Annotated in this window: 51 protein-coding genes, 1 tRNA gene and 1 pseudogene (1 of these 53 running past the window's edge); 28 read left to right on the forward strand and 25 right to left on the reverse strand. The window is 58.5% G+C overall.

Features of this window, described 5'->3' with window-relative positions:
• Positions 1-376: 376 nt before the first annotated feature.
• From KO492_RS11145 to KO492_RS11160, 4 genes and pseudogenes are all read left to right on the forward strand, one after another.
• Entirely contained in the window at positions 377-1,789 is a 1,413-nt protein-coding gene (locus KO492_RS11145; RefSeq protein WP_216045026.1) for a hypothetical protein, read from the forward strand.
• A gap of 15 nt (positions 1,790-1,804) precedes the next feature.
• Positions 1,805-2,002: a hypothetical protein gene (locus KO492_RS11150; protein ID WP_216045027.1), complete on the forward strand. Its 198-nt coding sequence runs from the start codon at positions 1,805-1,807 to the stop codon at positions 2,000-2,002.
• Positions 2,003-2,068: 66 nt separating this feature from the next.
• Positions 2,069-2,398 (forward strand): annotated as a pseudogene (locus KO492_RS11155) (IS30 family transposase); the annotation flags it as partial.
• 366 nt (positions 2,399-2,764) lie between these two features.
• Positions 2,765-4,621: a TniQ family protein gene (locus tag KO492_RS11160; RefSeq protein WP_216045028.1), complete on the forward strand. Its 1,857-nt coding sequence runs from the start codon at positions 2,765-2,767 to the stop codon at positions 4,619-4,621.
• A 163-nt stretch (positions 4,622-4,784) separates the two neighbouring features.
• On the opposite strand, the gene KO492_RS11165 is transcribed toward KO492_RS11160, so the two are convergent.
• Positions 4,785-4,862, reverse strand: a tRNA-Arg gene (locus KO492_RS11165).
• Positions 4,863-5,020: 158 nt separating this feature from the next.
• Complete coding sequence (locus KO492_RS11170; protein ID WP_216045029.1) at positions 5,021-6,157, reverse strand: TDT family transporter; 1,137 nt, start codon at positions 6,155-6,157, stop codon at positions 5,021-5,023.
• Positions 6,158-6,273: 116 nt separating this feature from the next.
• Between KO492_RS11170 and KO492_RS11175 the strand changes: the two genes are divergently transcribed.
• From KO492_RS11175 to KO492_RS11230, 12 genes are all read left to right on the forward strand, one after another.
• Entirely contained in the window at positions 6,274-7,113 is an 840-nt protein-coding gene (locus KO492_RS11175; protein WP_216045030.1) for a LysR substrate-binding domain-containing protein, read from the forward strand.
• Positions 7,114-7,456: 343 nt separating this feature from the next.
• Positions 7,457-7,822: an Hpt domain-containing protein gene (locus tag KO492_RS11180; protein WP_216045031.1), complete on the forward strand. Its 366-nt coding sequence runs from the start codon at positions 7,457-7,459 to the stop codon at positions 7,820-7,822.
• Positions 7,819-9,780, forward strand: coding sequence for a cellulose biosynthesis cyclic di-GMP-binding regulatory protein BcsB (locus KO492_RS11185; RefSeq protein WP_216045032.1), 1,962 nt, complete (start codon positions 7,819-7,821; stop codon positions 9,778-9,780). The genes KO492_RS11180 and KO492_RS11185 overlap by 4 nt, the downstream gene beginning before the upstream one ends.
• A 6-nt stretch (positions 9,781-9,786) precedes the next feature.
• On the forward strand, positions 9,787-11,676 hold the full coding sequence (locus KO492_RS11190; protein WP_216045033.1) for a glycosyltransferase family 2 protein: 1,890 nt from the start codon (positions 9,787-9,789) through the stop codon (positions 11,674-11,676).
• Positions 11,673-13,082 (forward strand): hypothetical protein, encoded by a 1,410-nt coding sequence (locus KO492_RS11195; RefSeq protein ID WP_216045034.1) that lies wholly within the window; start codon positions 11,673-11,675, stop codon positions 13,080-13,082. Before KO492_RS11190 ends, KO492_RS11195 begins: the two co-directional genes overlap by 4 nt.
• A gap of 10 nt (positions 13,083-13,092) precedes the next feature.
• Positions 13,093-14,049, forward strand: coding sequence for a response regulator (locus tag KO492_RS11200; RefSeq protein ID WP_216045035.1), 957 nt, complete (start codon positions 13,093-13,095; stop codon positions 14,047-14,049).
• Between the two features lie 3 nt (positions 14,050-14,052).
• On the forward strand, positions 14,053-16,032 hold the full coding sequence (locus KO492_RS11205; protein ID WP_216045036.1) for an ATP-binding protein: 1,980 nt from the start codon (positions 14,053-14,055) through the stop codon (positions 16,030-16,032).
• Positions 16,029-16,397 (forward strand): response regulator, encoded by a 369-nt coding sequence (locus KO492_RS11210; RefSeq protein WP_216045037.1) that lies wholly within the window; start codon positions 16,029-16,031, stop codon positions 16,395-16,397. The genes KO492_RS11205 and KO492_RS11210 overlap by 4 nt, the downstream gene beginning before the upstream one ends.
• A 392-nt stretch (positions 16,398-16,789) precedes the next feature.
• On the forward strand, positions 16,790-17,404 hold the full coding sequence (locus KO492_RS11215) for a CDP-alcohol phosphatidyltransferase family protein (protein ID WP_216045038.1): 615 nt from the start codon (positions 16,790-16,792) through the stop codon (positions 17,402-17,404).
• Positions 17,405-17,452: 48 nt separating this feature from the next.
• Complete coding sequence (locus KO492_RS11220) at positions 17,453-18,634, forward strand: ABC transporter substrate-binding protein (RefSeq protein ID WP_216045039.1); 1,182 nt, start codon at positions 17,453-17,455, stop codon at positions 18,632-18,634.
• A 10-nt stretch (positions 18,635-18,644) separates the two neighbouring features.
• Positions 18,645-20,351 (forward strand): ABC transporter permease, encoded by a 1,707-nt coding sequence (locus KO492_RS11225; RefSeq protein ID WP_216045040.1) that lies wholly within the window; start codon positions 18,645-18,647, stop codon positions 20,349-20,351.
• The gene (locus tag KO492_RS11230; protein ID WP_216045041.1) at positions 20,348-20,995 is read left to right on the forward strand and encodes an ATP-binding cassette domain-containing protein; all 648 of its coding nucleotides are present in this window, start codon (positions 20,348-20,350) and stop codon (positions 20,993-20,995) included. Before KO492_RS11225 ends, KO492_RS11230 begins: the two co-directional genes overlap by 4 nt.
• A 110-nt stretch (positions 20,996-21,105) precedes the next feature.
• Here the strand turns inward: KO492_RS11230 and KO492_RS11235 are convergent, their stop codons facing one another.
• From KO492_RS11235 to KO492_RS11250, 4 genes are all read right to left on the reverse strand, one after another.
• On the reverse strand, positions 21,106-21,315 hold the full coding sequence (locus KO492_RS11235) for a hypothetical protein (protein WP_216045042.1): 210 nt from the start codon (positions 21,313-21,315) through the stop codon (positions 21,106-21,108).
• A 174-nt stretch (positions 21,316-21,489) separates the two neighbouring features.
• The gene (locus KO492_RS11240) at positions 21,490-22,002 is read right to left on the reverse strand and encodes an Lrp/AsnC family transcriptional regulator (RefSeq protein ID WP_216045043.1); all 513 of its coding nucleotides are present in this window, start codon (positions 22,000-22,002) and stop codon (positions 21,490-21,492) included.
• The gene (locus KO492_RS11245) at positions 21,999-22,859 is read right to left on the reverse strand and encodes a VOC family protein (RefSeq protein ID WP_216045044.1); all 861 of its coding nucleotides are present in this window, start codon (positions 22,857-22,859) and stop codon (positions 21,999-22,001) included. Before KO492_RS11245 ends, KO492_RS11240 begins: the two co-directional genes overlap by 4 nt.
• A gap of 31 nt (positions 22,860-22,890) precedes the next feature.
• Positions 22,891-23,601 carry an SDR family oxidoreductase gene (locus KO492_RS11250; protein WP_216045045.1) on the reverse strand — a complete coding sequence of 237 codons (711 nt, stop codon included), beginning with the start codon at positions 23,599-23,601 and terminating at the stop codon, positions 22,891-22,893.
• A gap of 218 nt (positions 23,602-23,819) precedes the next feature.
• Here KO492_RS11250 and KO492_RS11255 point away from each other — a divergent pair, with 218 nt between their 5' ends.
• The 8 genes from KO492_RS11255 to KO492_RS11290 all read left to right on the forward strand — a co-directional run bounded on the left by KO492_RS11255 (position 23,820) and on the right by KO492_RS11290 (position 33,622).
• Positions 23,820-25,415, forward strand: coding sequence for an ABC transporter substrate-binding protein (locus tag KO492_RS11255; RefSeq protein WP_216045046.1), 1,596 nt, complete (start codon positions 23,820-23,822; stop codon positions 25,413-25,415).
• A 90-nt stretch (positions 25,416-25,505) separates the two neighbouring features.
• On the forward strand, positions 25,506-26,495 hold the full coding sequence (locus KO492_RS11260) for an ABC transporter permease (RefSeq protein ID WP_216045047.1): 990 nt from the start codon (positions 25,506-25,508) through the stop codon (positions 26,493-26,495).
• Positions 26,492-27,367 carry an ABC transporter permease gene (locus KO492_RS11265; RefSeq protein WP_066601298.1) on the forward strand — a complete coding sequence of 292 codons (876 nt, stop codon included), beginning with the start codon at positions 26,492-26,494 and terminating at the stop codon, positions 27,365-27,367. The genes KO492_RS11260 and KO492_RS11265 overlap by 4 nt, the downstream gene beginning before the upstream one ends.
• On the forward strand, positions 27,364-29,010 hold the full coding sequence (locus KO492_RS11270; protein WP_216045048.1) for an ABC transporter ATP-binding protein: 1,647 nt from the start codon (positions 27,364-27,366) through the stop codon (positions 29,008-29,010). Before KO492_RS11265 ends, KO492_RS11270 begins: the two co-directional genes overlap by 4 nt.
• 9 nt (positions 29,011-29,019) lie before the next feature.
• Positions 29,020-30,645 carry an aminotransferase class V-fold PLP-dependent enzyme gene (locus tag KO492_RS11275; protein ID WP_216045049.1) on the forward strand — a complete coding sequence of 542 codons (1,626 nt, stop codon included), beginning with the start codon at positions 29,020-29,022 and terminating at the stop codon, positions 30,643-30,645.
• Positions 30,645-31,943 (forward strand): NAD(P)/FAD-dependent oxidoreductase, encoded by a 1,299-nt coding sequence (locus tag KO492_RS11280; RefSeq protein WP_216045050.1) that lies wholly within the window; start codon positions 30,645-30,647, stop codon positions 31,941-31,943. The genes KO492_RS11275 and KO492_RS11280 overlap by 1 nt, the downstream gene beginning before the upstream one ends.
• On the forward strand, positions 31,940-32,449 hold the full coding sequence (locus KO492_RS11285; protein WP_303578336.1) for an L-2-amino-thiazoline-4-carboxylic acid hydrolase: 510 nt from the start codon (positions 31,940-31,942) through the stop codon (positions 32,447-32,449). The genes KO492_RS11280 and KO492_RS11285 overlap by 4 nt, the downstream gene beginning before the upstream one ends.
• Before the next feature lie 3 nt (positions 32,450-32,452).
• Positions 32,453-33,622, forward strand: coding sequence for a M20 aminoacylase family protein (locus tag KO492_RS11290; protein ID WP_216045051.1), 1,170 nt, complete (start codon positions 32,453-32,455; stop codon positions 33,620-33,622).
• A 132-nt stretch (positions 33,623-33,754) separates the two neighbouring features.
• Here the strand turns inward: KO492_RS11290 and KO492_RS11295 are convergent, their stop codons facing one another.
• The 3 genes from KO492_RS11295 to KO492_RS11305 form a co-directional block, all read right to left on the reverse strand.
• Positions 33,755-35,296 (reverse strand): tripartite tricarboxylate transporter permease, encoded by a 1,542-nt coding sequence (locus KO492_RS11295; protein ID WP_216045052.1) that lies wholly within the window; start codon positions 35,294-35,296, stop codon positions 33,755-33,757.
• 13 nt (positions 35,297-35,309) lie between these two features.
• Positions 35,310-35,741, reverse strand: a complete 432-nt coding sequence (locus KO492_RS11300; protein ID WP_216045053.1) for a tripartite tricarboxylate transporter TctB family protein — start codon at positions 35,739-35,741, stop codon at positions 35,310-35,312.
• 100 nt (positions 35,742-35,841) lie between these two features.
• Positions 35,842-36,831: a Bug family tripartite tricarboxylate transporter substrate binding protein gene (locus KO492_RS11305; protein WP_216045054.1), complete on the reverse strand. Its 990-nt coding sequence runs from the start codon at positions 36,829-36,831 to the stop codon at positions 35,842-35,844.
• Between the two features lie 169 nt (positions 36,832-37,000).
• Here KO492_RS11305 and KO492_RS11310 point away from each other — a divergent pair, with 169 nt between their 5' ends.
• From KO492_RS11310 to KO492_RS11320, 3 genes are read left to right on the forward strand one after another with little or no spacing between them, the layout of a single operon-like run.
• Positions 37,001-37,672 carry a response regulator transcription factor gene (locus KO492_RS11310; protein ID WP_216045055.1) on the forward strand — a complete coding sequence of 224 codons (672 nt, stop codon included), beginning with the start codon at positions 37,001-37,003 and terminating at the stop codon, positions 37,670-37,672.
• Positions 37,665-39,086: a sensor histidine kinase gene (locus tag KO492_RS11315; protein WP_216045056.1), complete on the forward strand. Its 1,422-nt coding sequence runs from the start codon at positions 37,665-37,667 to the stop codon at positions 39,084-39,086. Before KO492_RS11310 ends, KO492_RS11315 begins: the two co-directional genes overlap by 8 nt.
• Positions 39,083-40,147, forward strand: a complete 1,065-nt coding sequence (locus tag KO492_RS11320) for an ABC transporter substrate-binding protein (RefSeq protein WP_216045057.1) — start codon at positions 39,083-39,085, stop codon at positions 40,145-40,147. Before KO492_RS11315 ends, KO492_RS11320 begins: the two co-directional genes overlap by 4 nt.
• Positions 40,148-40,245: 98 nt before the next feature.
• Here KO492_RS11320 and KO492_RS11325 read toward each other — a convergent pair whose 3' ends face one another.
• The 16 genes from KO492_RS11325 to hutI all read right to left on the reverse strand — a co-directional run bounded on the left by KO492_RS11325 (position 40,246) and on the right by hutI (position 57,542).
• Positions 40,246-41,199, reverse strand: a complete 954-nt coding sequence (locus tag KO492_RS11325) for an ABC transporter substrate-binding protein (protein WP_216045058.1) — start codon at positions 41,197-41,199, stop codon at positions 40,246-40,248.
• Positions 41,200-41,229: 30 nt separating this feature from the next.
• A complete protein-coding gene (locus KO492_RS11330) occupies positions 41,230-42,234 on the reverse strand; it encodes an ABC transporter permease (protein ID WP_216045059.1) in 1,005 nt (334 codons plus the stop codon).
• 4 nt (positions 42,235-42,238) lie between these two features.
• On the reverse strand, positions 42,239-43,768 hold the full coding sequence (locus KO492_RS11335) for a sugar ABC transporter ATP-binding protein (RefSeq protein ID WP_216045060.1): 1,530 nt from the start codon (positions 43,766-43,768) through the stop codon (positions 42,239-42,241).
• The gene (locus tag KO492_RS11340) at positions 43,768-44,904 is read right to left on the reverse strand and encodes a Gfo/Idh/MocA family protein (protein WP_216045061.1); all 1,137 of its coding nucleotides are present in this window, start codon (positions 44,902-44,904) and stop codon (positions 43,768-43,770) included. The genes KO492_RS11335 and KO492_RS11340 overlap by 1 nt, the downstream gene beginning before the upstream one ends.
• On the reverse strand, positions 44,904-45,959 hold the full coding sequence (locus tag KO492_RS11345) for a sugar phosphate isomerase/epimerase family protein (RefSeq protein ID WP_216045062.1): 1,056 nt from the start codon (positions 45,957-45,959) through the stop codon (positions 44,904-44,906). Before KO492_RS11345 ends, KO492_RS11340 begins: the two co-directional genes overlap by 1 nt.
• A gap of 28 nt (positions 45,960-45,987) precedes the next feature.
• Complete coding sequence (gene xylA, locus KO492_RS11350; RefSeq protein WP_216045063.1) at positions 45,988-47,283, reverse strand: xylose isomerase; 1,296 nt, start codon at positions 47,281-47,283, stop codon at positions 45,988-45,990.
• 16 nt (positions 47,284-47,299) lie between these two features.
• Positions 47,300-48,337 (reverse strand): LacI family DNA-binding transcriptional regulator, encoded by a 1,038-nt coding sequence (locus tag KO492_RS11355; RefSeq protein WP_216045064.1) that lies wholly within the window; start codon positions 48,335-48,337, stop codon positions 47,300-47,302.
• Positions 48,338-48,558: 221 nt separating this feature from the next.
• Positions 48,559-49,347 carry an amino acid ABC transporter ATP-binding protein gene (locus KO492_RS11360; protein WP_216045065.1) on the reverse strand — a complete coding sequence of 263 codons (789 nt, stop codon included), beginning with the start codon at positions 49,345-49,347 and terminating at the stop codon, positions 48,559-48,561.
• A gap of 3 nt (positions 49,348-49,350) precedes the next feature.
• Complete coding sequence (locus KO492_RS11365) at positions 49,351-50,010, reverse strand: amino acid ABC transporter permease (RefSeq protein WP_252735497.1); 660 nt, start codon at positions 50,008-50,010, stop codon at positions 49,351-49,353.
• Entirely contained in the window at positions 50,010-50,657 is a 648-nt protein-coding gene (locus KO492_RS11370; RefSeq protein ID WP_216045066.1) for an amino acid ABC transporter permease, read from the reverse strand. Before KO492_RS11370 ends, KO492_RS11365 begins: the two co-directional genes overlap by 1 nt.
• Positions 50,658-50,723: 66 nt before the next feature.
• Entirely contained in the window at positions 50,724-51,536 is an 813-nt protein-coding gene (locus KO492_RS11375; protein WP_216045067.1) for a transporter substrate-binding domain-containing protein, read from the reverse strand.
• A gap of 96 nt (positions 51,537-51,632) precedes the next feature.
• On the reverse strand, positions 51,633-52,184 hold the full coding sequence (locus tag KO492_RS11380) for a HutD/Ves family protein (RefSeq protein WP_216045068.1): 552 nt from the start codon (positions 52,182-52,184) through the stop codon (positions 51,633-51,635).
• Positions 52,181-53,875, reverse strand: a complete 1,695-nt coding sequence (gene hutU, locus KO492_RS11385) for a urocanate hydratase (protein WP_216045069.1) — start codon at positions 53,873-53,875, stop codon at positions 52,181-52,183. The genes KO492_RS11380 and hutU overlap by 4 nt, the downstream gene beginning before the upstream one ends.
• Before the next feature lie 168 nt (positions 53,876-54,043).
• Positions 54,044-54,853, reverse strand: a complete 810-nt coding sequence (gene hutG, locus KO492_RS11390; protein WP_216045070.1) for an N-formylglutamate deformylase — start codon at positions 54,851-54,853, stop codon at positions 54,044-54,046.
• Complete coding sequence (hutH, locus tag KO492_RS11395) at positions 54,850-56,370, reverse strand: histidine ammonia-lyase (protein WP_216045071.1); 1,521 nt, start codon at positions 56,368-56,370, stop codon at positions 54,850-54,852. The genes hutG and hutH overlap by 4 nt, the downstream gene beginning before the upstream one ends.
• On the reverse strand, positions 56,364-57,542 hold the full coding sequence (gene hutI / locus KO492_RS11400) for an imidazolonepropionase (protein ID WP_216045072.1): 1,179 nt from the start codon (positions 57,540-57,542) through the stop codon (positions 56,364-56,366). The genes hutH and hutI overlap by 7 nt, the downstream gene beginning before the upstream one ends.
• 72 nt (positions 57,543-57,614) lie before the next feature.
• Here hutI and KO492_RS11405 point away from each other — a divergent pair, with 72 nt between their 5' ends.
• Positions 57,615-57,671, forward strand: the start of a protein-coding gene (locus tag KO492_RS11405) for a formimidoylglutamate deiminase (RefSeq protein WP_216045073.1). 1,314 nt of this gene lie beyond the right edge of the window; 57 of the gene's 1,371 nt are visible here — the first part of the coding sequence; the start codon lies at positions 57,615-57,617; its stop codon lies beyond the right edge, outside the window.

Genomic DNA, 57,671 nt, shown 5'->3' on the forward strand with positions numbered 1-57,671 from the left:
AAACGCCCAATTAGAGAAGCGGTCATTCACCAGTAATTTGACGAGCGACCGCATTTGTCATTATTGCTTGATCTCAAATAGAAAATCTGCCTAGCAAGTTTCATTCACAAGTTGAATGCCAGAGACAGTAAGAGTAGGCTAGAAAGCACCATTTAAGTTAACATTTAGGATTTTATTATTGAATACAGCCCTTTCTGACGCCCTCGCCCCGCTATCCAAACGAATGCCTCGCGCGGTCCGAGACATCGAAATCCTGCGCGTTTCAGCCCAGCTTGATGGCGGGGACTACGCCGCCTCGGCAGAGGCTGCACGGAAAGAGGCGCTGAAATGGGCAAAGAAGCGCGCCGGGCGCGCGCTCCCCAAGGCCGCATGGGATTTGCAGGACTTCGACCTACCTGTTGGTGGGCGCAGCAGCACGGCGGTGCGGATTGAGAACGACGCGCTCGACCTTTGGGCGCTGAGGGCGGAAGACCCAGACAAGGACGTGGCTGGACGCGTCTGGTCCACCGAGATCGTTATTGGTGGCGAAGTCGGCAGCCGTCCACATGTCAGCCTTCGCTTGATTGTCAGCACGACCGAGCCGGATTTTACGATTGAACCACACGTGCCGGGGCCGGTTTTGCAGATGATCGAAACGCCGGGACTGATCCGTGGCGCTCGGCGGCTCACTTCGGAGCCAGTGACGATCCAGACAGAGAACGACGCCGAAGACTTGTGTGACCATCTCGAAGACCCAGAGCGCCGTTTGCCGATCATTGTAGTCGCATTGCCAGAGGACGGAAGTGGTCCACAGATCAACACCACGGTGTTGGCCAAGGCTGTCGCAGGCCTTGCCCGTATTATGATGGTGCCCGCCGAATTGACTTGGGTTCTGACCAAGCGCTTCGGCAAATACCGCTCTGTGTTCAATGGCGGGGTGCGGGCCTATCTGCGCGGTTTCTCCGCGACAGATGACCCGTTCCGCCATCGGCTGTTTCTGGAAGCCGATTTGCGCAAGGATGGGGGAGGGGCTGCCTGTGTTCGCGGTCTTCTTGCACTCTCCGCCGAGATCAGCATTTCGGAAACGCGCCTTGGGAAAGATGTGCTCGATTTTGCGGCTGTTCGTACAGCGAGCAGAAAACTTCGCAAGACTGACCTTTCTAACCAAGCCGCGCCGGATGAGGAACTTCTGAAGACTGCGGAAGAGTTGGTCGAAAGTCTTGAAAAACAGATCGAAGAGAAAGACAAAGAGATCGACGGCTACATCGCGGAGGTTGAGGCCACAGAGGATCGCGCGCAGGCCGCAGAGCAAGAAAACCGCTCTTTGTTGCTCCGTGTCAGGCGGTTGCAGGCCGCGTTGGCCGAGGGTGGCGAGACCCCAACGGAAGAGCCACCATTGCCGCAGGAATGGTCAGAGTTCACCGATTGGCTTGACGAAACCTATCCCGACAAGGTGTTGCTGACCCCGGCGGCCCGTAGGATGGCCCGTTCCCCGGAGTTTGAAGACGTGACGCAGGTCGCTCGCGCAATCGCATGGCTTGCAACTGTTCAACATGAGCGGCGCATCAATGGCGGGGGAAGCCTGAGGGACGTGCCGATAGAGAACGGTATCCTGAATTCGCCATGTGGCGGGGATACATATGCGGCAGAATGGAAGGGAAGGCGCTACGATGTTGATTGGCACGTGAAAACTGGCAGTAACGTGCGTGACCCCAAACGGTGCCTGCGGATTTACTATTTCTGGGTGGATGAAACCCAACAAACCGTCATTGACCACCTCCCATCTCACCGCAGGACAAGTGCGACCTAGGGAGGCTTTGAGGCGATGCCGCGCAGGTCAATCACGGACGAAGAAATCGGCCTGATTAAGGCGATGCTGCATCGCGGGATGCGCAACCGTGACATCCAGTTCTATTTCAACAGGCAGGATCGCCCGGTTAATTCGGGCCGGATCACAGGGATACGATCTGGCGACTATGGCCCCGAGGTTCCAGAGGCGACGGATGCCGAGTTAGATGCCTAGCTAGCCACGTTCGCACCCGCCGAAGTTGGCGTTGTGATTGAAGGCGGGGAGCGACGTGAGCCGACGCTGATCAAATCGGCTCAGAAGTTGCCGCGCGAGCTCTACAAATCCCTGACATGGGATCGTGGCAAAGAGCTGGCGGATCATCCGCGCTTTACGTTGGCAACGGATGTTGATGTCTTCTTCTGTGATCCCCAATCACCGTGGCAGCGCGGATCGAACGAAAATACCAACCGACTTTTACGGCAATATTTGCCTCGCGGAACCGATCTATCCGTCTATTCCCAAGCAAAACTTAGCGCTATCGCAAGGCAACTAAACGAACGTCCGCGCAAGACCTTGCAATATCAGACGCCAGCAGAGAAGTTTGCAGAGTGTGTTGCATCAATCGGTTGAGCCCACCGCCGATCTTGAAAAAATTCTTTGGTGCGCGTGCAGGTAATAGGCCCCTAAACAGGGCGTGAGCACCTTTCTTCTGAGGCTTTTCGCGTTTGCCTCGGCGCAGAAAATATCTTGGGCGGTTGCGGCGAAGAGAAATTCGTTATTTGAACGTTATAGGAGTTTTCCAACGACCTGCGCCCAGTTCCCCTCGGGTGTCTCGCGGTGATCGCGTGTTTTTCATAAGGTTGATGACTTGCACGCTTCGTCATTGACGATATTGATCCACGTTGCCACTACCACGTTGGCGGATGATCTGTATTCTAAAGGCCTGCAACACAAAAATCCTTTCCCGAAACCGAGTGCCAATGCGGTATTTGTCCGATGATCAAGAAACTCCCCCTGACAGCTGAGCCGCATGAACGCGAAACCTTGCCGTCCTTCTTCTCCCGCATGGCCCAAATCAATGGAACCGAGGCAACCGGTTTTGCGCTGGACTTGGGCATCAGTTTCAAACGTATTCTGGAGCAGGACGCCCTTGCCATCCAAACCTTCGCGGCACGATCAGGACTGACACCTGAGCAACGTGCAACCTTGCTGTCATGGACAGGCGAAAGGGTGGGGGATGTTCGCATGCTGTTTCGTGGCGAGGTCTTCGTTTCGCGCGCCTTGCGCAATCCAGTCGTCCGCGGTTGCCCGCAGTGCTTGCGCGAACAGACAGAAGGCCAGGACCATCCACTGCGCTACATGTCCATGTCCGGGGATTGGTTGTGTCGTGGCGTGGACATTTGCCTCAGGCATCGACATTCCTTGGTGCCTCTGTGGTCCTACAAAAACCGCTTCGAGCGCGACAACATCGGCGCGAGGCTGGCAATGATCCTGCCTGACCTTCTTGCCGGCCGGTTTGAGTGTGAGCACATCGAGCCATCTGATTATGATCGCTGGATAGATTTACGTTTGTCGCAAGGGCTGGACGATACCTGGCTGGCAAAACCGTCGTTGTTTGCCGCCATGACCTTTTGTGATCTGCTCGGTGCAGCTCTCCTGCGCAAAAAGGGGCAAGAGGTTGACGGCAGACACGCCAAGGCGGTGGGCTTTGCTGTCGCTTCCCAAGGCCCGGGAAGTATTCAGGAGGCATTGGGGCGACTGACACGCGCCGAAGATGGAGAGCACACCGTCAATCAAGGCGAGCTTAAACCGATTTTTTCGGCCCTCGGTTACTTATATCGCAATGATGAGAGCTTCGATGTGTTTCGCGATATCGTTCGCGACCATGTGCTGAAGATCTGGCCCTTGCCTGCGGGTGAGGAAATCTTCGGTTACACTTTGCCAGAGCGCCGGGTTCATTCTCTGAAAACTGCCAGCAAAGAAACCGGGATTGGAACACCCCTCCTCAACAACTTCCTGACAGAAGCAGGCGCATTCGCACCGGATGATGCCCGCACGGAAGCACGTAAAACCTTCGATGCGAAGACCTATCAAGCGCTTCTGGATGAAATCCCGACGCTCGTTGCGCCAGGCATAATGCGCAAGGTGATCGGAGCCACTTTGGCCGAATTGAAAGCATTGGAGGCCGACGGCGTCCTTGTTCCTCGCACCAAAGTGGCCAAAATCAAATCTCCGTGGCGGATTTCCGATGGGCTTTCCCTGCTTGAAAGTCTGGAGAAACTCGCGGTTCAGGTTGATGGGGATGCGCCCGGCTGGGAAACGATCCTGCTTGCCCAAAGGCGTCTGGGGGTATCTGTGGGGTCCATCATTGGCGCCATCAAAGACGGTACGCTCCGCCTTGGTAAACGTGCCGATGTGTTTGGTTACCATGGCTTCGTCGTGCAAATCACCGAAGTCGCTCAGTTGAGAGAGCCAACCCAATCCGGTGTGGCGCCTACAGCCAGAGAGGGTGAGTTGAATGCAGCCGCCTTTGGCCGCTCAATCGGCATTCGAGGCAATGGAGCATTTATGGCCCTGATTGAAGGAGGCCATGTCCCTGCAATCGAAGTTATGCATCCGGTGACCAAGCGCCCGCAGTGGCGAATGCGCGGTGAGGATGTCGCAGCCTTCCACGCGACGTTCACTACTCCAACGGTTTTGGCGGCAGAAACGGGTGTGCATCGGAATACGATTATTGCCGCAATTTCTGCGCACAGCGTGACGCCATTTCGGCCTGGCGGGCTGGAGGTCGGTCCGGTCTATCTGCGTAAGGATATACAGCCTGTTTTGCGCGCGCTTTCGGGCAAATCCTGATGCTGCAGGGGGAAGCTGCACCCACACCTGAAAACAAATAATAAAATCAAAACCTTAATATTTATCCGGAGGCTCTTTGCACAAACCCCTTGACAGGGGGTGTGCATGAAAACCGCCAATTCGTGCAAACTTATGCCTAATTGGCACTGGCTATTATAAAAAATGGCGAGCCGTGGAGGACTCGAACCCCCGACCTGAGAATTAGAAGTTCCCTGCTCTAATCCAGCTGAGCTAACGGCCCGCACTTGTGGTGGCTGTATCTGTCAAATTCCCTATCCTTGTCAACTTGGTAGTCTTTCCGGACGCAGGCTTCGTGAATTTTCTTTTGATATATGGTGTCGCATGACCTTTTGACGTGGGAAGGCCATGCAATTCTCGGACTACTTCTGCAGTTGGCGGTCAGTCGTGACACAGGCAGGGGCAGGAGAAGAGGGTTCCGTGCCATGCGCCAAGGGCTGTGCGGGTTCCGACGATGAGCCAGATGACTGCGAGAGTTCCAATCAGGACATCGGCCAGCCCTCCGATCAAAGCGAGGTGCAGGTCAACACCAAGTTTGACCGTGGCAACCGAGAAGACGCCGAGCGGGAATGTATAGCCCCACCAGCCGAGGTTGAAGGGCAGGCCCTCACGCAGGTAACGCAGTGTGATGAGCGCGGCCATGGAGAGCCACCACAGGCCGTAGCCCCACAGGAGCAGCCCACCGATCAGGCCGACACCGGTAAAGGTTGCGCTATATTGCTCAAGCCCCTGCGCACGCAGAATGGCCGGAGCGGCATCGCCCAAGGTCATCAGCCCGAGTGCGCCGGTGCCGATGGGTCCGAGTGCCAGCCAACTGGTCGCCGCCATTGAGGCATGGGGGAGTTTGTGCAGGACAAGCCGGAGCAGGAGTATGACGATCACGCCCATAGCAATCGGCACGGACAGCGCCCAGAGCACATAGGACAGGACCAAGACCATCATTTGCATCTGCGGCGCAACAAGATGCGGGGCCAGCAACCCGCCGGACACGGCGGCGACCTCTGCGGCCACCATCGGCAGGAGCCAGACAGCAGTCATCTGTTCGACGCTATGATCCTGTCGGGTGAACATCAGGTAGGGGACTGCAATGCCGCAAAGGACAGACAAGCCGACGTCAATCCACCAAAGCGTCTCTGCAATGTGGACCGCCGTATCTCCGAGGTGCGCGGTCCCGTAGATGAGAAATCCGTTTAGAACCGTGGCAAGCCCCATCGGGATGCAGCCGAAGAACATGGAGACAACAGGGTGATTGAACACGCGCATGGCTTCATCAAAGAAAAAGACCCAGCGGGCGATGAGCAGCACGCTGAACAGGGTGAAGAGGGCAATGTTGAACAGCCACAGGACCTCACCAAGAGCAAAGAGAGGCGTCTTGGAAAGCGCAATGGAGAGGATGCCCGTGCCCATTGTGGCGGCAAACCAGTTCGGGGTGAATTGCCGGATCACTTCGCGAGGGTGTTGGAGCTGATTGAGCGGACGATGCGAGTAGCCGTTTGTGCGCGTGTTTTGAAAGGTCATGATGAATCTCCTTGAGGAGGAGATAGCGAAGCTTGATTGATCAATCTAACGGATTTAAGTTGTCATTATGATCGATATTTTCGATTAATTGGCAAGATTTGTTGGCAAGGTAGAGCATGACCCTCGAACAGCTTCGTATTTTCATCGCCGTCGCTGAACGGGAACATATGACCGACGCGGCGCGGGCGCTGAACCTGACCCAGTCGGCCACCAGTGCCGCCATCGCCGCGCTTGAAGAGCGTCATGATGTGCGGCTGTTCGATCGTGTCGGGCGCGGTATCGCCTTGACCGCACTGGGGCGTGACTTTCTGCCGGAGGCGCGGGCCGTGGTTGCGCGGGCCGAGGATGCCGTTGCCTTTCTCGCGGCATCGGCGGGGTTGCAGCGCGGACAGGTGCGGCTTGTCGCCAGCCAGACCGTTGCCAACTATTGGTTGCCCCCGCTCATGCAGGGCTTTCACGAAGTTTATCCCGGCATTGAACTGCATTTGAAGATCATGAACACCCATGATGCAGGGCAGGCCATCACCGAAGGCGCTGCCGATCTGGGCTTTGTCGAGGATGAGGTCAGCTCGCCCGCCTTTACTCTCTTGCCTGCGGCGGAAGATCAGCTTGTGGTGGTATCCGCCACGCCGGTCACGGATCTGGCCGCCGCCAAATGGGTGATGCGAGAGCGCGGGTCGGGAACGCGGGCGGTGCTCGAGCAGGCGTTGGACAGGGTCGGGATTGTGCCGGATGTGCGGATGGAACTGCCATCCAACGAAGCTGTGCGCGCTGCGGTCATTGCCGGCAGTGGCGTATCGGCCTTGTCTCGCCTTGTCGTAAAAGTCCCGCTCGCTGCGGGACAGTTGGTGGAGATTGATGTCCCGATTCCGCCACGCCGCTTCTATGCCTTGCGCCCCGACCAGCGCCATGTCAGTCGCGCGGCGCAGGCATTTCTGGATTATGTGCTGAAATAGGCATCAAATCCCTGTATCTGTGGAAAAGGGTTTCGCGAGAAACGGAGATGTAAATTTCAGGAAGCGTCACGCAACATGTTGATGTGGCGGTCTTTCACAATCAATCTGCGTCTCAAAGTCTTCGCGAAAAGCGTCAATCCTTCGTTGCTTCAAAGAGTTTATCTCGCTAAGGTTGAATTGACCGTGCGTAAATCTCATAGTAAGTGAATCTATTGCACGGGTGTGAACTGGTTACACGTCTCCGCCGGAAGTATCGGCGCTCTGGCCAGTCGTTCAGCAGACTTGAAACCTTAGCCCTTTGTTTTGTCGCCTCCCCCGAACCCCAGCCAAACGGAGCCGAGTAATGAGTGACCCGATGGAAGACCTGCCCTACGAAGACCGTATCGCACATATCCGGTTGCGGTTTGTGGACAGTCTGGCCGAACGGTTCGAGGAAATCCGGACCGCGCTCAAATCCGGACCGGACGAGACCTCGCGCGACAGTCATGTGCGCACGATCCACCGCCTTTTCCACGACATGGCCGGAAGTGCCGCGATGCTGGAGATCGAAGTGCTGGAAAGTGCCGTGCGTCCGGCGGTGCATATCGCGGAGCGGGTCGATGCGGCGCAAAGCGAACTGACTGATGACGAGAAACACGAGTTAGACGCGATCATTGAGAAAGCTCAGGCCGTCGCCGTTCAATTGAGAGAGCAATTTAGACCGACATGAAACACGCCCTTTTCGCAACCGTCTCGCTCTGTATTCTGGCCTTTGGTGCACAGGCGCAAACGACTGCCACGCCCCAAAATGAAGGCGACGCAGCGTCTGCGCCTTCACGCATGGGGAACACCCTGATCCGCAATATGTCTTTGCGGGATTTGGGGTTTCGGGATGGTATCTCCTTCAGCCGTCTGTCGGGCGAAGCGACGGTCTACTTTCCGGTGCTGGAAGAGGCACCATTGCGCGACGGATTTTTAAGTCTCGATTTTGAACACGGAGCCACTAACGGGGTGGAGAGGTTCTTGCAGGTCCGGATCGGTGACCGCATCGCCGCCTCGGTCGGTTTGCCGGAGGAGGGCGGTCGGCTATCCGTGCCTGTTTCGATCCGGCCTGACGACTTGCGCGGCGGTTTCGTGCCTGTGACCTTGACCTATTCCGGCGGCTTCTCCGAGTTTGTTTGCATCGACGAGCGGGCCTCTGGAGATTTCATCCAGATTTCACCGGACTCGGCGCTGTCCCTGACACTTGCCGCTGACGAGATCGACACGCCTTGGGAATTTAACGGCCTGCGTCCGTCGCAGGTCTATGTGCAGATGCCTCAAAGCGACCAGATGGCGGGTTTGGCTGCTGCTGTGCGTGCAGCAACCCTGTTCGGAGCAGAGCAAGGCGGCGTGCGTTTCGGGACGGAGCCTGTCGACACAAGCGGCTATGTCTGGGAGACCGGCGCGATTGCCTTGGATGTGACAACGTCCGGCACGGCCAGCGAGATGGAGGTCGTGCAGCAGGGCGGAAAACCTGTTCTGCATCTGCGCGGCACCGATCCCCAGATCGGGCTGTGGCAACTCTCCTCCGATTGGGCGGAAGTGGCGGATGCGGCTACGAGTGTGACGGGCGCCATCTCTGACGGTGCCTTTGATGCGGGGGCTTTGGCGCTGACGGATTTGGGCGCGGATTTGCAAGCGCGGCTCGTGGCGTCGTCGATGCAGTTCCAAATCCCGTTTCAGTCCTCTGACCTTCCTGTCGGCAAGACCGTGTCCGAAGTTGACCTGATACTCGCGGCGGGGCTTGATCCGTCCGGTGCGGGGGCAACGGCGACCGTCTATCTCAACGACACTTTACTCGGCTCGCGCCCCTTGGCGAAGGGGGAGCCGGAACGTGTGAAACTCTCTGTGCCTTCGGGCGTTGTCGGGCGAGACAACCTGTTGCGTGTGTTGATTCAGCGTCAGGTTTCGGGCGGTGCCTGTCGAGAGATGCCCCAATCCTATCCCGCGCAGGTCTTGCCGGGCAGCAAGCTGATCCTTTCCGATGCGACTGGCGGGGCCGACCAGTTCTATCAACTGCGTCAGGAGTTCGAGAGCGGCGCACAGATTTTTGTCGATCCGGACATGGGGTTGTCGCATAGTGATGTGCTGCCGTGGCTCGGCAATGTGGCGGGCACGATGGTTCCCGACCAAGCGCCGATCATCCCCCGCAACGCCCTGACGGACATCGAGGCAGGCACGCCCTTTATCATCCTGACCGACACCAACCCTGGTGATGGCGATCCGTTGATCACGGTTGACGGGGGGCGGATCGAAATCCGCGACCGCGCGGGCAATGTGATGTTCGATGGGGACGCTTTGGAGCGTCTCGGCATTGTGCAGATCGTGACGCGCAACGGGGTGCATGGCCTTTGGGTCCGTCCGGGGAGCGGCCCTGCGCCAGCGAGCTCTGCGCTGACGCCCTTTGTGCTGGATCGCGGGGATGTGGCCCTGATCGCGGAGGAAGGCGTGATCGTTGCGACCTCCACGCGCGGCAGCTCTCTGATTGACGTGGTCTATCCGGATCGCACCAGTCTGAAGCAGATTCTCGACCAGTATCGCCCGTGGATTGTGGGCGGGTTGTGGCTGGCCTTGACCCTGATCGTCTTGGCCGCCTTCCAGAGAATTTACCGCCGTCGCCAGTCTTCCTCTTCAACGGATACATAGACCAAGATGCCGCTCGATGCCGAAAGCGAAGCGATTGGCACATTGTTGCTGGATCGGGGGATTCTGTCTCCCGATCAGCTTCTGACGGCAGAGGAGCATGCCAGTGACTGGGGAGTGTCCTTGGTCAAGGTGCTCCTGTCGCGCCGCTGGATCACATCGGACCAACTCTACGAACAACTGTCCTATCACTATGATTTGCCACTGGTCGATCTCATGGAGCATCGGCCCGATGATGCGCTGATCCGCAAATATGACCCGCGGATGATGAACGACCGGATGACCGTTCCGATCGGGGAGAGTGATGGCGTTCTGACCATAGCCACGGCACGTCCGGGACCGGAGACCTTGCTCTATGTGCGCAAGACCTACGGGGTGCGGGTGCGCATGGTGATTGCCTCGCACTTCGATCTGTCGTGGTCGCTGCAACGTGCGTTCCGTGAGCAGCATTCCCATGAGGCGGTGTTCGCCTTGGCCGAGATTGACCCCGAGATGTCCGCTCAACAGGTCATTACGCCGCCGCAGATTCTGGTGCTCTACCTGCTGCTTTCGATCTTCCTGCTGGGGATTGCTTTTGCTCCGGTCCCGACATTGATCGTGCTCAATGTGCTTCTGACGGTGTTTTACACGGGGAATTTCCTGTTCAAGGCCGTGCTTGTCTGGGTCGGCGGGGCGGCGCAAGAGTCCTCGTCGCGTGCCATTGCGGCGGAGGCGGGCCTGTTGCGTGATGAGGATTTGCCCACCTATACAGTGCTGGTCCCGATGTTCCGCGAACCCGAAGTGTTGCCGATCCTGACACAGGCGCTGCGCAATCTGGACTATCCCTTGGCCAAGCTGGACATCAAGATTGTCCTTGAAGAAGGCGATCACGAGACCATTGAGGCAGCGCGGAGCCTCAACCTCGAAGGTGTCTTTGAAATCATCCGCGTGCCCGCCTCGCACCCGCAAACCAAACCCAAGGCCTGCAATTTCGCGCTGCGCTATTCGCAGGGGGATTTTCTGGTCATTTTCGATGCCGAGGACAAGCCCGAGCCGGACCAGTTGAAAAAGGTCGTCGCGGCCTTCAATCAGTCGCCTGACAACACCGCCTGCATCCAGTGTCGCCTGAACTATTACAACGCGCGGGAGAACTGGCTAACGCGGATGTTCACGCTGGATTATTCCCTGTGGTTCGATCTCATGCTGCCGGGGTTGGAACGGCTGAAAGTGCCGATCCCTTTGGGGGGCACGTCGAACCATTTTCGCATGGATGTGCTGCGCGAGTTGAATGCGTGGGATCCGTTCAATGTGACGGAAGACGCGGATTTGGGCATTCGCCTGACGCAAAAGGGCTACCGCGTGGGGGTGATCGATTCCACCACCTTCGAGGAGGCCAATGTCTCCATCCCCAACTGGATCCGCCAGAGATCGCGCTGGATCAAAGGTTATATGCAGACCTTTCTGGTCCATAGCCGCCGCCCCATCCATCTGTGGCGCTCGATTGGTCCGGCGGGGGTGTTCGGCTTTGTTTTCTTCATTGGCGGCACCTTTTTGTCCGGCCTGCTCAATCCGGTGTTCTGGGCGGTTTTCGCGATCTGGATGATCTTTGGTGAGGATATCATCTCGCCCTACTTCCCCTTGCCTGTGCTTTACCTGTCCATGCTGAACCTTCTCGCGGGCAATGCGCTGCTGATCTACCTGACGATGGTGGCGCCGTTCCGACGACGCTGGACCTATCTGGCCCCTTGGGGGGTGACGGTCATCGGCTATTGGGTGCTGATGACCATTGCCTCTTACAAGGCACTCTCGCAACTGGCGTTCAACCCGTTCTATTGGGAGAAGACCCAGCACGGTCTGTCCAAACACACCGCCAATGAGGTGGCCGAAGCCAGTGCAGATGTTGAGGAGGCCAAAGGATGATGCGGGTCTCCGGACGTCTGGCAGGGTTTGTCATGCTGTTTCTCGGGCTTTTGCTGAGCCTCGCATGGGCGCAGGCGCACGGGTTTATCTCCGCGCGGGTTGTGATGCTGTGGTCCAAGGCGATCATGCAGGTGGACGGGCCGGCCAGTTTCAATTCGACAGATGCGTTCTTTCCGCCTTTGCCGTTTGTCCTCTCGATTGCCCTGCAATGGATCACCGGAGGGACCACTGTACCGATCCCCTTCCTATTGTCCGCTGGTCTTGGCGCATGGCTCTTGGTGATGTGGTATGACAATCTGCGCACAAATGGGGGGATTTCGGTTCTCACCTGTTGTCTCGCGCTGGGTCTGCTTGCACTCAATCCGTTTTTCCTGCGTGTTCTGGCAGAGGGGCCGGAGGCGGTTCTCACCCTGCTCGGCACATGGATTTTCGCACGCGGGATCGTCAACCTGCGGCTCACCGGCAATGCGCCCGACATGATGAAAGTCGCCGTTGGCCTGTTGATCGTGTCACTGTCTAACAGCTACGGCTTGCTGATCGGCCTTGGTGCCTTGCCCTTCATGGTCATTGCCGCACGCCCCAGCATGTTGGTCGCTTCGCCAATCGGCTATCTCTTTGCGATGTTCTACCCTGTGGTGGCGGCGATCCTGTCTATGGCCTTTATCAGCAGTGTCTTTGACAGTGCGCTGGTGCCCTTGCTGACCGAAGAGCCTGTGCCGATCTCGTTGCAAAGCCATCTGGTGATCCTCGCAGGTCTTGTGCCTGTGACCCTCCTCGCCGCGCTGCGCAGTCTTTTCACGCCTTATTATGTCATGCCGCTGGTGGCGGCCTTCGGTGCGACTTTTGGCGCTTACCTGCTCAACAGCGTGTGGCATGTGGAATCCGACCCGACGCTGGCCATTGCACCGATGCTTGCAGTGCTGGTTGTCGCCATCCGCTTCTGGCCCGCGCTTGCACTGCGCGAACCGATTGTCGTGGCGCTTCTGGGGCTTGGGTTGGTGCTCGGGGTGTTTTCCTTGCGCGCCAATCCGGTGGTCGAGACCCGCAACTGGGTGGCCGCGATGCAAGGGGACATCATCGGGGATCACGCCGCGACCCGTGATCTTGCCACCTTTCTCGAAGATAAAGACGGTATCATGGTTGATGTGGAACGAAACCCAGAGATCGTGCCGCAAATTGATGATATACATAGGCTCTTAGTCTCCGGCCAAACAATTTACGATTGGGCGTTGGAGGGGGGGAGACTGCAAGCCCGCTATGTTCTGGTGCCGAATATGCAGAGCGGCACGATTGAAGAAGACCGCATTTTGCGCCGGTTTCCCGAACTCAAGAACGGTCGGTTAGCATTTTATGAAGAGGTTTTCATGAATGATCGGTGGCGGGTTTTTAGGAGGATTGAATCGTGAGGGGACGTAAATGAGCCAACGCATCATGGCAGTCGATGATTCTGATATTGCTCAGGAATTTATTCGCAGCAATCTGGCCGAATTGGGGTTCGACAATGTTGTCAGCTTTATGGACCCGCGTGCGGCCCTTGAGGCGATCGAGAACGGAGAGGCCGAGGCCGATCTGATCCTGATGGATATCATGATGCCGGAGATCGACGGGATCGAGCTTTGCGCGAGGATCAGGGTCATTGACGCATGGCGCGACATTCCGATCATCATGCTGACCAGTCGCAAGGACATGGACGCTCTGTCCAGTGCCTTTATGGCCGGTGCGAATGACTATGTGACCAAGCCGTTCGACCGGATCGAGTTGCAAGCACGGATGCGTAGCTGTCTGCGTCTCAAGTCCGAACTGGACCGCCGCCGTGCCATCGAACATCGCGGCAAAAGACGCGGCGGGCAGGGGGCTTCAAACGGATCGCAATCGGAGGTCTCGCATGTGATGCTTGGCAGTCAGGCGGGGCTGCAAGCGGATTTCAGGGCCATGTCACCGGAGGCCCAGTCGGCTTTGGGTTTGGTGGTTCTGAAGATCGACAGCCTGTGCGAAAAGCGCGCTTTGACAGACTTTCAAAAGGCGGAGATCATTCAGGCCACGGCTAAGGCTCTGGCCGATGTGCCGATGACTGCCGGAGAAAACTTTGTGCATTGGGAGGAGGGCCTGTTCTGTTTTGCAAGCCTACGCGCGTCCGAAGACGATCTGCGAGCGCGGGCACAGTCTTTCATCAAGGCCGTTCAAGCCGCCAAAATCACCACGCCGGACACTTGGGAAAAGGCCCCTGTATCCATCAGCGCGGTTCTAGCGCCGAAACAAAACGGTACGATTGGTCACCGCCTTGGAAAAGCCATTCAATTGGTGGAGAACATATGTGAGACGGGCCAGCTTCAGACCATAACTGTCCTGCCATCCCAACGGAATGACGCCTGACCCATGAGCCATATGTTCAACAAACCCTACGCGGCTCAAAGCCAATCGGAAAACGGTCGTGTGTTTATCGCCTTGGTCTTGTCCCTTGTGGTGGTGTTCGTTGCGGGGATCACCCTGTTGGTGCGTTCCGATTACAAACGCACGGTTAATGAATCCGAAGACCAGCTTGCCTATATCGCAGAACTGCTTGAGCAATCGGTGGAAGCCACGCTGGCTGTCGCCAATTTGCAGATGTGGAGCATGATTGACCAAATTGCTCTGACCGAACTCGGGACCACGGAGGAGATCGAAAGCCGCTATGGTGACTTGTTGCGCAAGACCGTTGAGGAAATCGACCAGATCAACAGTGTGGTCCTGATCGCCACTGATGGAAATGTGGTCTGGGCCTCTGTGGATAACCTCAGCGGACGGTATCTTGGAGACCGCCAGTATTTCCGAGAAGCCTTGCGTCTGGGCGAGGGAGAATATGCCGTCGGCGTGCCTTTGATCGCGCGAGGAAGCGGACAGCGTGTGACGCCGATTGCATGGCCGGTGGCCTCTCCCTACGGGCGGGTGCTTGGCGTGATCGTTTCGTCCTTGGGGGAGGAATATTTCTCGGACCTGCTGAGCCTGACCGAGTTCCCACCTGATCTGCATGTCGACATTCAGGCCTCGAACGGGGCCGCAGCATTCCATTCCAACGATGCCCCGCGCGAGATCGGCTCGACCATCATCAGCGCCACCAGAGAGATTGCCTCGCTGGGACTGACGATTGATGTCAGCCGTAGCAAACACTCGGTCATGGCGGCCTTCTATGTGCGGACCGCCGGTTTCATCGCTGTAGCGATCGTTCTGTTTTCCACGGCAATCGGCATGGCCATTCGCCTGAAAGCGAAGTCCGTTCAACTTGCGACCGGATTGCATCGTTCGAAAGAGGACAACTACCGCATTGTCGCGGCGCAACGCGAATTCAATACAATTTTCGACAATGTCGGGGACGGGATCGTTATCTTTTCCGAAGACGGCACCCTGAATCGCACCAACAAAATGGCCCGCGAAATCTTGGGAACAGAGGGCAGCGAAGCGGCTGTCGCACGGCTGCGCACGCTTCTGCCGGAGTTTTCGGATATCAACAGTGATTTTGAGGTGCATCGGATCAAAACCGACGAGACACAGCCCGACCAGGCAGTGCAATGTCGGGTGATGAAACTGACAACCGGCGATCAGGAAATTGCCTATTGCGTGCTCACCGATGTCACTGCCGAAGAACGGCTCGCAGCGGCGCGCACCAATTTCATCACCTCCATCAACCACGAATTGCGTACACCTCTGACCTCGCTTGCGGGGGCCTTGGAGCTTCTGGAAAACAGATATGCCGAGAGCTTGCCCGCACCTGCCGCGCGCTTGCTGGCGATGGGGTCGCGCAATGCGGACCGGTTGCTTTTGCTGGTGAATGACATCCTGACGTTGCAGGCCATTGATCAGGGGAAATTCCATGTGGATGCCGAACCTGTTCCGGTGGAGACCGCTTTGGAAGAGGCTATTTCGACCAATTCCGGCTATGGCGTGGCCACCGGTGTGAAACTGAAGTGCACCGCTTCTGTGACCGGCGATGTGTTTGTCGATCCGGACCGGTTGCAGCAGATTTTCTCGAACCTCATCTCGAACGCGGTCAAATATTCCCGACCCGAGGAGATTGTCGAGATTGGCGCACAAGAGGCGGGCGACGAGGTCACATTCTATGTTCGCGATACGGGGCCGGGCATTCCCAAAGCCGCCCGCCATCGTCTTTACGAACGCTTCACCACGCCGCTGCACGGGCGCGGTGTGCAGATGAGCGGCACGGGCCTTGGCCTTGCAATTACCAAGCAGCTGGTCGAGCGACAGGATGGCCAGATCACCTTTGAAACGCGCACGGAGGAAGACGGGCAGAAGGACACGGGCACTGTCTTTTATGTCACGTTCAAACGCCCCGCAGCGCCCGCAATGGAGAAAACCGCATGAAAGTTCTGTTTGTCGATGACGAGGCCGATATCCGCGAGATGATCGAAATCGCCTTGATGGTCGAGGAGGATATTGACGCAACCTTCGCGTCCGGCGGTGCCGAGGCCATTGAAATCCTGAAAGCGGAAACTTTCGATGCGATCCTTCTTGATGTGATGATGCTGCCGCCGGATGGTGAAGAAGTCCTCCGCACTGCGCGCAGCTTGCCGGTGCACAACACCACAAAGATCGTCATGTGCACAGCCAAAACCTCGCAAGAGACGGAACAGGAGCTCAAGGCGATGGGAGCGGACCGTGTTCTGCACAAACCCTTCAAACCCGTCAAACTGGCTGGCTATCTGCGACAGCTTTTGGGAACGGAATAGGGCTGCCGCCTCGTGGGTTTGACACGATATTTGAACGTTCTCTGCCTGTGACGCGCGAGGGCACTTCACTTCCTTGTTATCTTGCCGTCACCTGTGAGAAATGATGCCTCACCCTGTCCTAACATCTTGGCAATGCATCAGAATGCCGCCGATTTTGTCCTCTGAGTTTCCCTGTCCGGAACGGGCGCAAGGGCGCGATCTTCAGGAATGTGCTTTGCCATGCCTCTATCCTGTGAGGAGCCGGACTTGGTAAAATGTGATATGCCCTCTATATCAAGCCGACTTTGCGTTCGGCGATTTTTTGCCGAGGAGGAAATCTGCGGAGCTGTATCCGGACATTATGTGTCCGAGACAGCGGGCTTGGGCAAACCGCTGTGTGATTGGAGACGGGTATGATTGATGCGGCCATTCAGCCATTGCAACGGCGCCTGCTGACCCCGATGGGGCAGTGGCTGGTCGTGCGTGGGGTTCAGGCGGACCACATCACGCTTGCGGGCTTTGCCCTCGGCCTTTTGGCAATTCCGGCGCTGGCGTTCGGTGCCTATGGTCTGGCCTTGGCACTGCTCTTGATGAACCGTCTGGCGGACGGGCTGGACGGCACGGTTGCGCGCCTGTCCGAGCCGACCGACCGCGGTGCGTTTCTGGATATCGCGCTCGACTTTGTTTTCTACGCGCTGTTCCCCTTGGGCTTTGCCCTCGCGGACCCGATGCAGAATGCCTTGCCTGCAGCCGTCCTGATCGCCGCTTTCGTCGGCACGGGGTCGTCTTTTCTGGCCTTCGCCGCCATCGCCGCCAAGCGCGGGGAAACGGCAACGGAGTTCCCGTCCAAAGGCATCTACTATCTGGGCGGCCTGACCGAAGGGTTCGAGACCATCGCGGTGTTTGTCGTGATGTGTCTTTTCCCGCAGGGCTTTGCGCTTCTGGCCTACGGTTACGCAGCGGCATGTGCCTTGACCACCGTCCTGCGCTGGCACCAAGGTTGGCAAGCCTTCGCATCACGGAAATAATGACAGAAACCGCGCGGCTGTATCGACAAAACTTGTTTCGGAGACCCTATGAAAACTTCTCTCATCCTCGCCCTGTCATTGCTTGCCACACCAGCCCTGGCTGATTGGCAAGAGACCTTGGACGCTGCACGAGGGCAGACGGTCTACTGGAACGCATGGGGCGGCGATGCGCGCACCAATGCCTTTATTGACTGGGTGGGGGACCAGACCGAAGCGCTTTATGGCGTCGAGGTCGAACAGGTCAAGCTGAGCGATACGGCCGAAGCCGTCACCCGCGTGCTTTCGGGAAAATCCGCAGGGCAGGATACTAGCGGCAGCGTGGATCTCATCTGGATCAACGGGCCGAATTTCCTGGCGATGAAGGAACAGGGCCTGCTCTACGGTCCTTTCGTGGCCGATCTGCCCAACGCGCGCTATCTCGACCTCGGGCCGGACTCGCCCGCCTCGGTCGATTTCACTGTGCCTGTTGAGGGGATGGAAAGCCCGTGGCGACTTGCGCGCTTTGTGTTCAGCTACGACTCCGCGCGTGTGCCAGAGCCGCCGCGCACTATGGCCGAGTTCGCAGATTGGGCTGCTGCCCATCCGGGGCGGTTCACCCACCCCGATCCGTCCAATTTCATGGGCGCGACCTTCCTGAAACAGGCCCTGATCGAACTTGCTCCTGATCGTGACATCTTGCAAGAGCCCGTCACCGATGCCCGATTTGCCGAGGTCACAGCGCCGCTGTGGGCGTGGTATGACGCGCTGCGCCCGAACCTGTGGCGCGGGGGGGAGACCTATCCGGCCAATGAATCCGTGCAGCAACAATTGCTCAACGATGGCGAGGTGGATATCGCCATGTCCTTTGATCCTGCCTCGACCGCTGCCGCCATCGCAGACGGTCTGTTGCCCGAAAGCGCCCGCGTCTTCGTGCCCGAAGGTGGCAGTCTCGGCAATATCAGCTTTGTCGCTATCCCCTATAATGCGGCCAATGCTGAAGGGGCGCAGGTTGTCGCAAACTTCCTGCTCGACCCCGCGACGCAGGCTCATATGCAGAATATCGAGGTGTTGGGCTCCTTCTCAGTATTGGACCCCGCACGGCTTGATGCGGAGGCGAAAGCTGCCTTTGATGCGCTACCGAGTGCGCCAGCCTTGCCGACACGGGAAGAGCTTGGCCCGACGCTTCTGGAGCCGCATGCAAGCTGGATGACTCGGCTGACCGAGGCTTGGGCGCAGCGTTACGTCAAATGAGCCGCATCGTATGAAACACCAAGGCCGCCTGCTGCGTATGGCTGTTCTGGCGGTGGTCGGGCTTGGCCTGATCGCCCCGATAGCCCTTGGCCTGTGGCAGACAGGACGCGCCGCATTCGGCATCCTGCCGGCCTTGGGGCAGGACGTAGTCTCCCTTGAGCCGTGGCGTGCCTTGATCGAACTGCCGGGCTTTGCCACCAGCCTGCGCCTGACATTGGTGACAGGGCTTGGCTCGACCTTGCTTTCCTTGCTGCTGGCGGTCGGGTTTTGCGCCGCCGTCCATGCGCGGATCACTCCCGCGTCGGGCGCACGGATGCTGACGCCGTTTCTGGCCATTCCCCATGCGGCAATGGCGGTGGGGCTGGCCTTTGTTCTGGCCCCCTCCGGCTGGATCGCGCGGATGCTCGCACCGCTTGCGGGCTGGGCGCATCCGCCGGACATCGCCACGGTCAATGACAGCTGGGGGCTGGGATTGATGATCGGGTTGATGGTCAAGGAACTGCCGTTTCTGTTGCTGGTGATCCTCTCCGCGCTCAGCCAGATCCCCGTTGCGCGCCATATGGCGGCGGGGCGTGCGCTTGGCTACGGGCGTGGGATCGTCTGGATCAAGGTCATCATGCCGCAAGTCTGGCCGTTGATCCGCCTGCCGGTCTGGGTCGTGCTGGCCTATGCGCTCTCGGTCGTGGATATGGCCATCATCCTTGGTCCTTCGACCCCACCGACCTTGGCGGTGGCTGTGACGCGCTGGTTCAGTGATCCTGATCCGTCGATGATCCTGCCCGCTTCTGCCGGTGCGATGCTGCAGGCGGTGATCGTCGGAGCAGCAGTTGCGCTGTTGATTGGGTTGGAAGCTCTGGCCAAAAGGTTTGGCCGCTGGTGGCTTAGACGCGGGGGACGGGGGCTGTCGGCGGAACCGGGATTGCGGCTGGCCACTGTTGTGGTGATGGCGCTGATGGCCTTGGGGGCGTTGGCGATCCTGTCGCTTGTGATCTGGTCGCTGGCGTGGCGCTGGTCTTTTCCGCAGATATGGCCGGAAAGCTGGTCTCTGAAACCGTGGGCGCGGGCGCAAGGCGGCTGGATGGAGGCGCTTGGAACCACGCTGGTGCTGGCGCTGGCAACCGTCGGGCTGTCGCTGGCGCTGGCGATTGCGTGGCTGGAGGGCGAAGACCGTGCCAATCGCAGCCGCGCCCCTTGGGCTGAGGCGCTGATCTATCTGCCACTTCTGATCCCGCAAATCGGTTTTCTCTACGGGTTGAACACCGGTTTTCTCCGGATCGGCCTGTCGGGCAGTCTCTGGGCCGTGATCTGGGCTCAGGTGCTCTTTGTCTTTCCCTATGTGATGATCGCGCTGACAGACTCTTGGCGTGCGTTGGACCCGCGTATGATCCGCGCCGCCGCCGCACTGGGGGCAGGGCCGAACCGCAGGCTATGGACCATCAAGCTGCCGGTTCTGATCCGCCCGATCCTGACCTCTGCCGCCATCGGCGTGGCTGTCTCCGTGGCGCAATATCTGCCGACGCTTTTCATGGGGGCGGGCCGCGTGGTGACGCTGACCACCGAAGCCGTCACCCTGTCGTCCGGCTCGGATCGCCGTGTCACCGGTGTCTATGCCTCGCTGCAAGCGGGGCTGCCTTTTGCCGCCTATCTCGTCGCCTTTGCGCTGCCTGCGGTCCTGCATCGCAACCGCCGCGCCCTTTCCGGAGCTTCTGTTACATGAGCCTTGATCTTGATGCATTGTCCATCCGCGCGACGAATGGCCAACCGTTGTTTGCCCCGCTGACCCTGACGGTTCCGGCGGGCGAGGTGGTAACTGTGATGGGGCCGTCCGGTGTGGGGAAGTCGACCTTACTGGATGCGATTGGCGGGCATCTTGGTCACGGGTTTCACCTCTCCGGCGCAGTGCGGTTGAACGGGCGTGATGTCACAAGCCTGCCCGCCGAAGCGCGTCGGATCGGGTTGATGTTTCAGGATGCGCTGCTGTTTCCGCATATGTCTGTTGGCGACAATCTGGCCTTTGGCCTACCGTGCAGCTTGCGCGGGCGGGCAAAACGGCGCGCGGCGGTAGAAACGGCTTTGGCTCAGGCGGGACTGGAGGGGCTTTATGACCGTGATCCAGCGACATTGTCGGGCGGTCAGCGTGCTCGCGCCGCACTTATGCGTACATTGCTGGCCGATCCCGCGGCCTTGCTGCTGGATGAACCGTTCTCGAAACTGGATGCAGGGCTGCGCGACGACATGCGGCGTTTTACCTTCGCGCATGTGACATCCCGCGCCATCCCAACGCTGCTCGTCACCCATGACCCCGAAGATGCTGCCGCAGCCGGTGGCCCTGTCATCGCGTTGAAAGCGGATGGGGTCTGAGAGGGGGTGCTTTGTGTTAGGTGGGACTGAAAAAGCCATCGCACCAAACGCGCCGCCGGCGGAGTAAAGGGGCGCATTTGGTGCGGATCAGTGCGCAGGTCGCGCAGTGCTTATTTGAGGAACACGCGTTGGATGGCTTCGGCGCGTGTCAGACCTTCGGCGGCCAGAGCATCGTCCGACATATCGGCAACGCGGCGCGCTTCTTGTGTCATTGCGACGGCCTCGGCAAGGTTGTCGAGCATGTGGTTGATCGCGATGAAAGGCCGCGCCAGCGTGTGGCGCAGGTTGGATCCGTGATGATGTGCATTTGCATATGCCATTGGAAGAACTCCGCTTATGTAACTCGGTCTCTTCCTCCCTGCCTGTAAGATGGGGCGCGGGGCCGCTCTTGAGCACCCCGAAAATGCAGATACCCAATATGCAACAGACGCAACCCCGCCCGAAAACCGTGCGATCTTTGCACGGGTTTCAGGTATCAGAAGGGCGCGGCGGGCTCACAGATACGCCGTGGGGATCGCTGTGGTGAATTTCAATTCTTCCATAGATATCATGGAGTTGACCTGACTGAACTCCAGTTTCTGGATCATCTGTTTGTATACGGCGTCATAGCGGGCCATGTCCGGTACGACGACTTTGAGGATATAATCCACCGTGCCGGTCAGACGGTAGGCTTCGACCACTTCTGGGATTTCATCGATCAATTCCCGAAACTTGTTCAGCCAGTCGATTTCGTGATGCGAGGTGCTGACGCCGATGAACACGGTCAACGGCACATTGGCACGGGTCTGGTCCACCAGAACGACCCGTTTCTTGATGACGCCCGCCTCTTCCATCCGCTTGATTCTGCGCCAACAGGGGTTGGTGGACAGGCCAACCGCTTCGGAAATGGCCTGAATCGGCGTATCGCTGTCTTTTTGCAGGATTTCCAGAATGCGCCGATCTGTTTCATCGAAGGTAATGCTTTCGATCGGCTTTGATCCTGTCTTGCGGGGGCGCGGTTCTGTCATGCGGGAACAAACTCCATAACTACTCCTGCTGCAAATTCGGGTCCGACACAGACACCTTTCAATGTTGCCGAAAAAGCCACATCCGATTTCTCAAGGCAACTCTTCAGGCGGTCAAGGTCGCGGGTCTTGAGGCGCAGGGTTGTGAAAGCGCCTTGCGCGGTCGCCGCGAGGTTTGCCGCAGGATAACGCGCTGCCATTGCGTCCGGTGTGCACAGGATCAGGGAGGCCGAATTCGCACCGGTGGAGACCTTGTAACCGCCTTCAACTTCGGAGATTTGCCCCGCCGCCCAGAGCCGTGCGAAGATTTTTGCATCCTCTTCAGGGGTCTCGGAGATGGCCAGAATGGCATCAAGGCCGCAGGCGGTATTCGCGTGGTCGAAAAGTTCCGGTATCCACACGGTCTCCCGCGTTTTGTGCTGACACATAAAGACGCTGCCGAGGGGCGTCTCCTCTGGCGCGAAGGCGACGGTCGAGAAGGCGGCGACCCCTTCGGACCCGTCGGGCAGAGGCACGGGGCGGGAGAAGCTGCCCAAGCCTTGCGTTGCAATACCAAGTGCGGACAGGGCTTTCGCCGCCTCTTCCGCATCATTGATCCGGCAGGCGATGGCGTGGAGCCCTTGCCCCTGTGTTGCCAGGGTCTCCCGTCGTGCCGCGTTCAGTTCCGTCGGGGCCAGAATGCCCAGCAGTTCAAAATAGTCGTTCGGGAACATGATGGTGTAATTCGCCGTGCCCTTGGCCGCCGAATGGGCACCACGGGGTGAAAGCGTAAATCCGAGAGCCTTGAATTGCGCGGCGGCGGCATCGAGATCATCGACGAGGGCAAAGCAATGGTCGATACCTTTGACAGGGTGGGTCATTTCAAATTCTCCAAAGACATGGTTGGCGGCGTTATTTGCGGACAGGGGCGAGCACGATTTCCGGCAGGCTGATGCCGGGTTGCATCTCTGCGACGAACACGGCGGTTTTGGCCATGTCTTCGGGCTGGATCATCGCGGCGAGCTTGTCCGTGTCAAAGCCGGGGCGTTTGGTGAGAAGCGGTGTGGCGACCTCGGCGGGGCAGAGGGCAGTCGAGCGGATACCGTTCTTGCCCTCTTCATCGTTGAGGCTCAGCGACAGGTCGGACAGCGCATGTTTCGATGCGCCATACACCACGCCACTGACCGGAGAATGAAACCGTCCCGCCCAGCTTGAGGTATGGATCATCACCCCGTCATGTTGGGCACGCATGATTGGCAGGCAGGCGGCAATGACATTGAGCGCACCGGTGATATTCACATCAATCACCTGATCCCAGCTTTCCCAGTCCAGATCCGCCCATGTGCGTTTCGGAATGTTCAATCCGGCATTGTTACAAAGCACCGTCAGATTGCCACCCCATGCGGCAATGTCTTGGGCGGCTTGCGCCATATCCGCGCGATCCGTCACATCGCCTGCACGGATAAAGACATCCTGAGTCGACGGAAACTCGGCGGCAACGTCTTCAAGGGCGCTTTGATTGCGGGCGGTGAGCGCCACGCGATAGCCCGCTTGGGCAAAGCCGGTGGCCATCGCAGCGCCGATTCCCGACCCCGCTCCGGTGATCCATGCTACTTTCTTCATATTTTTCCCCGAATAATCCGCAATAAAAAGATCGTAACACCACTTTTTGAGCAATGTGTAGGATAAAATCCCAATTTATCTAAAATATTTAGCTTTGCATGTTGACTATACGTTATCCATCTCGTCATTTGAACCTACAAGACGCACTGCACCATCAAAGCACAAGGCCAAGCGCAACAGGGCCGTTCCAGACCATCCAATCGGGAGAACGAGAGACGATGACATTCACTATGAAAAAGGCAGGACTCACACTTGCCATGACGGGGGCTCTGAGTTCCGTGGCTTATGTGGCCAATGCGGAAGAAGAAGTCCAGAAGGGCGGCACGGCGATCATCCATATGATTTCCGAGCAACGCATCCTGAACCCGGGTCTGCGCGCCTCCACCGGCGTCTATAACATCACCGGCAAAATCATGGAGCCGCTGATCGACAAGAGCTATGAGGGCTATGAACCCGTTCTGGCTACAGAATGGTCCGGCTCTGAAGACGGCAAGACGATCACCGTCAAACTGCGCGAGGGCGTGAACTGGCATGATGGCGAGCCCTTCACCTGTGACGATGTTGCCTTTTCCGCCATCGAGCTTTGGAAAGGTCTTCTGAACTACTCCTCCGCGCTTCAGGCCAATCTTGAAAGCGTCGATTGCCCCGATCCGCACACGGCTGTGTTCAACTATTCCAAGCCCATGCCGCTTGAGCTTTTCGTCGCGGCCATGCCCGATCTAGGGCATCCGGTGCCGAAACACCTGTATGAAGGCACGGACATTCTCAAGAACGAATACAACACCGCGCCGGTTGGCACGGGGCCGTTCAAGTTTGTCGAATACCAGCGCGGCCAATATGTGCTGGCGGAAAAGAACGACGACTACTGGCGCGAAGGCTACCCCTATCTCGACCGGATAGTCTGGCGCTTTATCAAGGACAAATCCGCTGCCGCCGCCGCTCTGGAAGCGGGCGAAGTGCATGAATCCGGCTTTATCGGTGTGTCTATGGCCGATGTGGACCGTTTCAGCAAAGACGACCAGTTCGATGTTGGCACACAAGGTTACGAGAACAACGTCGCCCATTCCACGGTCGAGTTCAATCACCGCAACCCGATCCTTTCCGACGTGAAAGTTCGTCAGGCCATGTATCACGGCCTCGACATCGACTATGCGATCCAGACCATCATGCACGGCTTTGCGAAACCGGGGCGCGGTCCGGTGCCGAGCGCGGGTGGCATCAATTACACGGATGAAGTGCCGACCTATGCCTATGATCCGGAATTGGCAAAGACCATGCTCGATGAGGCAGGCTATCCGGTGCAGGACGACGGCTACCGTTTCCACCTGCGTCACCGTCCGGCGCCTTGGGGGGAATATACCCAGCTTTGGGCCGAGTATTTCTCGCAAGCCATGAAAGAGATCGACATTGATGTCGAGATCCTCACCAACGATGCACCGGGCTTTTTGAACGGTGTTTACCGTGACCATGATTTCGATACGGCGAACGGCTGGCACCAGTTCCGGTCCGACCCTGCTGTGTCTACAATGGTCTGGCTGCGCTCCGGTCAGCCGGAAGGCACGCCGTGGACCAACCAGTTCGGCTGGAAAAGCGATGAAATGGATCAACTGATCGACACTGCGGCGTCCGAGCTGGACGTAGAGAAACGCGCAGAAATGTATCACGAGATTCAGGCCAAAGCGATGGAAGAGCTGCCGGTGATTTTCGCGATCGAACATCCGTTCATCTCGGTCACCTCCACAAAGCTCCACAACCACCACAACACGCCGCGGTGGAATTCGTCGAGCTGGTATGACCTCTGGCTCGAACAGTAAGACCTTGTTCCCCGGCGGGCGCGCGACCCTTCGCGCCCGCCTTTTTCCCCGAGACTTTCCAATGGCACGATCCCGAAGGATCCAACGACAATGACACTGCACATGCCTCCGATCCTGATCTACGCGCTGCGGCGTCTGGCTCAGGCCATCCCCGTGGTCATCCTGATCATGATCGGCACGTTTCTTTTGCTCAAACTCGCACCGGGTGACACGGTGGACGCTCTGGTCGGCGATATGGGCGGAGCCGATGCCGCATTTATAGCGCGGCTGCGGACCGAATACGGGCTGGATCAACCGATCTGGGTCCAACTCTGGCGCTATATGGTCAAGCTGGCCTCTTTTGATTTCGGCTGGTCCTTTGTCTATGAGCAACCTGTGTCGACCGTCCTGATGGAACGCCTCGGGACCACGCTGATGCTGATGGCGGCGTCTTTGAGCATTGCCTTCACCGCCGGTATCGCGCTTGGAGCGATTGCCGCGCGCCGTGCCTATTCCGCGACGGACAACCTGATTTCTGTTCTGGGCCTCGTGTTTTACGCGACGCCTTCGTTTTTCCTTTCCCTGATGCTGATGCTGGTGTTCTCCGTCAAACTCGGCTGGTTGCCGGTGGGCGGAATCAAGACCATTGCCGCTTTCTACACCGGTTGGGATCACGTCTGGGATGTCATTCGCCACCTGATCATGCCGACCGCCGCGCTGTCGCTTATCTATCTGGCCTTCTACCTGCGCCTGATGCGCGCCTCAGTGATGGAAGTGGCCGATCTCGATTATGTCCGCACCGCACGGGCCAAAGGCGCCAAGGAAGGCCGCCTCATGATCCACCACATCATGCGCAACGCGTTGTTGCCTGTGATCACGCTTCTGGGGCTGCAATTCTCCACTGTGCTGGGGGGCTCTATCGTGGTCGAAACCATCTTCACCCTGCCCGGACTGGGACAGCTCGCCTACCAGTCTGTTGTGCAGCGCGACATGAACACCTTGATGGGGATCATCTTCCTCTGCGCCATCATCGTCGTCGTCGTCAACTTTCTCACCGACCTGCTTTACGCACGTCTCGACAGCCGGATTGAACTCGCATGACCCTTGCCGATACTGAAATCGCTCCGCCCGAGCCTCCGCGCTATGTGATGTTCTGGCGCCGCTACAAACGCAACCGTGCCGCTGTTCTGGGCCTCGTTCTCTTTGCCGTCGTGGTGCTTATGGCGCTCTCTGCGGGCCTCATCGAACCGGGTGATCCGCTGCGCCGCGCAGGTGACCCGCTGACCCCGCCTTTTGTCAACTGGGCCACGCCTCTGGGCACGGACCAACTGGGGCGTGACGTGCTTGCAGGTGTCTTCTACGGCGCGCGCATTTCCCTTTTGATCGGGGTGGTTGCCACATTGGTCGCCATCGTGATCGGCGTCGTCATTGGCGCTCTGGCCGGATATTTTGGCGGATGGGTCGATGATGTCCTGATGCGGATCACAGAAGCCTTCCAGACCATTCCGAACTTTGTTCTCCTGCTGACACTTGTCGCGATCATGGGCTCCAAGATCGAATGGATCACGCTGGCCATCGGCATCGTGAGCTGGACCGCGCCCGCCCGCATGGTGCGTGCCGAGTTCATGTCCCTGAGAAATCGCGAATTTGTCGATGCCGCGCGCAATCTGGGCGTGTCGAACACCTCCATCATCTTTCGTGAAATCCTGCCCAATGCCATGCCGCCGATTGTGGTCTATGCCTCCGTCATCATGGCGCTGTCGATCCTGATGGAAAGTGCGCTGGCCTTTCTTGCTCTTGGAGACCCGAACTATGCCAGCTGGGGCAATATGATCGGTCAGGGCCGCGCCGTGCTGCGCTCTGCACCTTACTGCGCCGTGATCCCCGGCATTGCGATCATCCTCACCGTGCTTTCCTTTTCGCTTCTGGGCGAGGGGCTCAATGATGCGCTCAATCCGAGGCAGAAAAAATGACCAAGACACCTCCTCCCGTCCTTGAACTCTGCAATCTGGAAATCTCGCTTCCGAAAAGCGCGGACCGTCCCTATGCCCTCGAAGGGCTTGACCTGACCATTGAACCCGGTGAGATCGTCTGCCTTGTGGGGGAAAGCGGTTCGGGCAAATCGCTTTGCGCCGGTGCGATCATGGGGCTTTTGCCGGAGCCGCATGTGCGTGTCACCGGTGGCGCGATCCGGTTTCTGGGCGAAGAATTGCGTGGCAAAACCGACGCCGAAATGCGCAAGCTGCGCGGGGCCGATATTTCAATGATCTTCCAAGAGCCGATGACGGCGCTCAACCCACAAAAGACCGTGGGGTGGCAGATCGACGAAGTGTTGCGTCTGCACACGAAACTGGGCAAGGCTGATCGGAATGCCCGCGCTATCGAGATGCTCGAACGGGTACATATCCCCGATCCTGAATCGGCCTACAATGCCTATCCACACCAGATTTCCGGCGGGCAGCGGCAGCGGGTGATGATCGCCATGTCGCTCGTTTTGTCGCCCAAGCTGATCATCGCGGACGAGCCGACCACGGCGCTTGACGTCACTACGCAGTTGCAAATTCTCAAACTCATTCGAGAATTGCAGGAAGAAGAAGGCGCAGGGGTTCTGTTCATCACCCACGATTTCGGTGTTGTGGCCGAGATCGCTGACAAGGTGGCCGTGCTGTGCCGTGGCGAACTGGTCGAAAGCGGCACCACGGATCAGGTGTTGAACCACCCCCGACACCCTTACACACGCGCCCTGATTGGTGCCGTGCCAGCCCTGACGCCGCCGCCGCTCAAAATCGCGTCTGACGCGCCTGTCGTTCTCAAGGGCATAGGTCTCAAAAAGACCTTTGCGGCACGAGGCGGCATGTTTGCAGGCAAGCGCAAGGCCGTGACTGCGGTCAAGGATCTCAGCTTCGAACTGCGTCAGGGGGAAACACTTGGTGTTGTGGGCGAAAGCGGCTCCGGCAAAACCACGGTTTCGCGGATCGTCACGCGGCTCTTGGAATGTGACCAAGGCTCTGTGGAACTGGACGGCAGTGACCTGCTGGCGGCAACGCCCAAAGAATTACGGGCTTTGCGTCAGCATATCCAAATGGTGTTCCAAGACCCGATGGCTTCGCTCAACCCCCGCAAGCGGGTGGTCGATCTGATTGCTCAGGGGCCGATTGTGCATGGCACCGATCCGGCGCAGGCGCGTGAAGAGGCCAAAAAGCTCTTGGAACTTGTCGAACTGTCCCCTGCTGCGGCCAACCGTTTCCCGCACGAGTTTTCCGGCGGGCAGCGTCAGCGCATCGGCATTGCGCGCGCATTGGCGCTTGAGCCGAAAGTCATCGTCGCTGACGAACCCGTCTCGGCGCTGGATGTGTCGGTGCAGGCGCAGGTGCTTAAATTGCTTGCCGACCTGCGCGACCGGTTGAACCTCTCGCTGCTGTTTGTGACCCACGATCTCAGGGTCGCAGCCCAGCTTTGTGATCGCGTTATCGTCATGCAAAAGGGTGAAATCGTGGAGACCGGCCTGACCGCCGAAGTCTTCGCCAACCCGCAGCACCCCTACACGCAAAATCTGTTGTCTTCTATTCCGGGCCGCGACTGGACACCTCCGTCGCTGCACGTGGATGTTGCTTAAGGACCTGAAATGTCACTGGAATTCAAAGATATCCGGAGCGCGTTGATCGGGGAAGGGGCGGCAATCTCCGGCCCCTTCGGCCCCCGCGCGCTGATCTATGCCGATTATGTTGCCTCGGGACGTGCGCTCGGTTTTATCGAAGATGCGATCCGCACCCATGTTCTGCCCTATTACGGCAACACCCATACAGAGACCTCTTTCGTCGGGCGGCGCACCACGCAGTTGCGCGAAATGGCCCGCGAGGCGGTGCGCAAAGCGGTCAAGGCAGACGAGAACCATGCGGTGATCTTCACCGGATCGGGGGCGACCGGCGCAGTGGACAAGCTGGTGCGGGCTTTTTCGATGAAGGGGCTCTCGGATGGCGTCGTGTTTGTCGGCCCCTATGAGCATCACTCCAACGATCTGCCCTGGCGCGAAAGCGGCGCGACGGTGGTGCGGGTGCCTTTGAATGCGGCGGGCACGATTTGTCTTGAAACGCTGGAGCGCGAAATCGCGGCCCATGCGGACGCACCACTCAAAATCGGGGCGTTTTCGGCGGCTTCGAATGTCACCGGCGTGCGTACCGACCTGCGTGCCGTGGCGCGGTTGCTTCATGCTCATGACGCGTTCTTCGTGGCCGATTTCGCGGCGGCAGCGCCTTATATGCCCGTCGAGCTGGCGGAAAGCGTCAAGGGCGCGGGCGACCGGATCGATGCAGCGGTGATCTCGCCGCACAAGTTTCCCGGTGGTCCCGGGGCCTCCGGTCTGTTGATTGCCGAGCGCAGCCTGTTTGACAGCGCTCGCCCGACCCTGACGGGGGGCGGCACGGTGAGTTATGTGACTGCCGAAGGGCATAGCTATATTTCCGATCCGGAACATCGCGAGGAAGGCGGCACACCTGCCATTGTCGATAACATCCGCGCAGGCATGGTGATGCAACTCAAACGGGATATGGACGAGACCCGCGTCGAGGCCCGCGAAACCGTGCTCACCCGCCGGATGGAAGATGCCCTGCGTGCCATTCCGGGGATGGAGCTTCTGGGGCCGTCCAATGTGCCGCGTCTCGGGATTTTCTCTTTCAACCTTCGGGTCAAAGGGCGGTTGTTGCATCACAACTATGTCGTGGCGTTGCTCAATGACCTCTTCGGGATTCAGGCCCGTGGCGGGTGCTCTTGTGCCGGTCCTTACGGTCATGCCTTGCTCGACATAGACCAAACCACCAGCGCACGTCACGAAGCGGCGGTGCAGCATGGTCATTCGATCTTCCGTCCGGGCTGGGCGCGGTTCGGGATCAACTGGTTCTTTGACGAAGAAGACGTGGACAAGATCGCCGCCGCGATCCGTTTCGTTGCCGAACACGGGCTCGATATGCTGGCTTACTATCGCCTCGACGCGGTTGAAGGCATCTGGCGTGCCACACCTGCTTTCGAAGACACATGCCCCGCCGCGCTTTCCGCTCTGTGGCAGGGGCAGGGGGCCTCTGTCGATCTTGTGCCCGATTTCGAGACCTGTCTGGCAGAGGCCCGCCGACTGGCGGAAGAGGCCAGAGAACAGCCCTGTGCCCACGGGCCGGAATTGTCCTCCGAGGAAGAGGCGCTGCGCTGGTTCTGGTTGCCCCATGAGGTGACTGACATGAAAACGAAAGGGGCTGCGTGATGGCTGTCGAGTTTCCGAAATCTCTCTGGGCGGCAACCGCGCCGGAGCGGCCCCTGTCTTCCCCGCTGCAAGGCGTTGAAGAAACGGATGTTGCCATCATTGGCGCAGGGTTTACAGGCCTGTCTGCCGCCATTGAAGCACGCAAGCGTGGCCATGCGACCACTGTGATCGAGGGCAAGGCTGCGGGCTGGGGCGCCTCCGGTCGCAACAACGGTCAGGTCATTCCGATCCTCACCTCGGCGGAGCCGGATGTCTGGGTCTCGCGCTATGGAGACGCGGGCAAACGTATGGTGCGCCTTATTGGCAATTCGGGCGATGTGCTGTTCGATCTGGTGCGTGAATTCGGGATGCAGGCCGAGGCCGAGCAGAGCGGCTGGTTCCAGCCTGCGCATAGTCCCGGTCGTGTGAAACTGTCGCAGAAACGGGTCGATGCGTGGCAACGTTACGGGTTTCCGGCGGAGCTGAAAGACGCCAAAGCCTGTGCCGATATTCTGGGCTCGGACTTCTGGTATGGCGGGATGTATAACCCGACCGGTGGCCATATCAATCCGCTGGCGCTGGCGCGTGAAATGGCACGTGTGGCAGAGCATCTGGGCGCGGTGATCCACGAGGAAAGCCCCGCGACTTCCTTTGAGCGTGTGGGCAGTCAATGGATCATCAAAACGCCCAAGGGCACGCTGAAAGCCCGCGCGCTGATTATGGCGAGCAACGCCTATACGGGCGAGTTGGCCCCGCGTCTCGCACCGCGCATTGCCCGTTCGATCGTGCCGGTTCTGAGCTGGCAAATGGCGACAGAACCAGTGGGCGACAATCTGCGCCAGAAACTCCTGCCAGGTCGTCAGGCCGTCTCGGACACTCGTGGCGATCTGCGGTTCTTCCGCTACGATGCGCGCAACCGTTTGATCACTGGCGGGGCTGTGATCGGCTCTATTGACGTGGCCAACCGCGTGCGCCGGAAAGCGGCGAAAAATCTGGCCGAAGCTTTCCCCGAACTAGGCGTGCCGGAGATGACCCATGTCTGGTCCGGCTATATCGGCATGAACTGGGATCGCTTCCCGCGCGTGCACAGGCTTGGCCCTGATGGCTGGGCATGGATCGGCTGTAACGGGCGCGGGGTAGCGCTTGGCACATCCTTGGGGCGCGAGTTGGCCCGTGCGGCAACCGGACAGCCCGAAGATGAACTGGCCCTGCCGGTGACCGAGCCGCATCCCTTCCCGATGCACGGGATCGTGCGGCGCGTCGCCCCCACCTATTTAACCTGGCTCAAACGTCAGGACCATAAGGAGATCAACCTGTGACGGAGACACCCATGGCAGAAGCCAAAGGCATGGATTTAAACGACATTCCGATCCTTCTACGCCGGAAGATCGAAGCAATGATCCTCAAGCATGTGTTTGATGTCATCAGTGAACGGTCGGGACGGGAAGAGGCCGAGACTGTGCTCGATGCCGCCGTGTCAAAATCCGCAATCGAACAGGGAAAGATGCTGGCCGACGAGTTGGGCCATGCGCCCGACCTGACGGATTTTGCGGCGATCCAGCCCAACTGGACCCGCGAGGATGCGCTCAGGATCAAGACCATCGAGATGTCCGAAGAAAAGATGGATTTCAACGTCGTGAAATGCCGCTATGCGGAGATGTATCAGGAGATGGGGCTGGGCGACATCGGGCACCTTCTGTCGTGCAACCGCGACGGGGATTTCTGCATCGGTTACAACCCCGATATAGAGATGACCCGCACCCAGACCATCATGAAAGGCGCAAGCCATTGCGACTTCCGCTACCGCATGAAAAAGGAGGCCTGAGCTATGGCTGTTGAAAACTGGGTTGCCCAGCAGGTTGCCGATCTGACGGAGTTTCGCCGCGATCTGCATATGAACCCCGAACTTCTCTATGACGTCAAACGCACCGCTCAAAAGGTGGCCGAAGCCCTGCGTGCAGCGGGGGTGGACGAGGTCCATGAAGGCATCGGGCAGACCGGCGTTGTCGGTGTGATCAAAGGCCAGAGCAATGCGTCCGGTCGCATGATCGGGCTGCGCGCCGATATGGATGCGCTTCCGATCGTCGAGGAAACAGGGAAGCCCTACGCCTCGCAAGTGGCGGGAAAGATGCATGCCTGCGGGCATGACGGCCACACGACAATGCTCTTGGGCGCAGCACGGCATCTGGCCGAAAGCCGCGCGTTTGACGGCACGGTGATCGTGATTTTCCAACCCGCAGAAGAAGGCGGAGCCGGTGCGCGCGCGATGATCGAGGATGGTCTTTTCACCCGCTGGCCTTGCAATGAGGTTTACGGGATGCACAACCGCCCGAACCTGCCGCTTGGACAGTTTACTATCAATTCGGGTCCGATCATGGGCTCTGTCGATGAGGTGAAAATCACCATCACCGGACGCGGCGGCCATGCGGCGCGGCCCGAGCAGAACATTGACCCGCTGCCGGTTGCAGGCGCGCTTTTGCAAGCGGTGCAGACCCTCACCTCGCGCAATATGGACCCGATCGACAGTGCGGTGGTTTCGCTTTGCACCATTCAGGCGGGCAATGCGTTCAACGTCATTCCCCAAGATGTCACTCTGACCGGCACCGTGCGGACATTGCGCGAAGAAGTGCGGGATATGATCGAAGAACGTCTGCACATCATGACCGGCAATATTGCAGCGGCCTTCGGGGCGGTGGGGAAACTCGACTATATCCGGCACTACCCTGTGACGGTGAACCACGAGCAGGAAACCGAACTGGCCGCGAAAGCCGCGCAAGAGGTTACAGGTGTCGAAAATGTCCATCTCGACATGCCGCAAACACTTGGCGGAGAGGATTTTTCCTTCATGCTCAACGAAGTGCCCGGCGCGATGATCAACATCGGCAACGGTCCTTCGGCGGCATTGCACCATCCGAAATACGATTTCAATGATGATGTTATTCCTTGGGGCAGCTCCTATTGGACCACATTGGTGCGTCAGAGATTGCCTCTTGGGTAAGTGATGCCTTTCCCGACTCGTCGGGAATATTTGCAGAATGTCAAAACACCGGCTCCGAAAGGGGCCGGTGTTAAGCATTTCAATCCGGGACATGGACGCTTTTGGCACTCAATCAGTGCCGTCTGCCTGTTTTCAGTCCGAGATAGCGCCTTCTTCATCGCGTGAGCTATGCATCTTTGTTTTCACCTTGCGCCCGATGATCAAGGGCAAGATGAACCCGATGATTGCGATGAGCCAGAGCGTGATCGACAGCGGGCTGTCAATCAGGGTCATCCAGTCGCCGTTATCGATACTGATGGCGCGGCGCAGGTTGTTTTCCATCGAATTGCCAAGAAGCGTTCCGAGAATGATCGGCACCAAGGGCACATCCAGTTTGCGCAGCACCCAACCCATGACGCCAAAGCCGATCATGACGAGGAGGTCGAAAGACGAGCCGGAAATCCCGTAAATGCCGACAAAAGAAACCATTGCAACAATCGGCATCAGGATGCGGGGCGGCACCATTAACACGCGCGTGAACAGACCGATCATCGGAATGTTCATCGCCAGCAGCATGATATTTGCAATAAAGAGTGCTGCGATGAGGCCCCAGACCACGTCCGGATTTTGTGAAAACAGCAACGGTCCCGGAGTGATATTGAGCGAGAGGAGCACAGCCAACAGGACCGCGGTTGTGCCCGACCCCGGCACACCCAGCGCGAGCATCGGCACGAGTGCGCCCCCTGCTGCCGCGTTGTTGCCTGCTTCAGGGGCGGCAACACCACGCGGATCGCCTTTGCCGAATGTTTTACCTTCGCTATCCACCAGACGTTTTTCAAACGAATAGGAGATGAAGGATCCGAGCGAAGCCCCTGCACCGGGTAGAACTCCGGCGATAAAACCGAGGGCTGTGGAGCGGATCATGGTGGGTGTGGTTTGTTTGAGCATCGACAGCGGAGGGGTGAGGCGTCCCACCTGAATTTTGTCGGCGCTTCCGTTTGCATCCCCATGACGGTGCTCAAGAAAGATGAAGACTTCAGACAGTGCAAACAGACCTACGATCGCCACAAGGAAATCCAGCCCGTCATAGAGATGCACTTCACCAAAGGTAAAGCGCGGCACGCCGGTCTGGGTATCCACGCCAATCATCGCGAGGCCAAGCCCCAGAGCTGCGGCAAATGCGGATTTGGCCTGATTGGTGGAGGAAACACCGCCAAGGGTCATGAAGGCCAGAGCAAAGAGTGCGAAATATTCCGCGGGGCCGAACAAAAGTGCAATTTTGACGAGTTGAGGGGCCAGAAAGATCAGACCCCAAGTGGCAAAAAAGGCACCGACAAAAGAGGCGATACCGGAAAGGGACAGGGCCTGCCCTGCCATTCCTTTTTTCGCCATAGGGTGCCCATCAAGACACGTCATCATCGCCGGTTCGTCACCGGGGATATTGAGCAAGATCGAGGAGATGCGCCCACCATACATGGCGCCGTAATAAACGGACGTCAGGAGAATGAGCGAAGGTGTGGCGCCGAGCCCGAGTGTGAAGGCTAATGGGATAAGGATCGCCACGCCGTTCGATGGCCCGAGGCCAGGCAATGCACCCATGATCGTGCCCAGAAAACATCCCAACAGAGCAAGTAGGAGGTTCTGCCACGTCAGCGCGATAGCAAAGCCGTCAGCAAGAGAAATCAGAGTATCCATGTGACACTTCCTTTTAAAAGCCGAGCGGTCCGCGCGCGAGCGAAAGACCAAGGAGCAGGTGGAAAACGACGTAGATGCCAAGCGATGTGCCGACACCGGTCACAACCGAGGCAACGGCACCAGAACCCAGCCGCCATGTGAGGTAGGTCGCAGCGAATGCGGTCGAGAAAACAAAGCCGATGACAGGAAGAAGCTCGGCGTAGAGGACCATGACGACAACTGCGGCCATAATTTCAACGAAACGCCCGAGGTCGGGCCAGGATGGCGATGCGTCGGGCTTGAGTGCGATTCCGATGGAACTCAGCCCCAGAATGGTGGCGATAATCAACGGAAATGCTTTGGGTCCAACAACATCGGATAGAAAGCTTTCTTCAATCGCCAAGGACGCAAACGCGAAACCGATGGCGAGAAGAAGACCGAAAAGACCAAAAACGCGATCACTCATGATGGTCTCCTTATGTAAGGGATGAGATGCGGCAGACTTGCCGCTACAGAAGAGCGCCGCATAGAAAATGCGACGCTCAAAACGATCACTTGAGACAGGCTTATCTGAGGATGCCGATCTCTTTGGAGATTTTCTGGATTTGCGCCACGTTGTCAGCCACGAAGGCTTCGAAGTCAGGGCCTTGCAGATCAAGAGGAGCGAGGCCGTTATTCGCCATGATTTCTTTCCATTCGTCGGAGGCATAAAGCGCACCGATTTTGGAAACCCAGGTATCATAGGCTTCATCGCTCATGTCGCCGGGGGCATAAAATCCGCGCCAGTTCGCGCCGATGGCGTCAACACCTTGTTCGCGTGCTGTCGGGAAATCCGCAAATTCACCTTCCAGCCGCTCCGGAGCAAGAACCGCAATCACGCGGATATCGCCGCTGTCGACGAACCCTTTGGCTTCGGAAAGGTCTCCCGTGAAGGCTTGGACCGAACCGGCCAGAAGCTGGGTCACGGCTTCACCGCCACCATCAAAGGCGATGTATTTTACGGTTCGCACATCTTCGACACCATAGGCGTCCGCAGCAATCAGAACTTTCAGGTGATCCCAGCCACCCACAGCAGAGCCGCCAGCGACCGAAACCGAAGAAGAATCGGTCTTGATCATCTCAAGCAGGGTCGGGAGGTCCGCAATGTCACTATCTGCGGCCACGGCAATCACACCATAATCCGCGCCGACAGAAGCCAGCCAGCGCACCTGATCCATTGTGTTGCCCGGAAATGCTCCTTGTGCCAAGCGGGTCGCGGTCGCCGAAGATGCGGCGACAATCAGGTTGTCGTCATCGCCACGTTTGTTGACGACTTCCGCATAGGCAACGCCACCGCCGCCGCCGGCAAGGTTGACGACTTGAAGCGTTTTGTCGAGCAAGCCAAGATCTTGCATGGATTTACCCACCTGACGGCAGGTAAAATCCCAACCGCCGCCAGGGTTGGCCGGCGCGATACATTCGGGGTTTTCGAGGGTGAATCCGTCAGCAAATGCGCCGAACGTAGATGCGCCTAGCAGGGCAGCAGCGAGGGTGAGGCGCGTGGCCTTGATAATCATGTGTCTTACTCCTCCACATTGTTTTCTGTCGGGCCGTATGGCCGCCCGAAGTCCAAAACTTTCGCACCGTAGCTTTTCGGCCTCCTCGCGAAAGGTTATGAGAGAGATGTAATCGGCAAACCTGTCACGAACCTGTCATGAGCGACAAGGATCGGTTTTTGGAGGAAACATGCGGGTACTGATCGTCGAAGATGCAGCGGATGTTTCCGAAGCTATCGCCATACGTTTGGGCAAGTTCGGAATGGCCTGCGATGTTGCGGACACCTGTGAGTCTGCGGAGGACTACCTTGCGGTCCAGCGCTATGATGTGGTTGTGCTTGATATCAACCTGCCTGACCGCAACGGTACAGAATTGTTGCAAGACATGCGTTCCGCAGGGAACCGGACACCGGTGTTGATGTTAACGGCTCTGTTCTCTGTCGATGATCGCGTGACAGCACTTGATCTTGGCGCAGACGACTACCTCATCAAACCCTTCGACCAACGCGAACTCGAAGCGCGGCTGCGCGCTTTGGTGCGTCGTGAGGCTGAACAAAAATCCGATGTCGTCACGCTTGGCCCGCTCAAGTTTTCGCCTGCCGGACTTTCCGCCACCTTGGAGGACGTGCCTCTAAACCTTACCCGACGAGAGGCAACCCTGCTGGAGCTTTTACTGCGCAATCAAAAAACTCCGTTGAGCAAGAAACGTCTCTATGACGGTCTTTTTGCGTTTGAGGATGCGGATGTTGGCGTGAATGCAATCGAACTCTATATCGCGCGTTTGCGCAAGAAACTCGCCGCTTCCAGCGTCTCTATCGAGACGCGCCGTGGGGTCGGTTACCGGATTTGCAATAATGGATGATCCTCTCGACGCCATCGCCGCTTGCACTGCAGGAAGCGAACGATCCTTACTTGCGCGTGTGATGGCGGGAGTGTTCACGCTTCTGGCAATGGGTGGCATTGTGGTCGCAGTTGCTGCCTTCGCCTATGGTCGCAACGCCGCACGCCAGTCGTTTGACAGAATCCTCCTTGGCGCGGCCAACGATATTGCCGAAAGTCTAATTGTCCAAGATGGCCAACCGGTTGCCAATATTCCGGCGTCTGCTTTCGGGCTGCTGGCGCTGGCTGAGAACGACCGGATCTATTATTCGTTTCAGGGGCCTGATGGTGCCGTGCTCACCGGATATTCGGGCGGGGCAAAAACGGCCAACCTCAGCGATACGCTTACTTCACCAGTGTTTTATGACAGCCGGATGCAAACAGAGCGGGCGCGGTTTGTCACTGTGGCGCGGCTGTTTTCGGAGCGCGACTTTTCGGGCGCAGTCTATGTCACGGTCGGACATACGCTAAGGGCGCGAAATGCTATGGCGCTGGGTCTGACGAAAGGGGCCTTGGTGATGACAGGGTTCGGCGGCTTGGCGCTGCTTCTAGGGGCGTTTCTGGTGATCCGCTCCTCTATGAAACCTCTGGACACGCTTACGCGCGAGCTTTCCCAACGAAACCCATATGACCTCACGCCCATGTCGACGCAGGGACCGGCAGAGGTTGCTGTTATGGTGCATGCCCTGAACCGGTTCATGCAACGGTTGGACCGTCAGGTTGACGCTATGAAGCATCTCATCTCCGATACGGCACATCAGCTACGCACTCCGGTTGCGGCTATCCGCGCGCAGGCAGAGCTTGCCATAGAAGATGATGCAGAAGACCGTCGGGTGCAGCGTCTCGAACGTTTGGTAAAACGCACACGCTCTCTGGGGACGTTGCTTGATCAAATGTTGTCCCGCGCCTTGGTAATGCACCGCACAGACAATGCGCCACCCGTGTCCATTGATTTGCGAGACATTGCCCTGCGTATTTTTGAAGAAAGAGACCACGAGCTTCTCGCGCCGCAAATTGAGGTGGGGCTTTCGATCGGAGAGCATCCGGTGATCGTGATTGCCGATGACATTTCTCTTACTGAGGCCGTCAAAAACATGCTGGCCAACGGTCTGCGACATGGTGTTTCGCCCGTCACTTTGGGGGTTTCCAAGGAGCAAGGCTGCGCCATGATCTGGGTTCAGGATTCCGGCTCAGGCCCTCCCCGCGAGGTCATGAGCACAATCGGACAACGTTTCGAGCGCTCCGCCGCCTCCAAAGGTGACAGCGCCGGTCTCGGACTGTCGATAGTTCACGCCGTTGCCAGAGCGTTCAATGGCAAGGTTCTGATGGAACATCTTGATGCGGGATTTCGCGTCACTTTGTCATTTCCTGCACAAGAAGAGGAAAGCTTACCATGAAGCGCGTGACATTTTTCAGAAGCCTCGCAACCACTTTGATTGCTTGCGTCTTCTCCTTACCTGGCCATGCGCAAGAGGCTACCGCGTTTTTCTCACCCCCTGAGGATACAGCGGACATCACACTCACGATCCGGTCGACAACGGACATTACCACTTTTGCGCAGCTTCTTGATGCATTTGTCGCGACCCATCCGAACGTCGAACTCCATTATGAGCAATGGGGCTCGAACAATCTCTATGTCGATAGCCTCAGCGCCTGTGATGGCAGGCGTCAGTCAGCGGATGTGGTCATTTCTTCCGGCGTTCACCAGATGGTCGATCTCGTCAATCGCGCCTGTGCGAGCACTTACCAATCTGACCTCACAGCGCAATTGCCCCTCCACCGAAAATGGCGTGACGAGCTTTGGGGAATTACACGGGAGGCGGCCGTTATTGTTTACAACAAGAGCCTTGTCCCTGCCGCTGATGTGCCCCGCACGAGGTTCGCGCTTCTTGATCTGATGCGACGTCCTTCAAATGCCTATAGGGGCAGGATTGCAACCTACGACATTGAACGCTCCGGCCTCGGATTTTTGTTTGCGTTTATGGATAGTCAGCAGGCAACCACATTTGGCGGGATGCTGGAATCCTTTTCGCGTGCCGATGCTGTTGCCACCTGTTGCTCTGCAGAGCTGATCGCCAGCGTAAATGATGGTCAGTACAAGATAGCGTATAATGTCCTTGGCTCCTATGTAGACAGGACATCCTACAGAAACCTTGGCGTTATATTTCCTGAAGATTACACGATGTATCTGTCGCGCGCACTTATGATACCGAAAGATGCCCGTCACAAAGAGACGGCAGCACAGTTTCTGGATTTTCTCCTCTCACCAGAAGGGCGTGCGCTTTTGCAAGAGGCAAACCTTATCCAGAACAGCGAACAAGCGGAGAACCTTCGCTCGGATAGCAATGATCGCTACATTCCGATTGCGCCGACATTGCTGGTTGCGATGGATGCACATAGACGTGACCAGTTCATCGCCAAATGGCACGACAGCTTTAAAGCGGAGGACGCGCCTTAGCATCTTTCTCTTTGCGGCGAGGTTTGGCTGACGTCTTCAACCGTTACAAAGAGTTTGTCTGGCGAGCCATAGCCGCCCGCCAGACCGTGACGCCGCTCTTAGAACGGGCTGTCTTCGTAGTAGAAGTCCATAGCGTTGTCCTGTGTGACCAGAACAGAGCCGATTGTGAATGTGCCCGACACGGCCGCGTTGGAGGTCAGACCGACAGCGGTCATTTCAATCGCCGTTGAAATCATGGACGGCGGATAGGTCACATCGGCAGGGATCATCGGGTCTCCATCTGCAACCCGCTTGATCATTTCCTTCATCCCCGCACCGCCGAGAACGAACTTGATATCATCGCGCCCGGCCGCCTCGATAGCCGCGAGCACACCGATGGCCATATCGTCATCAGAGGCCCAGACCGCGTCGATATGCGGGTATTTGGACAGGTAATCTTCCATGACGGTAAAGCTGTCATCACGGTTCCAGTTGCCATGCTCCATCGCCAGAACATTGATGCCGGAGCCTTCGATTGCGGCGGTGAAAGCATCGACGCGTTCATTGTCAATCGTGGTCGGAATGCCGCGCAGCACGACAATGTCACCACCATCGGGCATCTGGGATACCATAAATTCGCCAGAGACCCGTCCGAAGCCGCTATTGTCACCTGCGACATAGAGATCTTCAATGCCCGGCACGGACAGGCCACGGTCCACCACGGTGACCCAAGCGCCGGACTCGGCGACGGCCTGAACCGGCGGGGTCAGCGGGTCGGATTCAAAGGGCAGGACGACCAGAGCGTCGATATTGCGCACCGCGACCATGTCTTCGATATCGTTGACCTGTGTGCCCGGATCTGGAGCGGTGGCAAGCACAAAGTCGAGATTGGGATAGACCTCTTCGAGCCGCTCGACCGTTTGCTTGGCATGAAAGTTCATCCCGCCAGCCCAGCCGTGGGTGGCGGCGGGAATGGACACGCCGATCACCTTCGTGTCCTGCTCTTGTGAATAGGCAGACGTTCCGATGAGAGTGGCCACTGTTGCGGCCATGATTTTGGCAGAAAGTTTCATTTTGCTCCTCCCTGAGCTTGGTTCCGACAGCTATTGAGCCGCCTTGCGTTCACGCTGCAAGATAACAGCGAGAATGATGATAACCCCTTGGATCGCGCCATTCAGATAGGGCGAAACAAAGTCGGTCAAATTCAGAATATTGTCGATCAGACTGAGGATCAGCACACCGATCACAGTGCCCCAGACCCGCCCGAACCCGCCTTTGAGCACGGTGCCGCCAATGATAACGGCGGCGATGGCTTCGAGCTCCCAAAGCACGCCGGTGGAGGCGGAGGCGGACCCGAGGCGCGGCACATACATGATGGTGGCGACCCCGACGAGCAGCCCGAGGGCCGCATAGGTCAGCATCCTTGTGCGATTGACATTGACGTTAGAATAATGCGCGACGTGTTCATTGGAGCCGGTTGCGGCGCAATGGCGCCCGAAGGCCGTGCGCGACATGATGATTTCTCCGACGATCACCACGATGGCAAAGACGATAATCGGCCAACTGATCCCGAAAATGCCGTCAAAGTAGACAGGCCGGTAAAAAGTGCGCAGTCCGAAATCCAGTGACAGGGTGCCCCCGTCGGCCAGCCATGTGACGAGGCTGCGGTAGATGCCCATAGAACCAAGGGTGACGATGAAGGCTTCGATGCCCAATGTCGTGATCAGAAAGCCGTTGAGTAGACCCGCAATCACACCGGCGACAAGCGCCACAGTCATGCCCAGCAGAATGATGGGCACGCCGACTCCCAAACTCGGCAGAGCGGCGTTCATGGTCAGGATCATCAGTCCGGCAATAAAAGCCGCCATAGAGCCAACCGAAAGGTCAAGCCCGCCTGCGGTGATAACAAAGGTCATGCCAACGGCGATGATCCCGATAAAGGCAGAACGGGCCAGCACATTGGTGATATTGGCCGCGCTGAGGAAGTTCGGGTTCATCATGGCCCCGATTGCGATCAGCACGACCAGCGCCAGCACCGGTCCGAGCACGGACATGGAGGGCAGTTTGGCGCGGGTCTTTCCGGCTGGTGTTGATGTCACATCAGTCATTTGGTCAAGCTCCTTGCGTCGCAAAGACGGGGGATTGTTCGGACGTCGCGCTCAGCCCCATGGACAGGCGGACAATGGCGTCTTCGGTGATGGCTTCTTTGCTCACTTCTCCGCTGATCCGGCCCAGACGCATCACGAGAATCCGGTCTGCGAGGCCCATCAGTTCGGGCATCTCCGAAGAAATGACGATGATCGGCACGCCTTGGGCGGCCAGATCACGCAAGAAGGCGTAGATTTGTTGTTTCGTCCCGATGTCGATGCCACGGGTGGGTTCGTCCACGATCAGGATGCGCGGTTCGGAAAGCATGACTTTCGCCAAAAGCAGCTTTTGCTGGTTGCCGCCCGAAAGATTGCCGACCTTCACGTCACGGCGGCCTGCGCGAATGTCGAATTCGGCGATGGCGTCATCCAGCGCCTTTTCCTCGGCCTTCCGGTCAATGAAACGCGCACCGAACCTGTCCAGTGTTTGCAGGGTCAGGTTCTCACGCATCCCCCATCCCAAAAGAAGACCGCGCAGTTTGCGGTCTTCGGTCAGATAGCAAAGTCCGTGGCGCTGTGCATCTGCGGGTGTGCGGATGTTTACGGTGTTGCCAAAAATCGTGATCCGGTCCGCCGAGGCGGGCCGCAAACCGGCGAGGCCTTCCATCACCTCGGTGCGTCCCGCGCCGATCAACCCGCCCAGCCCCAGAATCTCGCCCGCACGCAGGTCGAAAGAGACGTTTTCGGCAAATCCCGGCACGGAGAGGTTCTGGACCGATAGCACTACCTCTCCGGTTCCGCCTTCGGGCTTGGCAGGGTAGAGGTCGGAGACATCGCGGCCAACCATGCCTGTAGCCATACCATCTTCGTCAATCTCGCTGGTCGGCCCGGAATGGACCACACGCCCGTCGCGCATGATAGTCACGACATCGGAAATACCGGCCACTTCATCAAGCTTGTGCGAGGTGAACAGGATTGCGGTTCCCTGTTCCCTGAGGGCACGGACCTGATCCATCAGAACGGCGGTTTCCCGTGTGGTCAGCACTGCTGTCGGCTCGTCCATAATCAGGACGCGTGCATCCCGCGACAGGGCCTTGGCGATCTCGACCATCTGCTTTTCCGAGTTGGACAGAGAGGACACCGGCGCATCAGGATCGACGGCGCATTTCACCCGTTCAAGATAGCTGCGTGTCAGTCGCCGCATCCGCGCTTTATCAAGCAACGGGCCGCGCCGCAGTTCTCGCCCCAGAAAGATGTTCTGCTCGACCGTCAGTTGTTCAGCGAGGTTGAACTCCTGATGGATCATCACGACACCCGCCGCCTCACCCCCATGCAGGCTCTCAAACCGCACAGGCGTTCCGTCCAGCATCACGTTGCCGCTTGTGGCAGGCTGATAGCCGGAGAGAATCTTCATTGTTGTGGATTTTCCCGCCCCGTTCTCCCCGATCAAAGCGTGCACCTCTCCGGCCCTCAGGCACAGATCAATCTCGTGCAGCACCTCGATCGGGCCGAAGCTCTTACTGACGCCGGACAGGGCGAGAACAGGATGTGACATCAGAGCGTCACCCAAGCCGCATCCTGCGCGGAGGAACTCACACAGGCGGAGATAAAGGCCATGCCCTCCAGTCCTGCCTCGATCCCCGGCAAGAGCCCCATAGCGGTTGCTTTGTCGGTGCCGTTCTGAACTGCGCGGATGGCCTCGGCGGCTTCGTTGTAAATGGTTGCAAAGCCTTCAAGATAGCCTTCGGGATGCCCCGCAGGGATGCGGCTGACCGCAGCGGCTGCGTCACCGGCGCCTGCACCATTTCGGGTGATCAGACGTTTGGGTTCTCCTTGCGGGGTGAACCAGAGGTAATTCGGGTCTTCCTGAGACCATTCCAGCCCGCCCTTGCTCCCATAGACGCGCAGCTTGAGCGCGTTCTCGTTGCCGGGAGCAATCTGGGACGACCAGAGCATCCCGCGTGCACCAGAGGCAAAGCGCAACAGCACATGGGCGTTGTCATCGAGTGTGCGTCCAGCCCCGAAGGCTTGCAGATCTGCCGCCAGTTTTTCGACCGAAAGCCCCGTGACAAAACAGGCGAGATTGTGGGCATGAGTGCCAATGTCCCCGACCGATCCGCCCGCACCGGAGCGTTTCGGGTCGGTCCGCCATTCAGCCTGTTTGACGCCCTCTTTCTCAGCGGGGCTGGTGAGCCAGTCCTGTGGATATTCGACCTGAACAATGCGGATATCGCCAAGATCACCGGCATGCACCATGTCGCGGGCCTGACGGATCATCGGATAGCCCGTGTAGTTATGTGTCAGGATGAAAAGCGCGTCACTGTCAGCCACGGACTGTGCCAGATCCTGCGCGTCTTCCAGCGTCGAGGTCAAAGGCTTGTCGCAGATCACATGGATGCCTTTCGCGAGAAAAGCCTTCGCGGCGGACGCATGGACGTGGTTCGGGGTTACGATGCTGACCGCCTCGATCCCGTCTTCGCGTGCTGCTTCTGCATTGGCCATCTCGGTGAATGAACCGTAACTGCGGTTGATGCCGAGCGCTCTGGCGCTGGCTTCGGATTTCTCCGGTGTCGAGGATAGCGCTCCGGCCACCAGTTCGAACCTGTCGTCGATCCGCGCGGCGATGCGATGCACCCCGCCGATAAATGCGTCATTTCCGCCGCCGACCATACCCAAACGAATACGTTTCATCAGTCGATCCCCAACATTTTACGATTTGCAGCCTCATCCGTGCCACCGTCTGCGAAGTCATCAAAAGCGCGTTCCGTGACGCGGATGATGTGGTCTTTCACGAATTGCGCCCCTTCGCGCGCACCGTCCTCGGGATGTTTGAGCGCACATTCCCATTCGACCACGGCCCAGCCGTCAAAATCATTGGCCGCCATTTTGGAGAAGACCGCGCCGAAATCCACCTGACCGTCCCCCAGACTGCGGAACCGTCCGGCGCGGTTGACCCAGGATTGATAGCCTGAATAGACACCTTGCCGCCCCGTCGGATTAAATTCCGCGTCTTTCACATGGAACATGCGGATGCGGTCTTTGTAGATGTCGATATTGTCGAGATAATCGAGGCACTGAAGCACATAGTGCGACGGGTCATAGAGCATACAGGCACGCTCGTGATTGCCGGTGCGCTCAAGAAACATCTCGTAGGTGATCCCGTCATGCAGGTCCTCACCCGGATGGATTTCATAACAGACATCAACGCCGCAGTCTTCGGCATGGTTAAGAATGGGCAGCCAGCGCTTGGCCAGTTCCTCGAATGCGGTTTCGATCAGACCGGCAGGGCGCTGAGGCCACGGGTAGATATAGGGCCATGCCAAGGCGCCGGAGAAGGTCGCATGTGCGCCGATGCCCATATTCTTGGAGGCAGACAAGGCTTTCTTGACCTGCTCGACCGCCCATGCCTGACGCGCCTTCGGATTGCCGCGCACTTCAGGGGCTGCGAAACCGTCAAACGCATCGTCATAGGCGGGGTGGACGGCAACAAGCTGGCCTTGCAAATGGGTGGACAGTTCGGTGACCGTGACACCGTTTTCGGCGGCCTGTCCCTTGAACTCGTCGCAATAGTCCTTGCTTTGAGCGGCCTTGTCGAGGTCGATCAGACGCGCATCCCAGCTGGGCACCTGAACCCCTTTGTAGCCGCAGTCTGCCGCCCATTTGGTGATGCTGTTCCACGAGTTGAACGGAGCTTCGTCACCTGCAAATTGCGCCAGAAATAGCGCGGGTCCCTGAATGGTTTTCATGGTTTTCCTCCTCCCTGTTCAACCGCGTTCAAACGAAGCGGTTCACAATATTTTCCAAGATTTCCTGACGACCGGACCGCGGTTGCGGATTGATCGCGTCGGCTTCGACCTGCGCGGCGATGGTGGCCAGATCGCTTTTGAGAAGTGCCTGACCTTTCGGCGTCTCCCAGCCGGCGTAGCGTTCGTTGCGCATTGCTTCGAGCGTGCCGTCCTCCAGCATGGCCGCTGCCGCTTTGAAACCGCGGGCGCAGACATCCATTGCACCAGCATGTCCGGCAATCAGATCCACCGGATCAAGAGACTGACGGCGCAGTTTGGCGTCGAAATTGGTCCCGCCGGTGGTGAAGCCGCCCGCCTTGAGAACCTCGTAATAGGCCAAGGCCACCTCCGGCACGTTGTTGGGGAACTGGTCGGTGTCCCATCCGGACTGGTAGTCATTGCGGTTCATGTCGATGGAACCGAATATTCCAAGAGCGGAGGCCAGCGCCAGTTCGTGTTCAAAAGAATGACCGGCAAGGATGGCGTGGCCTTGCTCGATGTTCATCTGCACTTCGTTTTCAAGCCCGAACTCTTTGAGGAAGCCGTAGACAGTGGCCACGTCGAAATCATACTGGTGCTTGGTCGGTTCCTGCGGCTTGGGCTCGACCAAGATCGCCCCCTTGAAGCCGATTTTGTGTTTATACTCGACCGCCATTTGCAAGAGCCGTCCGGCTTGTTGGCGTTCGCGCTTCAGGTCGGTGTTGAGCAGAGTCTCATAGCCTTCACGCCCGCCCCAGAGCACATAGTTCTGACCGCCCATCTTATGCGTGGCATCCATACAGTTTTTTACCGTCGCGGCAGACCATGCGAAAATTTCGGGGTCGGGGTTGGTGGCCGCGCCCGCCATGAAACGACGGTTGGAAAAGAGGTTGGCAGTTCCCCAAAGCAGCTTGGTCTTGCTGCTTTCCATTTTCTCGCTGAGGTAGTCGACCATCTCTTCGAAGTTGCGCTTGCTCTCGGCAAAGCTGTCGCCTTCGGGGCGGATATCGGCATCATGCCAGCAGAAGAACGGCACATTGAGCAGGTCGAACATCTCGAAAGCAACATCGGCTTTCATCTTTGCAAGATCCATCGTGTTGCCAAACCATGGCCGTTCAAAGGTCTGCCCGCCAAAGGGATCATCTCCGGGCCAGGCAAAGGAGTGCCAATAGGCGACGGCAAAACGCAGATGGTCTTCCATGCGCTTGCCCATGACGATCTCGTCAGGATTGTAATGATGGAAAGCTAACCCCTCGGATTGCGGGTCATAGCGAAGCGGGGAGATGTCTTTGAAAAATTCGGTCATCGGGGCACTTTCCTGATCAGTTCATTTCGGTTGGAAGGTTGTCGCGCACATAGATCGCCGGAATGAGCTCCGGCGAAGGCGGCGGCGGCATCTCATCTGCGATGGCTTGCAGCAGCGCCAAAGCGCGGTTCATTTCAATTTCGGGGCGTTGGTCGAGCGCGACATCAACGAAACCGTCTTGGAGCGCATCGCAGACAGTTGTGGAAAGTTCATGGACGATGCAGAAAATTGCGCCTTCCGGATCACGGTCGCGCAGGGCGCGCACCAGACCTTCGTTGCCCGCTCCAGCATTGTAGATTGCCGTGACAGGGGAGGCGTCGGACAGACTCTGATGCAGGGTTTTCCGCATCAGTTCGGCTTGGTCCTTGGTCTCGATGACTTCGGAAATCCCGATATTGGGGAAGTCGGCCTCGATCACTTCGCGAAACCCGTTAATCCGGTCGCTGTGGTCGCGAAGATCAAGAGAGCCCGCCGTTAGAATAACATGGCCCGACTTTCCGCCATGGGAGAACCCGATCAGGCGACCGGCGGTGCGGCCAGCCTTGACGTTATCAATCCCGATATAATGGTCGCGGTTGTTCTCCGGCACATCTGAGACGAGCGTGACAATTTTCGTCCCTTCGGCTCGCAGAGCAGTGAGGGAGGTGGAGAATTTGTCCAGAACCTGTCCGACAAAGGCGACACCATCATAGTTCTTTCCAATCAAGCCGGAGAGAGCCTCCTCCAGAGCGCATGCGTCAAAGGCCTCGAATTCGATCACATCCAGCACCACTCCGGCGGTCTTGAGATGCAATGCGGCGGCTGCAAGCTGGTCATGCATCCGGCCGAAAAAGTCGTGGGATTTGTCGGGCAGAACGAAGGCGAGGTGGTGGTGCCGGTTTTTGGAGAGCTTGGCTGCGGCAATGTTGCGGACATAGCCAAGCTGCGCGACGGCATCATTGACCTTGCGCACCGATTTCTCGGCCACATTGCCGCGCCGGTTCACGACGCGATCCGCAGTCGCATAGCTGACGCCCGCCAAAGCGGCGACATCATGAAGTGTCGGGTTTTTCATCTTTCCTCCCGTGCGCAGCACTCCTCCTGCTGGCACGGGTCTAGAGTTGACGCAAAAATGATATACGTCAATCATTTTTTGTAACTCTGATTTATTGACAATAAATCAAATGGTTATATATTTAATGCGCATTCGTATGTCAAAGCAGCCGAGTCGAAGCCTGCTATGCTCCTGTGGCCCTATCCCACCGGAGCGCATACTCCGCCGAAAGGCTGCGCGCCTCAGAAGTCGAGGGAATTACGTTCGCGATAGCCTTGCAGGAAGCTGGCGAGGCGCGGATCGGTCGGGTTGTTGAACACGTCGCGCGGCGATCCGGTGGCGACGATCTCTCCGTGTTCCATGAACACCACCCTGTCGGCCACATGCGCGGCAAATCCCATTTCATGGGTGACCACGACCATGGTCATGCCTTCGGCGGCAAGCTGTTTCATCACACCGAGCACCTCGCCCACCAGTTCCGGATCAAGCGCGCTTGTCGGTTCGTCAAACAGCATGATGCGCGGCTCCATAGCGATGGCCCGTGCGATGGCGACCCGTTGCTGTTGTCCGCCGGAGAGGTGGCTGGGATGGTTGTCTTCCTTGTCCGCCAGCCCGACCTTGGCCAGCGCCTCGCGTGCGCGCGCCTGCGCCTCGGGGCGTTTCAGCCCACGGACGCGTTCCAGCCCTTCGGCCACGTTCTGCAAGGCGGTCATATGCGGCCAGAGGTTGAATTGCTGGAACACCATGCCGATCTCGCGGCGCATCTCGCGCAACCGGTTCGCGGCCATCGGTTTGCCGCCGGGACTGTCATAGCCAATCAGCTGGTCGTCAATCCGTACCTCGCCGCTGTCGTAGAGTTCGAGCACATTGATACAGCGCAGCAATGTGGACTTGCCCGAACCGGACGGGCCGATCAGGCAAGTCACCTTGCCCGGCGGGATGTCGAGATTGACGTCCTTCAGAGCCTGAAACGGGCCATAGAATTTGTTGACATTGCGCAAATGGGCGGAGGCGGCGGTCTGGCTGGTCATCTCTCAGCTCCGATCAAGAAGGTAATGGGTGAAGCGGCGCTCCAGACGGCGGCCGAAGCGCGAAATCAATTCGACGAAGCCCCAGAAGAACAACGCAAGGATCAGGATCGGGGCGACAAAAGCGAAGGTTTCGCTCATCATCGTCTGGGTCTGGAACATGATCTCGGGGACGGTGATCATCGACAGGATCACGGTTTCCTTTGTCAGGATGATCGCGAAATTCACCAGTGCGGGCAGGGCGGAGACCATCATGACCGGCACCATGATGCGGGTGATGATCGTCGTGTTGCGAAAGCCGATGGCGCGGGCGGCTTCGACCTGACCGACGGGAACGGCATCAAAGCCTGCACGCAGGATTTCGGTGAAATAGGCGCTGCCGTAAATCGTCAACCCGAGGATACCTGCAGGCAGGGCGTCCAGACGCAGCCCGATGAGCGGGCCGCCGTAATACAGGACGAAAAGCTGCACGAGGAAGGGCGTGCCACGGATGAATTCGACATAGGCGCGGATCGGATAGCGCAGGAAACCGGGGCCGAACCGGCGGGCAATCTCGATCATGAAGCCGAGCACAAGGCCGAGGAGTGTCCCCAGCGCCCAACTCAGAATGGTGTATCCGAACCCTGTGAGCAGATCAGGGCCGTAGCGTTGGATTATCTCCGTCATCAGACCGTAAGCCTCCGTTCAAGCATGCGGCCGGCCTGTGCAATCACAAGGTTGATCACGAGGTAGATAAAGGCGGCGGCAAGGTAGATTTCGAGGGGACGATAGGTGGCGGCGGCGATGGACTGGCTCATGCGTGTGATTTCCACAATGCCGACCACGGTGACAAGGGAGCTGGCTTTGACCAGCAGGATCAATTCGTTGACAATGGCAGGCAGGCCGATCTTGAGCGCCTGTGGCAGCAGAATACGGATCCAGACATCGCGGGGCGCCATGCCGATAGCAGCGGCGGCTTCCGCCTGACCTTGGGGAATGGCGTTGAGAGACCCGCGCAGCACTTCCGACAAATAGGCGGCGGCGCAAAGCCCGACGGTGAGGACCGCTGCGGCCAGTGCGGGCACATTGATGCCGATCACAGGCAGCAGGTAATAGGCCGCGAGAAGCTGGATCAATAGCGGGACACCGCGGAAAAAGCTGACATAGAGTGCTGCACTCCGGCGCATCCAGCGCTTGTTGGACAGTGCAGCAGCACAGATTAGAGCGCCGAGAATAAGCCCCTCGATACAGCCGAGGACCGAGATCAGGAGCGTGTAGCGCGCCGAGCCGAGCAACACCGGAAAATTTTCCACGATCGTCTGGAATGAAAACATTGCCATGCCTTGAGAATGGGGAGGGCGTTGCGCGGGCGAGTGGACCCCGCCCGCGCGGGTTAGATCTTAGAGTTCGGGCATTGTTGCCGGCAATTCGGTGGCCATACCGAACCATTTTTCTTGCATGGCAGCCATACGACCATCGGTCTTGATCGCTTCAAGCGCGTCGTTCACAGCAGCAACCAGCGTGTCGCCATCCCCCTTGCGGGCCACAAAGCCGAAATAGGTGGGGGTGCCGAAGGGCGGGATGACAACGGCGAAGTTGTCGGGACGCGTATTGGCAAGGTAGCTGAGAAGTGGTGCAGACCCTGCAACAGCGTCAAGACGACCGGTCATCAGATCGGCATAGGCTTCGTCCGGTGTGCCGTATCCTTTGACGGTAATGCCGCCGATTTCCTCGCCATAGGCCACAAGCTGTTGCTCTTGCGCGGTGCCTTTTTGCACGCCGACCGTCATGCCTTTGGCATCTTCCGGCCCTGTCATCTTGCCATCCTTACGCTGCACAAAGGCAACGGTCGCATCCGCGATCGGCAGGGTGAAGCTGTAGCGTTCGGCGCGTTCGGCGGTCATGGTCACAGGGGCCAGAACAAAGTCGAATTTGTTGACTTCGAGACCCGGCAGGATCGAGGTCCAAGGCAAGTCCAGATATTCCGGCGTGACGCCCAGTTCCTTGGCGATCTCGTCAAACAGGTCGCGGTCGAAACCGACATATTCACCGTTTTCAAGCATGTCGAACGGCGCGTAATGCATCTCTGTCGCGACGACAATTTTGCCTGCGGCTTTGATGTCGGCCAGATCATCAGCCAGAACCGCTGAGGTGGTGAAAGCAAGTGCGCCCAGACCAAGAAGCGCGGATTTCACAGTTGTGTAAAAGGTCATATTGTCTCTCCTGTTGGCGGGGCTTTTCATTCCGGCACCGCGCCCCTTGGGCGCCGGACAGTCGGACCAGCGCCGGTTTTTCCGGCGCCGGAATGTCTATGTTAGTTTTCGCACGATAACGGCAATCACGGGACCGGAGGCGACTTGGCCGCTCAGGTCATGATTTTGATCTGAAACCATAATTTCGTCGGTATGCAAGACGAGATCGCCGATTTTAACCGGTTGATGGCGCGTGACAAGGGCAACTGCACAATTTGGCACAGGTTGACCTGCCGCAAGCATCTCGACCTGATGTGTGCAGACCCCGCGTCGCGTCATGACGTTGAAGTCCAGAACCGGACCTGCACTTAGGCGTGCATGGAGTGCGGCCTCTCCGGGAAAGGAGAAAGGCGGCGTGCGATTGTCCAATGTGACCGATCCGCCTTGCGCGAAATCAAGATGCAGACCTGTGCCGGACAAAACCGTCAATGTGCGGTCGATGCCAGCAAAGGCGGAGAACCCGCCCTCGGTCGCGACCTCGGCCATACTGATCCGCCACTGCATATCCTCAAAGCCTGCACCGGTGGGGAAGGCGGCGATTTCCCATGTCAGCCCGCCGCCATTTTTCCATGGCTGAGCGGTGAGCTCGCTGCGGCGGATCAGTTTCATTTCAGAATCCCCGGCAGGTTGAGGCCATGCTCAATGGCGCAATCGCGGGCAATCTCATAACCTGCATCGGCGTGGCGCATGACGCCCGTGGCCGGATCGTTCCAAAGCACCCGCGCAATGCGGCGGTCCGCATCTTCGGAGCCATCACAACAGATGACCATACCCGAGTGCTGCGAAAAGCCCATGCCGACGCCGCCACCGTGATGCAGCGACACCCATGTCGCGCCCGACGCGGTGTTGAGCAGAGCGTTCAGCAAAGGCCAGTCGGAGACTGCATCGGAGCCGTCCTTCATAGCCTCGGTCTCGCGGTTGGGGGATGCGACCGAGCCACTGTCGAGATGGTCGCGCCCGATGACGACCGGTGCTTTCAACTCGCCGTTGCGGACCATTTCGTTTATCGCAAGCCCCGCCTTGTGCCGTTCGCCCAACCCGATCCACATGATCCGTGCGGGCAGCCCCTGAAACTCGATCCGCTCGCGGGCCATATCCAGCCAGCGATGCAGATGGGCATTTTCAGGGAACAGTTCCTTCATGCGTTGGTCGGTTTTGTAGATGTCCTCGGGATCGCCCGACAGCGCGGCCCAGCGGAACGGCCCGACGCCGCGACAGAACAGTGGACGGATATAGGCCGGCACGAAGCCCGGAAATGCAAAGGCATTTTCCAGCCCTTCTTCCTGTGCCATCTGGCGGATGTTGTTGCCGTAATCGAGCGTTGGCACACCTGCGTTCCAGAACCCCACCATAGCCTCGACATGGTCGCGCATCGAAGCCCGTGCGGCGCTCGCGACTGCGGCGGGATTGCTTTCCTGCTCTGCGCGCCATTGCGCAACGGTCCAGCCCTTGGGCAGGTAGCCGTGGAAGGGATCATGCGCCGAGGTCTGGTCGGTCACAATGTCGGGCCGCCCGTTGGGGAGCGCTTCGCCAGCCTGCATCCGGCGCAGGATTTCGGGGAAAACATCTGCGGCATTTCCGATCAAGGCAACGGATTTGGCCTCGCCCGCCTTGGTCCAGCGGTCAATCATCGCCAGCGCTTCGTCAAGCGAATGGGTTTTCTCGTCGCAATAGCGGGTGCGGATGCGGAAATCGGCGCGGGTCTCGTCGCATTCCACTGCCAGACAGCAGGCTCCGGCCATCACAGCGGCCAGCGGCTGCGCCCCCCCCATGCCGCCCAGACCGCCGGTCAGAAACCAGCGCCCCTGCAGATTGCCGTCGTAATGCTGGCGACCGGCTTCGGCAAAGGTCTCGTATGTGCCCTGCACAATCCCTTGCGCGCCAATGTAAATCCAAGACCCTGCGGTCATCTGGCCATACATCGCCAGACCCTTTTTATCGAGTTCGTTGAAATGCTCCCAATTCGCCCAGTGCGGCACGAGGTTGGAGTTGGCAATCAGAACGCGCGGGGCATCCTTGTGGGTCTGGAATACACCGACCGGTTTGCCAGATTGCACCAACAGCGTTTGGTCGTCGTCAAGTTCGCGCAATGCGGCACAAATCCGGTCGAAATCGTCCCAAGTGCGTGCGGCACGGCCAATCCCGCCATAGACCACCAGTTCATGCGGATTCTCGGCGACATCGGGGTGCAGGTTGTTCATCAGCATCCGCAGCGGCGCTTCGGTCAGCCAGCTCTTGGCCGTCATCTCGGTGCCGGTCGCGGGAAAGATGTCGCGGGTGTTGTGACGCGGATTGTTCATCAGTTCGATCCTTTCTGCATCTCAGGCGAGCAATCTGCCCGCGATGATGTTGCGTTGAATTTCAGAGGAGCCTTCATGCGCATGATCCGCAGATCGCGAAGGTGGCGCTCCAGCGGGAAATCCCGCGTGAAGCCGTATCCGCCACAGGCTTGCGCCCTTCGAGCGGTTTCATCTCGTTAGCTCCGGAGCGAGGGTTTCAAGGGCGGTCAGGATTTCGGCGAGATAGGGACGCAGGCGTGCGGCCTTCTCTGCGTTGATCTCCCAAGGCGGAGCCTCGGCAGTCAGGTGGGTGGACTGCGCCAGTTCCATCTGGATGGCATGGACGCCTGTTTCGGGCTGGCCATAGTGGCGCGTGGTCCAACCGCCTTTGAACCGCCCGTTAACGACATGGGTAAACCCCTGAGCTCGGGCGCAGATCTCTGCAGTGACAGCTTCGATTTGCGGCGCGCAACTGGTGCAATTTGCCGTGCCGATATTGAGATCCGGCAGCTTCCCGTCGAAGAGATAGGGGATATGCGAGCGGATCGAGTGGCAGTCATAGAGGATCGCCACACCGTGCCGTGCGCGTACCCGTTCGATCTCGGCCCGTAGGGCGGCATGATAGGGGGTGTGAAACTGCACAAGACGCGCTTCGACTTCAGTCGGATCAGGTTCCTCGGTCCAGATCGGTACGCCGTCGAAATCGGTCAGAGGCACAAGGCCCGTCGTGTTCTGGCCGGGATAGAGGCTTTCATTTTCCGGTCCGCGATTGGCGTCGATCACATAGCGGTGGAAGGTGGCGCGCACGGTGGTGGCATTCGGGAGCAGCCCGTCATACAGGTGATGGATGTTCCAGTCCGTATCCGCCAAGGCACGTCCGCGTGGATTCAGTTTGGCCTGAACAGCATCAGGGACATAGGTGCCGGTATGCGGAAGGCCCAGAATGACAGGGCTGTCGCCTTGAGTAACTTCAACGGGATCAGGGATAGTGCGGCTCATGAGGCCACCTCCAACCCCGCAGCCGCGACAAGCGTTTGGTCTTCGACGAGGCTTTGTGCATTTTCAAGATCGGGCGCGAGGTAGCGGTCGGCTCCTATCGCGTCCACATGAGCACGCAGCGCGTCGATCACCCGTGTCAGCGGCGCGGAGGTAGCCAAAGGAGCGCGGAACTTGATGCCTTGGGCGCTGCATATCGCTTCGACCCCGAGGATCATCGAGAGGTTCCTCGTCATCAGCCCCAGCCGCCGTGCGCCATGAGCGGCCATGCTGACATGGTCTTCCTGATTGGCGCTGGTGGGGGTGCTATCCACCGAGCAGGGGTTGGCGAGATGTTTGTTCTCGCTCATCAGGGCGGCGGTCGTGACCTCTGCAATCATCAGGCCGCTGTTCAACCCCGGCTCCGGCGTCAGAAAGGGCGGCAGGCCGAAGCTCAGGGCCGGATCGACCATAAGCGCGATACGGCGCTGGGCGATGGCGCCGATCTCGGCCACGGCCAGTGCGATCTGGTCAGCGGCAAAAGCCACAGGCTCCGCGTGGAAATTGCCGCCGGAGACGATGCTGCCATCCGAGAGGACGAGAGGGTTGTCGGTCACTGCATTGGCTTCGGTGATCAGGGTCTGACCTGCGAAACGCAGCAGATCGAGCGCGGCCCCTGTGACTTGGGGCTGGCAACGAATGCAATAGGGGTCTTGCACGCGGGCATCACCTTCGCGGTGGCTTTCACGGATTTCGCTGCCTTCGAGCAAGTCCCGCATCGCGGCTGCAACGTCGATCTGGCCGCGATGGCCGCGCAGAGTGTGGATTTCGGCGCGTGTCGGTGCGGTCGATCCCATGATCGCATCGGTTGACATTGCTCCTGTGACAATGGCTGTGCGCAGACAGGTCATGGCGCGGAACAGACCGACCAAGGCCAGAGCGGTGGAGAATTGCGTGCCGTTGATGAGCGCGAGCCCCTCTTTCGCGCCCAGCACCACGGGGTCCAGTCCGGCACGCGCAAGCGCCTCTGCACCCAAGAGACGTTGGCCTTCAAACATGGCCTCGCCCGCACCGATCATCACCGCCGCCATATGGGCCAGCGGCGCAAGGTCGCCCGAGGCGCCAACGCTGCCCTGTTCCGGCACAACAGGTGTCACGCGACGGGCCAGCATGCCTTCGATCAGCGCGACAATCTCGGGACGCACGCCTGAGGCCCCGCGTCCTAGGCTGAGCAATTTGAGCGTCATCATCAACCGCGTGGTCTGTTCCGCCAAGGGCGTGCCCACACCGCAGCAATGCGACAGGATCAGATTGCGTTGCAGCGTGGCCGTGTCATCGGGGGCAATGCGGACAGAGGCGAGTTTGCCAAAGCCGGTGTTGACCCCGTAAATCGCGGCATCCCCTGACGCGGCGGAGGCAATCCGTTCGGCCGATGTTGCAATGGCCGCCGCTGTGCGCGGATCAAGCTGTGCCGCGGCGTCTGTGCGCCAGAGGGTTTCGAGTTGGTCGAGTGTTGTCTCGCCTGGAATGAGGGTCAGCATTTGCGGCCTCCGAAATAACGGCTGTGAAGAGGGTTGAAGCCGATGCGGTAGGTCAGCTCGGCGTAGTCAGTGACATCCCAGACGGCGAAATCGGCCCGCAGCCCCGGCGCAAGGCGCCCGCAATCATCCAGCCCAAGGGCCTTTGCTGCGTTGCAGGTCACGGCTTCCAGACATTCGGTCGGCGTCATACGGAACAGGGTCGCCCCCATGTTCATCGTCAACAGCAGCGATGTCAGCGGCGAGGTTCCCGGATTGCAATCCGTGGCCAGCGCCATCGTACATCCCGCCGCGCGAAAGGCTGCAACCGGCGGCATTTGTGTTTCGCGCAATGTATAGAACGCACCGGGGAGCAGGACTGCGACGCTGCCGGCTTTGGCCAGCGCCTCGGCATCCGCCTGTGTAGTATATTCGATGTGATCGGCCGAAAGCCCGCCTCGTTCAGCGACAAGCTGTGCGCCGCCTTGGTGGCTGAGTTGCTCGGCATGGAGTTTGACCGGCAGGCCCAGTTCCTGCGCAACATCAAAGACCCGCGCCATCTGGGCAGCAGAAAAGGCAATGGATTCACAAAACCCGTCGACAGCATCAACCAGTCCTTCGGCATGGGCTGCGCGCAATCCGGCGATCACCACCTCGTCAATATAGGCCTCTGTGCGATCCTTATATTCGGGGGGCAGCGCATGGGCCGCGAGCCATGTTGTTTTGATGCGCACATCGCGCAGCGTTTCAAGACGGCGTGCCGCGCGCAGCATTTTGATCTCGTCCTCAATCGTCAGCCCGTAGCCTGATTTGACTTCGACCACCGCCGCACCTTCGGACAGGAGCGTGTCGAGACGGGGCAGCGCCGTGGCCACCAAATCCTCCTCGCTGGCCTCGCGTGTTGCATTCACAGTCGAGAGGATGCCGCCGCCGCTGCGGGCGATGTCTTCGTAGCTGACACCTTCGAGACGTTGTTCGAATTCCCGTGCGCGGCTGCCGCCATAGATAGTGTGGGTGTGACAATCGACCAGCGCGGGTGTCACCAGCCGCCCACCCAGATCCTCGCCCTCGGCATCCCCTTCACCAAGTGCGGCGATTCGTCCATTCTCGATGCGTATCCAGCCGCGAAAGGCACGGTTCTCGCGATCTCCGGTGCAAGGGACAAGGGTTGCGTTGGTGAGGGTGATTTGGGTCATAATCTCGATTCTCTCTTGATTTGAAATTAATATGTCTGCACATAATAATCCTGTCAACACGGAGAGACGATCATGCAGACGATCTGGGCCCGCAGGGCGCTAGTGATGAATTCTTGGGCAGAGGCGGTG

The organism is Celeribacter halophilus (assembly GCF_018860305.1).
Classification (GTDB): domain Bacteria; phylum Pseudomonadota; class Alphaproteobacteria; order Rhodobacterales; family Rhodobacteraceae; genus Celeribacter; species Celeribacter halophilus_A.

Excerpts from the sequence above, each read along its gene's own strand:
- KO492_RS11365 (WP_252735497.1), bottom strand. The coding sequence starts at position 50,010 with ATGACGGAGATAATCCAACGCTACGGCCCTGATCTGCTCACAGGGTTC.
- KO492_RS11150 (WP_216045027.1), top strand. The coding sequence starts at position 1,805 with ATGCCGCGCAGGTCAATCACGGACGAAGAAATCGGCCTGATTAAGGCG.
- KO492_RS11215 (WP_216045038.1), top strand. The coding sequence starts at position 16,790 with ATGATTGATGCGGCCATTCAGCCATTGCAACGGCGCCTGCTGACCCCG.
- KO492_RS11200 (WP_216045035.1), top strand. The coding sequence starts at position 13,093 with ATGAGCCAACGCATCATGGCAGTCGATGATTCTGATATTGCTCAGGAA.
- KO492_RS11370 (WP_216045066.1), bottom strand. The coding sequence starts at position 50,657 with ATGTTTTCATTCCAGACGATCGTGGAAAATTTTCCGGTGTTGCTCGGC.
- KO492_RS11180 (WP_216045031.1), top strand. The coding sequence starts at position 7,457 with ATGAGTGACCCGATGGAAGACCTGCCCTACGAAGACCGTATCGCACAT.
- KO492_RS11220 (WP_216045039.1), top strand. The coding sequence starts at position 17,453 with ATGAAAACTTCTCTCATCCTCGCCCTGTCATTGCTTGCCACACCAGCC.
- KO492_RS11330 (WP_216045059.1), bottom strand. The coding sequence starts at position 42,234 with ATGACTGATGTGACATCAACACCAGCCGGAAAGACCCGCGCCAAACTG.
- KO492_RS11355 (WP_216045064.1), bottom strand. The coding sequence starts at position 48,337 with ATGAAAAACCCGACACTTCATGATGTCGCCGCTTTGGCGGGCGTCAGC.
- KO492_RS11375 (WP_216045067.1), bottom strand. The coding sequence starts at position 51,536 with ATGACCTTTTACACAACTGTGAAATCCGCGCTTCTTGGTCTGGGCGCA.
- KO492_RS11265 (WP_066601298.1), top strand. The coding sequence starts at position 26,492 with ATGACCCTTGCCGATACTGAAATCGCTCCGCCCGAGCCTCCGCGCTAT.
- KO492_RS11190 (WP_216045033.1), top strand. The coding sequence starts at position 9,787 with ATGCCGCTCGATGCCGAAAGCGAAGCGATTGGCACATTGTTGCTGGAT.
- KO492_RS11255 (WP_216045046.1), top strand. The coding sequence starts at position 23,820 with ATGACATTCACTATGAAAAAGGCAGGACTCACACTTGCCATGACGGGG.
- KO492_RS11280 (WP_216045050.1), top strand. The coding sequence starts at position 30,645 with ATGGCTGTCGAGTTTCCGAAATCTCTCTGGGCGGCAACCGCGCCGGAG.
- hutI (WP_216045072.1), bottom strand. The coding sequence starts at position 57,542 with ATGACCCAAATCACCCTCACCAACGCAACCCTTGTCCCTTGCACCGGA.
- KO492_RS11245 (WP_216045044.1), bottom strand. The coding sequence starts at position 22,859 with ATGACCCACCCTGTCAAAGGTATCGACCATTGCTTTGCCCTCGTCGAT.
- hutG (WP_216045070.1), bottom strand. The coding sequence starts at position 54,853 with ATGAGCCGCACTATCCCTGATCCCGTTGAAGTTACTCAAGGCGACAGC.
- KO492_RS11315 (WP_216045056.1), top strand. The coding sequence starts at position 37,665 with ATGGATGATCCTCTCGACGCCATCGCCGCTTGCACTGCAGGAAGCGAA.
- KO492_RS11160 (WP_216045028.1), top strand. The coding sequence starts at position 2,765 with ATGATCAAGAAACTCCCCCTGACAGCTGAGCCGCATGAACGCGAAACC.
- KO492_RS11250 (WP_216045045.1), bottom strand. The coding sequence starts at position 23,601 with ATGAAGAAAGTAGCATGGATCACCGGAGCGGGGTCGGGAATCGGCGCT.
- KO492_RS11295 (WP_216045052.1), bottom strand. The coding sequence starts at position 35,296 with ATGGATACTCTGATTTCTCTTGCTGACGGCTTTGCTATCGCGCTGACG.
- KO492_RS11345 (WP_216045062.1), bottom strand. The coding sequence starts at position 45,959 with ATGAAAACCATTCAGGGACCCGCGCTATTTCTGGCGCAATTTGCAGGT.
- xylA (WP_216045063.1), bottom strand. The coding sequence starts at position 47,283 with ATGACCGAATTTTTCAAAGACATCTCCCCGCTTCGCTATGACCCGCAA.
- KO492_RS11335 (WP_216045060.1), bottom strand. The coding sequence starts at position 43,768 with ATGTCACATCCTGTTCTCGCCCTGTCCGGCGTCAGTAAGAGCTTCGGC.
- KO492_RS11270 (WP_216045048.1), top strand. The coding sequence starts at position 27,364 with ATGACCAAGACACCTCCTCCCGTCCTTGAACTCTGCAATCTGGAAATC.
- KO492_RS11235 (WP_216045042.1), bottom strand. The coding sequence starts at position 21,315 with ATGGCATATGCAAATGCACATCATCACGGATCCAACCTGCGCCACACG.
- hutH (WP_216045071.1), bottom strand. The coding sequence starts at position 56,370 with ATGCTGACCCTCATTCCAGGCGAGACAACACTCGACCAACTCGAAACC.
- KO492_RS11290 (WP_216045051.1), top strand. The coding sequence starts at position 32,453 with ATGGCTGTTGAAAACTGGGTTGCCCAGCAGGTTGCCGATCTGACGGAG.
- KO492_RS11305 (WP_216045054.1), bottom strand. The coding sequence starts at position 36,831 with ATGATTATCAAGGCCACGCGCCTCACCCTCGCTGCTGCCCTGCTAGGC.
- KO492_RS11310 (WP_216045055.1), top strand. The coding sequence starts at position 37,001 with ATGCGGGTACTGATCGTCGAAGATGCAGCGGATGTTTCCGAAGCTATC.
- KO492_RS11275 (WP_216045049.1), top strand. The coding sequence starts at position 29,020 with ATGTCACTGGAATTCAAAGATATCCGGAGCGCGTTGATCGGGGAAGGG.
- KO492_RS11300 (WP_216045053.1), bottom strand. The coding sequence starts at position 35,741 with ATGAGTGATCGCGTTTTTGGTCTTTTCGGTCTTCTTCTCGCCATCGGT.
- KO492_RS11230 (WP_216045041.1), top strand. The coding sequence starts at position 20,348 with ATGAGCCTTGATCTTGATGCATTGTCCATCCGCGCGACGAATGGCCAA.
- KO492_RS11185 (WP_216045032.1), top strand. The coding sequence starts at position 7,819 with ATGAAACACGCCCTTTTCGCAACCGTCTCGCTCTGTATTCTGGCCTTT.
- KO492_RS11195 (WP_216045034.1), top strand. The coding sequence starts at position 11,673 with ATGATGCGGGTCTCCGGACGTCTGGCAGGGTTTGTCATGCTGTTTCTC.
- KO492_RS11205 (WP_216045036.1), top strand. The coding sequence starts at position 14,053 with ATGAGCCATATGTTCAACAAACCCTACGCGGCTCAAAGCCAATCGGAA.
- KO492_RS11360 (WP_216045065.1), bottom strand. The coding sequence starts at position 49,347 with ATGACCAGCCAGACCGCCGCCTCCGCCCATTTGCGCAATGTCAACAAA.
- KO492_RS11325 (WP_216045058.1), bottom strand. The coding sequence starts at position 41,199 with ATGAAACTTTCTGCCAAAATCATGGCCGCAACAGTGGCCACTCTCATC.
- KO492_RS11340 (WP_216045061.1), bottom strand. The coding sequence starts at position 44,904 with ATGAAACGTATTCGTTTGGGTATGGTCGGCGGCGGAAATGACGCATTT.
- KO492_RS11170 (WP_216045029.1), bottom strand. The coding sequence starts at position 6,157 with ATGACCTTTCAAAACACGCGCACAAACGGCTACTCGCATCGTCCGCTC.
- KO492_RS11320 (WP_216045057.1), top strand. The coding sequence starts at position 39,083 with ATGAAGCGCGTGACATTTTTCAGAAGCCTCGCAACCACTTTGATTGCT.
- KO492_RS11380 (WP_216045068.1), bottom strand. The coding sequence starts at position 52,184 with ATGAAACTGATCCGCCGCAGCGAGCTCACCGCTCAGCCATGGAAAAAT.
- KO492_RS11260 (WP_216045047.1), top strand. The coding sequence starts at position 25,506 with ATGACACTGCACATGCCTCCGATCCTGATCTACGCGCTGCGGCGTCTG.
- KO492_RS11240 (WP_216045043.1), bottom strand. The coding sequence starts at position 22,002 with ATGACAGAACCGCGCCCCCGCAAGACAGGATCAAAGCCGATCGAAAGC.
- KO492_RS11225 (WP_216045040.1), top strand. The coding sequence starts at position 18,645 with ATGAAACACCAAGGCCGCCTGCTGCGTATGGCTGTTCTGGCGGTGGTC.
- hutU (WP_216045069.1), bottom strand. The coding sequence starts at position 53,875 with ATGAACAATCCGCGTCACAACACCCGCGACATCTTTCCCGCGACCGGC.
- KO492_RS11210 (WP_216045037.1), top strand. The coding sequence starts at position 16,029 with ATGAAAGTTCTGTTTGTCGATGACGAGGCCGATATCCGCGAGATGATC.
- KO492_RS11175 (WP_216045030.1), top strand. The coding sequence starts at position 6,274 with ATGACCCTCGAACAGCTTCGTATTTTCATCGCCGTCGCTGAACGGGAA.